The organism is Achromobacter arsenitoxydans SY8 (assembly GCF_000236785.1).
Lineage (GTDB): Bacteria > Pseudomonadota > Gammaproteobacteria > Burkholderiales > Burkholderiaceae_B > Achromobacter > Achromobacter arsenitoxydans.
On record NZ_AGUF01000035.1, the window covers coordinates 1 to 56851 of the forward strand.

51 protein-coding genes and 1 pseudogene (1 of these 52 cut by a window edge) are annotated in these 56851 nt (G+C 67.5%); 20 read left to right on the forward strand and 32 right to left on the reverse strand.

The genetic code is table 11. The features are described from left to right. Nucleotides 1-816 (reverse strand): LysR family transcriptional regulator (locus KYC_RS08150; RefSeq protein ID WP_008160834.1); only part of this gene is annotated, 816 nt, incomplete at its 3' end. Between the two features lie 68 nt (nucleotides 817-884). On the opposite strand from KYC_RS08150, the gene KYC_RS08155 reads away from it, so the two are divergent. The 4 genes from KYC_RS08155 to KYC_RS08170 are packed head-to-tail and all read left to right on the forward strand — an operon-like array spanning nucleotide 885 to nucleotide 5329. After that, the gene (locus tag KYC_RS08155; protein ID WP_274428492.1) at nucleotides 885-2522 is read left to right on the forward strand and encodes an ATP-dependent acyl-CoA ligase; all 1638 of its coding nucleotides are present in this window, start codon (nucleotides 885-887) and stop codon (nucleotides 2520-2522) included. A gap of 37 nt (nucleotides 2523-2559) precedes the next feature. Further along, complete coding sequence (locus tag KYC_RS08160) at nucleotides 2560-3873, forward strand: MFS transporter (RefSeq protein ID WP_008160836.1); 1314 nt, start codon at nucleotides 2560-2562, stop codon at nucleotides 3871-3873. Next, the gene (locus KYC_RS08165; RefSeq protein WP_008160837.1) at nucleotides 3870-5018 is read left to right on the forward strand and encodes a thiolase family protein; all 1149 of its coding nucleotides are present in this window, start codon (nucleotides 3870-3872) and stop codon (nucleotides 5016-5018) included. The genes KYC_RS08160 and KYC_RS08165 overlap by 4 nt, the downstream gene beginning before the upstream one ends. Continuing rightward, on the forward strand, nucleotides 5015-5329 hold the full coding sequence (locus KYC_RS08170; RefSeq protein ID WP_008160838.1) for a PhlB family protein: 315 nt from the start codon (nucleotides 5015-5017) through the stop codon (nucleotides 5327-5329). Before KYC_RS08165 ends, KYC_RS08170 begins: the two co-directional genes overlap by 4 nt. A 31-nt stretch (nucleotides 5330-5360) precedes the next feature. Here KYC_RS08170 and KYC_RS08175 read toward each other — a convergent pair whose 3' ends face one another. After that, nucleotides 5361-6197: a TlpA family protein disulfide reductase gene (locus KYC_RS08175; protein ID WP_008160840.1), complete on the reverse strand. Its 837-nt coding sequence runs from the start codon at nucleotides 6195-6197 to the stop codon at nucleotides 5361-5363. A gap of 192 nt (nucleotides 6198-6389) precedes the next feature. On the opposite strand from KYC_RS08175, the gene KYC_RS08180 reads away from it, so the two are divergent. The 5 genes from KYC_RS08180 (at nucleotide 6390) to KYC_RS08200 (ending at nucleotide 10261) form a co-directional block, all read left to right on the forward strand. Then, on the forward strand, nucleotides 6390-7181 hold the full coding sequence (locus KYC_RS08180; protein WP_008160842.1) for an amino acid ABC transporter substrate-binding protein: 792 nt from the start codon (nucleotides 6390-6392) through the stop codon (nucleotides 7179-7181). Between the two features lie 130 nt (nucleotides 7182-7311). Further along, on the forward strand, nucleotides 7312-7965 hold the full coding sequence (locus tag KYC_RS08185; RefSeq protein WP_008160844.1) for an amino acid ABC transporter permease: 654 nt from the start codon (nucleotides 7312-7314) through the stop codon (nucleotides 7963-7965). Nucleotides 7966-7996: 31 nt separating this feature from the next. Continuing rightward, entirely contained in the window at nucleotides 7997-8749 is a 753-nt protein-coding gene (locus KYC_RS08190) for an amino acid ABC transporter ATP-binding protein (RefSeq protein ID WP_043517911.1), read from the forward strand. A gap of 64 nt (nucleotides 8750-8813) precedes the next feature. Further along, the gene (locus KYC_RS08195; RefSeq protein ID WP_008160847.1) at nucleotides 8814-9455 is read left to right on the forward strand and encodes an ABC transporter ATP-binding protein; all 642 of its coding nucleotides are present in this window, start codon (nucleotides 8814-8816) and stop codon (nucleotides 9453-9455) included. After that, nucleotides 9446-10261 (forward strand): ABC transporter permease, encoded by an 816-nt coding sequence (locus KYC_RS08200; RefSeq protein WP_008160849.1) that lies wholly within the window; start codon nucleotides 9446-9448, stop codon nucleotides 10259-10261. Before KYC_RS08195 ends, KYC_RS08200 begins: the two co-directional genes overlap by 10 nt. Before the next feature lie 128 nt (nucleotides 10262-10389). On the opposite strand, the gene KYC_RS08205 is transcribed toward KYC_RS08200, so the two are convergent. Beyond that, nucleotides 10390-12618, reverse strand: a complete 2229-nt coding sequence (locus tag KYC_RS08205) for an NADP-dependent isocitrate dehydrogenase (RefSeq protein ID WP_008160852.1) — start codon at nucleotides 12616-12618, stop codon at nucleotides 10390-10392. 477 nt (nucleotides 12619-13095) lie between these two features. Here KYC_RS08205 and KYC_RS08210 point away from each other — a divergent pair, with 477 nt between their 5' ends. Further along, on the forward strand, nucleotides 13096-14646 hold the full coding sequence (locus KYC_RS08210) for a winged helix-turn-helix domain-containing protein (RefSeq protein ID WP_008160854.1): 1551 nt from the start codon (nucleotides 13096-13098) through the stop codon (nucleotides 14644-14646). Between the two features lie 187 nt (nucleotides 14647-14833). Beyond that, nucleotides 14834-16405, forward strand: coding sequence for a threonine ammonia-lyase, biosynthetic (ilvA, locus tag KYC_RS08215; protein ID WP_008160856.1), 1572 nt, complete (start codon nucleotides 14834-14836; stop codon nucleotides 16403-16405). 5 nt (nucleotides 16406-16410) lie between these two features. Here the strand turns inward: ilvA and KYC_RS08220 are convergent, their stop codons facing one another. The 5 genes from KYC_RS08220 to KYC_RS08240 form a co-directional block, all read right to left on the reverse strand. Continuing rightward, nucleotides 16411-17343, reverse strand: a complete 933-nt coding sequence (locus KYC_RS08220) for a hypothetical protein (RefSeq protein ID WP_008160857.1) — start codon at nucleotides 17341-17343, stop codon at nucleotides 16411-16413. Nucleotides 17344-17431: 88 nt separating this feature from the next. Beyond that, the gene (locus tag KYC_RS08225; RefSeq protein ID WP_008160858.1) at nucleotides 17432-18214 is read right to left on the reverse strand and encodes an ABC transporter ATP-binding protein; all 783 of its coding nucleotides are present in this window, start codon (nucleotides 18212-18214) and stop codon (nucleotides 17432-17434) included. Between the two features lie 2 nt (nucleotides 18215-18216). After that, nucleotides 18217-18675 (reverse strand): azurin, encoded by a 459-nt coding sequence (gene azu, locus KYC_RS08230; RefSeq protein WP_008160861.1) that lies wholly within the window; start codon nucleotides 18673-18675, stop codon nucleotides 18217-18219. A gap of 31 nt (nucleotides 18676-18706) precedes the next feature. Then, nucleotides 18707-19789 carry a FecCD family ABC transporter permease gene (locus KYC_RS08235; protein WP_008160864.1) on the reverse strand — a complete coding sequence of 361 codons (1083 nt, stop codon included), beginning with the start codon at nucleotides 19787-19789 and terminating at the stop codon, nucleotides 18707-18709. 6 nt (nucleotides 19790-19795) lie between these two features. Further along, the gene (locus tag KYC_RS08240; protein WP_008160866.1) at nucleotides 19796-20923 is read right to left on the reverse strand and encodes an ABC transporter substrate-binding protein; all 1128 of its coding nucleotides are present in this window, start codon (nucleotides 20921-20923) and stop codon (nucleotides 19796-19798) included. Between the two features lie 196 nt (nucleotides 20924-21119). On the opposite strand from KYC_RS08240, the gene KYC_RS08245 reads away from it, so the two are divergent. After that, on the forward strand, nucleotides 21120-21803 hold the full coding sequence (locus tag KYC_RS08245) for a response regulator transcription factor (RefSeq protein ID WP_008160867.1): 684 nt from the start codon (nucleotides 21120-21122) through the stop codon (nucleotides 21801-21803). Further along, nucleotides 21796-23097, forward strand: coding sequence for a sensor histidine kinase (locus KYC_RS08250; RefSeq protein WP_050814846.1), 1302 nt, complete (start codon nucleotides 21796-21798; stop codon nucleotides 23095-23097). Before KYC_RS08245 ends, KYC_RS08250 begins: the two co-directional genes overlap by 8 nt. A 7-nt stretch (nucleotides 23098-23104) precedes the next feature. Here KYC_RS08250 and KYC_RS08255 read toward each other — a convergent pair whose 3' ends face one another. After that, complete coding sequence (locus KYC_RS08255) at nucleotides 23105-25432, reverse strand: TonB-dependent receptor (protein WP_043517906.1); 2328 nt, start codon at nucleotides 25430-25432, stop codon at nucleotides 23105-23107. A 294-nt stretch (nucleotides 25433-25726) separates the two neighbouring features. On the opposite strand from KYC_RS08255, the gene KYC_RS08260 reads away from it, so the two are divergent. Together KYC_RS08260 and KYC_RS28380 are read left to right on the forward strand one after the other, a co-directional pair. Continuing rightward, a complete protein-coding gene (locus tag KYC_RS08260) occupies nucleotides 25727-26896 on the forward strand; it encodes an acetyltransferase domain-containing protein (RefSeq protein ID WP_008160873.1) in 1170 nt (389 codons plus the stop codon). Nucleotides 26897-26904: 8 nt separating this feature from the next. Further along, a complete protein-coding gene (locus KYC_RS28380) occupies nucleotides 26905-27993 on the forward strand; it encodes a porin (RefSeq protein WP_008160876.1) in 1089 nt (362 codons plus the stop codon). An 8-nt stretch (nucleotides 27994-28001) separates the two neighbouring features. Here the strand turns inward: KYC_RS28380 and KYC_RS08270 are convergent, their stop codons facing one another. From KYC_RS08270 to kdgD (KYC_RS08365), 20 genes are all read right to left on the reverse strand, one after another. Next, complete coding sequence (locus KYC_RS08270; RefSeq protein ID WP_008160877.1) at nucleotides 28002-28970, reverse strand: ABC transporter substrate-binding protein; 969 nt, start codon at nucleotides 28968-28970, stop codon at nucleotides 28002-28004. A 29-nt stretch (nucleotides 28971-28999) separates the two neighbouring features. Then, on the reverse strand, nucleotides 29000-29854 hold the full coding sequence (locus KYC_RS08275) for an ABC transporter permease (RefSeq protein WP_008160881.1): 855 nt from the start codon (nucleotides 29852-29854) through the stop codon (nucleotides 29000-29002). Next, nucleotides 29851-30648 (reverse strand): ABC transporter ATP-binding protein, encoded by a 798-nt coding sequence (locus KYC_RS08280; protein ID WP_043517924.1) that lies wholly within the window; start codon nucleotides 30646-30648, stop codon nucleotides 29851-29853. Before KYC_RS08280 ends, KYC_RS08275 begins: the two co-directional genes overlap by 4 nt. Nucleotides 30649-30670: 22 nt before the next feature. Further along, nucleotides 30671-31228, reverse strand: a complete 558-nt coding sequence (locus KYC_RS08285) for a carboxymuconolactone decarboxylase family protein (protein ID WP_008160885.1) — start codon at nucleotides 31226-31228, stop codon at nucleotides 30671-30673. Nucleotides 31229-31387: 159 nt separating this feature from the next. Further along, a complete protein-coding gene (locus tag KYC_RS08290; protein ID WP_008160887.1) occupies nucleotides 31388-32161 on the reverse strand; it encodes an SDR family oxidoreductase in 774 nt (257 codons plus the stop codon). Then, nucleotides 32158-33699: a class I adenylate-forming enzyme family protein gene (locus KYC_RS08295; RefSeq protein ID WP_008160889.1), complete on the reverse strand. Its 1542-nt coding sequence runs from the start codon at nucleotides 33697-33699 to the stop codon at nucleotides 32158-32160. Before KYC_RS08295 ends, KYC_RS08290 begins: the two co-directional genes overlap by 4 nt. A 27-nt stretch (nucleotides 33700-33726) precedes the next feature. Next, on the reverse strand, nucleotides 33727-34614 hold the full coding sequence (locus KYC_RS08300) for an ABC transporter permease (RefSeq protein WP_008160891.1): 888 nt from the start codon (nucleotides 34612-34614) through the stop codon (nucleotides 33727-33729). A gap of 1 nt (nucleotide 34615) precedes the next feature. Further along, nucleotides 34616-35587, reverse strand: coding sequence for an ABC transporter permease (locus KYC_RS08305; protein ID WP_008160893.1), 972 nt, complete (start codon nucleotides 35585-35587; stop codon nucleotides 34616-34618). 7 nt (nucleotides 35588-35594) lie between these two features. After that, nucleotides 35595-37247 carry an ABC transporter substrate-binding protein gene (locus KYC_RS08310; protein ID WP_008160896.1) on the reverse strand — a complete coding sequence of 551 codons (1653 nt, stop codon included), beginning with the start codon at nucleotides 37245-37247 and terminating at the stop codon, nucleotides 35595-35597. Between the two features lie 28 nt (nucleotides 37248-37275). Further along, entirely contained in the window at nucleotides 37276-37698 is a 423-nt protein-coding gene (locus tag KYC_RS08315; protein ID WP_008160898.1) for a PaaI family thioesterase, read from the reverse strand. Then, on the reverse strand, nucleotides 37695-38708 hold the full coding sequence (locus tag KYC_RS08320; RefSeq protein ID WP_008160901.1) for a quinone oxidoreductase family protein: 1014 nt from the start codon (nucleotides 38706-38708) through the stop codon (nucleotides 37695-37697). The genes KYC_RS08315 and KYC_RS08320 overlap by 4 nt, the downstream gene beginning before the upstream one ends. Before the next feature lie 36 nt (nucleotides 38709-38744). Further along, nucleotides 38745-39854, reverse strand: a complete 1110-nt coding sequence (locus KYC_RS08325) for a M14 family metallopeptidase (RefSeq protein ID WP_008160904.1) — start codon at nucleotides 39852-39854, stop codon at nucleotides 38745-38747. Nucleotide 39855: 1 nt separating this feature from the next. After that, entirely contained in the window at nucleotides 39856-40725 is an 870-nt protein-coding gene (locus KYC_RS08330) for a VOC family protein (protein WP_008160905.1), read from the reverse strand. 324 nt (nucleotides 40726-41049) lie between these two features. Further along, on the reverse strand, nucleotides 41050-41790 hold the full coding sequence (locus KYC_RS08335; RefSeq protein ID WP_008160907.1) for an amino acid ABC transporter ATP-binding protein: 741 nt from the start codon (nucleotides 41788-41790) through the stop codon (nucleotides 41050-41052). An 18-nt stretch (nucleotides 41791-41808) separates the two neighbouring features. After that, entirely contained in the window at nucleotides 41809-42909 is a 1101-nt protein-coding gene (locus KYC_RS08340; RefSeq protein WP_008160909.1) for an amino acid ABC transporter permease, read from the reverse strand. Nucleotide 42910: 1 nt separating this feature from the next. Continuing rightward, the gene (locus tag KYC_RS08345; RefSeq protein WP_008160911.1) at nucleotides 42911-44074 is read right to left on the reverse strand and encodes an amino acid ABC transporter permease; all 1164 of its coding nucleotides are present in this window, start codon (nucleotides 44072-44074) and stop codon (nucleotides 42911-42913) included. Nucleotides 44075-44107: 33 nt separating this feature from the next. After that, entirely contained in the window at nucleotides 44108-45316 is a 1209-nt protein-coding gene (locus KYC_RS08350; RefSeq protein ID WP_008160913.1) for an aminotransferase class I/II-fold pyridoxal phosphate-dependent enzyme, read from the reverse strand. A gap of 105 nt (nucleotides 45317-45421) precedes the next feature. Beyond that, nucleotides 45422-46438 carry an amino acid ABC transporter substrate-binding protein gene (locus KYC_RS08355; RefSeq protein WP_008160916.1) on the reverse strand — a complete coding sequence of 339 codons (1017 nt, stop codon included), beginning with the start codon at nucleotides 46436-46438 and terminating at the stop codon, nucleotides 45422-45424. Nucleotides 46439-46828: 390 nt separating this feature from the next. Further along, nucleotides 46829-47554, reverse strand: a complete 726-nt coding sequence (locus tag KYC_RS08360; protein WP_008160918.1) for a FadR/GntR family transcriptional regulator — start codon at nucleotides 47552-47554, stop codon at nucleotides 46829-46831. Nucleotides 47555-47788: 234 nt separating this feature from the next. Beyond that, complete coding sequence (gene kdgD, locus KYC_RS08365) at nucleotides 47789-48703, reverse strand: 5-dehydro-4-deoxyglucarate dehydratase (protein WP_008160922.1); 915 nt, start codon at nucleotides 48701-48703, stop codon at nucleotides 47789-47791. Between the two features lie 277 nt (nucleotides 48704-48980). On the opposite strand from kdgD (KYC_RS08365), the gene KYC_RS08370 reads away from it, so the two are divergent. Next, a complete protein-coding gene (locus tag KYC_RS08370) occupies nucleotides 48981-49967 on the forward strand; it encodes a Bug family tripartite tricarboxylate transporter substrate binding protein (RefSeq protein ID WP_008160924.1) in 987 nt (328 codons plus the stop codon). Nucleotides 49968-50106: 139 nt separating this feature from the next. Here KYC_RS08370 and KYC_RS08375 read toward each other — a convergent pair whose 3' ends face one another. Further along, complete coding sequence (locus tag KYC_RS08375) at nucleotides 50107-50535, reverse strand: type VI secretion system amidase immunity protein Tai4 (RefSeq protein ID WP_238531902.1); 429 nt, start codon at nucleotides 50533-50535, stop codon at nucleotides 50107-50109. A 155-nt stretch (nucleotides 50536-50690) separates the two neighbouring features. On the opposite strand from KYC_RS08375, the pseudogene KYC_RS08380 reads away from it, so the two are divergent. Next, nucleotides 50691-50966 (forward strand): annotated as a pseudogene (locus KYC_RS08380) (LysR substrate-binding domain-containing protein); the annotation flags it as partial. A gap of 22 nt (nucleotides 50967-50988) precedes the next feature. Here the strand turns inward: KYC_RS08380 and KYC_RS08385 are convergent. Together KYC_RS08385 and kdgD (KYC_RS08390) are read right to left on the reverse strand one after the other, a co-directional pair. Next, a complete protein-coding gene (locus KYC_RS08385; RefSeq protein ID WP_008160930.1) occupies nucleotides 50989-52572 on the reverse strand; it encodes an aldehyde dehydrogenase (NADP(+)) in 1584 nt (527 codons plus the stop codon). A 108-nt stretch (nucleotides 52573-52680) separates the two neighbouring features. Then, nucleotides 52681-53595, reverse strand: a complete 915-nt coding sequence (gene kdgD / locus KYC_RS08390) for a 5-dehydro-4-deoxyglucarate dehydratase (protein WP_008160932.1) — start codon at nucleotides 53593-53595, stop codon at nucleotides 52681-52683. 248 nt (nucleotides 53596-53843) lie between these two features. Here kdgD (KYC_RS08390) and garD point away from each other — a divergent pair, with 248 nt between their 5' ends. The 3 genes from garD to KYC_RS08405 form a co-directional block, all read left to right on the forward strand. Next, the gene (gene garD, locus KYC_RS08395) at nucleotides 53844-55415 is read left to right on the forward strand and encodes a galactarate dehydratase (protein WP_008160934.1); all 1572 of its coding nucleotides are present in this window, start codon (nucleotides 53844-53846) and stop codon (nucleotides 55413-55415) included. Between the two features lie 60 nt (nucleotides 55416-55475). Next, the gene (locus tag KYC_RS08400; protein ID WP_008160936.1) at nucleotides 55476-56525 is read left to right on the forward strand and encodes an SMP-30/gluconolactonase/LRE family protein; all 1050 of its coding nucleotides are present in this window, start codon (nucleotides 55476-55478) and stop codon (nucleotides 56523-56525) included. Between the two features lie 67 nt (nucleotides 56526-56592). Further along, nucleotides 56593-56851 carry the 5' portion of a Bug family tripartite tricarboxylate transporter substrate binding protein gene (locus KYC_RS08405; RefSeq protein ID WP_008160939.1) on the forward strand. 719 nt of this gene lie beyond the right edge of the window, so 259 of the gene's 978 nt are visible here — the first part of the coding sequence; it begins with the start codon at nucleotides 56593-56595; its stop codon lies off the right edge, out of view.

A 56851-nucleotide genomic window follows, 5' to 3' on the forward strand; every position in this document is an offset into this window, starting at 1 on the left:
CACGGTGACGCACAGCGGGGGCAGGGCAATGGGCAGGGGCCGTACCTCGAACGCATTGTCGTGGTTGAACCAGACGGCGGCGCGATAGGGCAGCGTCACGGCCAGGTCCGTGCGCCGGACGATCTCGGCCGCGGCCGAAAAGTGCGGCAGGGTCAGATACTGCTGGCGGTGCAGCCCGGCTTCCGCCAGCACATCGTCGAGCAGGCGGTGTGCGCTGGCGCGCGAGGCCACCAGAATGTGGTCCAGTCGCTTGTATTGGCCGCGGGTCAGTCCCGCGGCCAGGATCGGATGGCCGCGCCGCCCCATGCAGGCATAGCGCTCGCTGAAGAGATCCGCGTGGCAGGTGTGACGGCCCAGCCCCGCCAGATTGCCGATGGCCAGGTCCACGGCGCCATCCTTGAGCGCCTGCGGCAGATCCTCTAGCGCCACTTCGCGGACCTCGATTTGCAGACGGGGCGCTTGCGCATGCACGCGCTCCATCAGCGGCGGCAGGAACACCATTTCGCCGATGTCCGACATGGAAAGCTGGAAGCGGCGCGCGCTGGTGGCGGGCTCGAACCGCTGACGGAGGCTGACCGCCTCGGCAAAGCTGTTCATGCCGCGCTCGATGGGATCGGCCAGCGCAAACGCGACGGGCGTGGGCTGCATGCCGGACGTCGTGCGCAGGAACAGCGGATCGCCGAATTGCTCGCGCAGGCGGGCCAGCGCGTAGCTGACCGCGGGTTGTGTCAGGTTCAGCCGCTGTGCCGCGCGCGTCACGCTGCGTTCATGCAGCACCGTCAGGAAAACCCGCATGAGATTCAAGTCGAAGTCCATGCATGCCCTTGATATGAATGACATTTATAAGCCGAATAATAGCCATAAATTTGACACATAAATAGTTGATTCCTAGACTAAATTCAGAAGGCCTAGGTAGCGCTTGCCGACGGCCGCACAACAGGGGAAGCGTCGTCATGCCGTTGACATTGCCGTCGTTGTTGCAGGAACAGGGCGCCCGACTGGGCGAGCGTGTGTGGGTGCAGGCGCCAGGCGGCAGCCTGCGCTATGCGGATGCGGCCGCGCACGCGGCGCAGTGGGCGGCGCGCCTCGCATCGGCGGGGATCCGCCGCGGCGACCGTGTCGGCCTGATGGCCGGCAACCGCATTGAATTCCTGTCGATAGTGCTGGGCTGCGGCTGGCTGGGCGCGGTGGTCGTGCCCATCAACACCGCCTCGCGCGGGATGCAGTTGCAACACATCCTGGCCAATAGCGGCTGTGCGCTGGTGGTTGCGGACGAGGCGTCCTGTCCCGCGCTGTCGGCGCTGGACAGCGCGTCGCTCGCCGTGCAACGCATCTGGCTGCTGGACGCGGCCGCGGACACGACGGGCTTGCCCGCGCCGGCCAGCGAGCCGCCTGCCGAGGCCGCCCAGCCCTTACCGGCGGCGGCCGATGTCGCGCCTGGCGACACGCTTGCCATTCTGTACACCTCGGGCACGTCGGGGCTGTCCAAGGGCGTTTGCTGTCCCCATGCCCAGTTCTATTGGTGGGGCAGGATCGCCGCGCGCAACCTTGAGATCACGCCGGACGACGTGCTCTACACCAGCCTGCCTCTCTTTCACACCAACGCGCTGAACGCCTGTTTCCAGGCGCTGGTGACCGGCGCGCGCATCATCTGCGACGAGCGCTTTTCGGCCAGCCGTTACTTCGACCGGCTGAAGGACTGCGGCGCGACGGTGACCTATCTGCTGGGCGCGATGGTGCCGATGCTGCTGACGCGCGAACCGTCGGGCGCCGAGCGCCGCCACCGGACGCGCATCGCATTGGCGCCGGGCGTGCCCGAACGCTTTCACGCGGTTTTTGCGGAACGCACGGGCATTGCGCTGTTGGAGGGCTACGGGTCCACCGAGACCAATTTCGCGCTGGGCGGCACGCTGGCCGGGCAGCGCGCGGGCAGCATGGGCCGGGTCGCGCCGGAGTTCGACGCCATGGTGGCCGATGACCAGGACGCTCCGGTGCCGGACGGCGAACCGGGCGAGCTGCTTTTGCGCGCCCGGCCACCGTTCGCCATCGCCACGGGCTACTTCGGCATGGACGACAAGACCGTGCAGGCGTGGCGCAACCTCTGGTTCCACACGGGCGACCGGGTGGTGCGGGATGCGGATGGCTATTTCCGCTTCCTGGACCGCATGAAGGACGCTATTCGCAGGCGGGGCGAAAACATATCGTCGTTCGAGGTGGAGCAGGTGCTGCAGGCCCACCCGGCGGTAGCCGCCGTCGCGGTCTACGCGGTGCATTCAGAGTTGGCCGAGGACGAGGTCATGGCGGCGCTGGTCTACAAAACCGGTCAGGCTATTGCGCCGCAGGCCTTGCTCGACTTCTGCCAGCCGCGCATGCCGTATTTCGCCGTGCCGCGCTATCTGCGCGTCCTGGACGATCTGCCTCGAACCGAGAACGGCAAGGTCCGCAAGTTCCGCTTGCGGGAGGAAGGCATCACCGGCGACACCTGGGACCGGGACGCCGCCGGCTATCGCGTGGCGCGCTAGGCGCCATTTGATCCATGCAAGCAGACAAGGGGCGGCAATGACGATGGCATACAAGGGGGCGGCGGTGTCCGCCGGCGAGGATGCGCGCAGGAAGCGCACGCGGCGGGTGGTGATGGCCTCTGTCGCGGGCAATGCGATGGAGTGGTATGACTTCTTCATCTACGGCACCGCAGCGGCGCTGGTGTTCGGCGAGCTCTTCTTTCCCAAGGGAACCGACCCCTTGCTGGGCACGATGGGCGCGTTCGCGGGCTTTGCCGTGGGCTTTCTGGCGCGGCCGCTGGGCGGGGTGATCTTCGGCCACATCGGCGACCGCTATGGACGCAAACTGGCGCTGGAGTGGACGCTGGGCCTGATGGGCGCGGCGACCTTCCTGATCGGGCTGTTGCCCACCTATGAACAGGTTGGCTTCTGGGCTCCGGTCGCCATGGTTGTGCTGCGCATCCTGCAGGGGGCCGCGGCGGGCGGGGAATGGGGCGGCGGCGTGCTGCTGATCAGCGAGGCGGTGGGCGGCAAGCGGCGCGGGTACTTCTCGTCATTCAGCCAGTTGGGGGTGGCGGGCGGCTTCGTGCTGTCGTCGGGCGTCTTCATGCTGGCGCAGCAGCTTCCGCAGGAGGCCTTCATGAGCTGGGGATGGCGGCTGCCGTTCCTGTTGAGCGTGCTTATCTTCGGCATCGGGCTATACATCCGCAAGCACATCCCGGAAAGCGACGAATTCGTGCAGGCGGCCAAGACGGCCAAGCGCGGCATGCCGGCTGTGGAGGTGTTCCGCCGCTATCCGCGCCAGGTCTTCACGGCGATGGGGCTGCGAGTCGCCGAGAACGGAGGCTCGTACATTTTCCTGGCGTTCGCGCTGGCGTACGGCAAGTTCCTGGGCATACCCAATGACGTCATGCTTGGCGGCGTGCTGTTGTCCATGTTCATTGAACTGGGCACGCTGGTGTGGTTCGGCCACCTGTCCGACCGCATCGGGCGCCGGACGGTATATCTGATCGGCTCGGTGGGCCTGATGCTGGTGGCTTTTCCGTTTTTCTGGATGGTGCAGACGAAGGCGCCGCTGTGGATCTTCCTGGCGTTCTTCCTGGGCAATACCGTCTGCCATGCGGCCATGATCGGCACCCAGCCGGCGTATTTTGCCGAGCTGTTTCCGGCCGAGGTCCGATATACCGGACTGGCGCTGGGTCATGAACTGGCGTCTGTGTTCGCGGGCGGCCTGTCGCCGCTGATCGCAATGGCGCTGCTTCGCAAGTACGAATCGGCGACGCCGGTGGCGTGGTTCCTGGTCGGTATGGCGGCCATCACGGTGCTCACGCTGCTGCTGACGCGCGAACCTGCGCGGCAGGCCGAGGCATGAGCCGGGATTGCGGCCCCGGCATCGTCGCGGTCGGAGAAACGCCGTCGCTGCGTCATCCGGGCCCGGATTGCAGCACGGCGGCGCTGATGGCGCGGGCCATCGGCGAGGCGCTTGCCAGCGCCGGCCTGACGGCCGCTCAGGTGGACGGACTGGGCGTGGCCTCGTTCACGTTGCGTCCGGACCGGGCGATCGACCTGGCCTGGCGGCTGGGGCTGCGCTTGACCTGGTGCCAGCAGGACGAGATGGGGGGCGCCAGCGCGATCAATATGCTGCGCCAGGCTTGGCTCGCGTTGCAGGCGGGGCAGGCCGAAGCGATTGTGCTGGTGGCGGGAGACCACTTCACCGGCGAGGATTTCGCGGGGCTGGTGCGGGGCTACAACCGCAGCGCGCAGGACTATCTCAGCCCCTTGGGCTGCGCCGGTCCGAATCCGCTGTTCGCCATGGTGACGCAACGCCAGATGGATCGCACGGGATTGGGGCGGGAAGACTATGGCCGGCTATGCGTTGCGCAGCGCGCCTGGGCGTCGGCCAATCCCAATGCCGCTTATCGGCAGCCCCTGACGCTGGCGCAGTACCTGGAGGCGCCGATGGTGGCGCCGCCGCTCGGCCGCCTGGACTGCGTGCCGGTGGTCAGCGGGGCCTGCGCCCTGGTGCTGCGGGCCCGGCCCGATGGCGTGCACGTGCGCCTGGCGGCTAGCGACGCGCGCTACAACTGGGACCAGCAGGAAGGCGATGGCCTTCAGACTGGCATTGCCGATTTCGCACCGGGACTGTGGCGGCAGGCGGGCGTGGGGCCGCAGGAGATGGACGTGGTGAGCGTCTATGACGACTATCCCGCCATGGCGCTGGCGCAGCTGTGCGACTTGGGCCTGGCTAGCGCGGACGACCTGCCGGCGTTCATCGCAAGCCGGATCGCCACGCGCGCTTTGCCGGTCAATACGGCGGGCGGCCAGCTATCGGCGGGGCAGGCGGGAACGGCGGGCGGCATGCACGGCCTTGTGGAAGTTGCGCGACAGTTGCTCGGCCGGGCGGGGGACAGGCAATTGGCGGGGGTGCGGCACGGCGTCGCGACGGGTTACGGCATGGTGCAACTGCGCTACGGCATGTGCGCCAACGCGGCGGTGCTGGCCAGGGAGGAGCCATGAGCGTCAACGTCAGCCAGTGCGGCGTCTGCGGGCGCCGCGTCTATCCGGCCCGGCTGTGGTGTCCAGCCTGCGGCCATGACCGGTCGCTGTCGGTTCCGGTGGATCAGGCGGAAATCCAGGCGTGGACCACAGCCGTCGACCCGGTCGCGGATTTACCCGTCGTGATCGCGACGGTGCGGGCCCTCCCGGAAGGGCCGATCCTGGTCGTGCGGGTTGAAGAAACGCCGTCGCATGCCGGGCAGCGGGTCAGCTTGGTCGAACGGCAGAGCAACGGGCGGCTTTTGCCCTGGGCGCGGATCTTGCCGGCCTGATCCGCCGGGCGGCCGGCCGCGGCGTGCGCGGCTATCGGGAGCCGGCCTCGGACCGGATCGCCTTCACCCGCTGTGCCAGCGTGGCCGCGGACAGTTCGCCCACGCGCAGCTCCACAAGGCGCCCCTCGGCGTCCAGAAACAGGGTGGCCGGCAGGCCGCTGTTGCTGAGCTTGCGGGACGCGTCGCTGCCGGGGTCGCGCAGCACGTTTTGCAGCCCCGGCGCGTGCTCCTGCAGATACCGCGCAATGTCGGGCGACGCTTCGCCCTGGTTCAGGAAAACGAAATGCACGTCGGGATTGGCCGCCTGCGCGCGGGCGAAGGCCGGCATTTCGCGGCGGCACGGCGGGCACCAGCTTGCCCACAGATTGATCACAGCGGGCTTGCCCTGAAAGGCGGACAGGGCGGACGGCGCGCCGTCCAGCGCCTGCAATTGCAGTTCGGCCAGTGCGGGCGCGGGCTGGTCGGCGGGCGCCAGCAGCCGCCCGCCGACCAGCCACGCCAGGGTGGCAAGGGCCAAAGCGCCCAACACGGCCGGCCGGGGCGCCGCGCGCCGCAGCAGGGCGGCCGCGCCATAGATCCAGGCCGCCGCCAGCCCCGGGATGCCGGACCAGCCGCCATCGCGCAGGTCGAGGGTGCCCAGGGGGTTTTGCGCGTAGTGGTCGCGGTATTCCCACACAAAAGCCAGTCGCGCGGCGACCAGGCCGGCGATCAGGGCGCCCCACAGGACGCCGGACACGTCGGGGCGGCGGTCGGGCCGGGGTCTGCGGTCCAGGAAGCGGGCGGCAAGCAGGCCGAGGGCCGCGGCGGCGACCAGCACCGCGAGTTCGGACGGGAACACCAGGGGGCCAAGACGGATGGCGGGGGGCATGCAAAATCCATTCGGGGCAGGGGCCACAGCCTAGCATGCCGCGCCTGCCAGGGCTGGGCCGAGGCAGGCGCCGCGCCGCGCCCTTGCGGCGGCTGCCCGGCACTTCCTGGCAAGAACGCTAAAATACCGGCTCGCGGCTAAATGCCCAGCCTTTCCGGCATTCTTCATTCTGCGCCCGGCGCACCCACAACGATGAAAAAACTGACTGCTGTACTTCTTGTGTCCGCAACCTCGCTGCTGACGGCCTGCGGCCCCAGCGACAACGCGCCCGCCGCGGGCGCCCAGGCGCCGGCCGCCGCCAAGAAGGTCGTCGTCGGCCTGGACGACAACTTCCCGCCCATGGGTTTCCGCGACGCCAGCAATCAGATCGTCGGCTTTGACATCGACATGGCCAAGGAAGCCAGCAAGCGCCTGGGCCTGGAAGTGGAATTCAAGCCGATCGACTGGAGCGCCAAGGAAGCCGAACTCAACGGCAAGCGCGTCGACGTGCTGTGGAACGGCCTGACCATCACCGAAGAGCGCAAGAAGAACATCAGCTTCACCGCGCCCTACATGGCCAACCACCAGATCATCATCGTGGGCAACAATTCGCCCGTGAAGGTCAAGAACGATCTGGCCGGCAAGGTTGTCGGCGCACAGGACGGCAGCAGCGCCACCGACGCCATCGCCAAGGACCCGGTTGCCGCCCAGATCAAGGAAGTCAAGAAGTTCGGCGACAACGTCACCGCCCTGATGGATCTGGCTGCCGGCCGCCTGGACGCCATCGTGGTCGATGAAGTGGTGGGCCGCTACCTGATCAGCAAGCGCCCGGGCGAGTACCGCGTGCTGGACGAGAACTTCGGCACGGAAGACTACGGCGTCGGCGTGCGCAAGGACGACACCGAGCTGCTGGGCAAGCTGGACAAGACGCTGGATTCGATGAAGCAGGACGGCACCGCCGGCCGCATCGCCACCCAGTGGTTCGGCGCCAACATCATCAAGTAAGCGGCCGGCGCCCGCGCCCGGCAGGCCGGGGCGCCTGCCCGTGCAGCAGTCCCGCAGCCCGCCGCGGCGCCGCAAGGCCAGGCGGGCTTGCCCATGATTCCCTCTTGCCCACGCGGCGCGAACCCACTGCATGGACTACGTACTCTCCCTCCTGGGACCATTGGCGCAAGGCGCGCAAGTGACCTTGACGCTGTTTTTCATCACGCTGGCGCTGGCCGTGCCGCTGGGGCTGGTGCTGGCCCTGGCGCGCATTTCCAAGTGGCCGCTGCTGAGCCGGCTGGTCAATGGCTACATCTGGCTGATGCGCGGCACGCCGCTCATGCTGCAGATGCTGTTCATCTATTTCGCGCTGCCGTTCGTGCCCGTGATCGGCATCCGGCTGCCCGATTTTCCGGCCGCCGTGGTGGCGTTCGCCCTGAACTACGCGGCCTACTTCGCGGAAATCTTCCGCGCGGGCATCCAGTCGGTCGACCGCGGGCAGTACGAGGGCAGCAAGGTGCTGGGCATGACCTATCTGCAGACGCTGCGCCGCATTGTGCTGCCGCAGATGGTGCAGCGCGTCCTGCCGCCCATGAGCAACGAGACCATCACGCTGGTCAAGGACACGTCGCTGATCTACGTGCTGGCGCTCAACGACATCCTGCGCACGGCGCGCGGCATCGTGCAGCGCGACTTCACGACCACGCCGTTCCTCGTCGCGGCCGCCTTCTATCTTTTGATGACGCTGCTCCTGACGTGGTTCTTCCAGTACATGGAAAAGCGCTATGCCAAATATGACCAGTAATTCCACGGCCGGGCAGGACGCGCGGCCCGTCATGATCGAAGCCCGCAACATCATCAAGTCGTTCGGCAACAACCGCGTGCTGGACGATGTGTCCCTGACGCTGGGCCAGGGCGAAGTCGTCGCGGTGATCGGCCCGTCGGGTTCGGGCAAGAGCACCTTCCTGCGCTGCCTGAACCACCTGGAAACCATCGACGAAGGCAGCATCCGCATCGAGGGCGAGACCATGGCCGCCGCCGTTGCCGGCGAGCGCAGCCAGTACGCCAGCGACGCCGACGTGCGCCGCATCTGCCGCAAGATGGGCATGGTGTTCCAGTCGTTCAACCTGTTCCCGCACATGACCGTGCTGCAGAACATCATCGAGGCGCCCATCACCGTCAAGGGCATGGCGCGCGCCGACATCGTGCCCAAGGCCGAGGAACTGCTGCGCAAGGTCGGCCTGCTGAACAAGCGCGACAACTACCCCACGCGCCTGTCCGGCGGCCAGAAGCAGCGCGTGGCCATTGCGCGCGCGCTGGCCATGGAACCCGACATCATGCTGTTCGACGAGCCGACGTCGGCGCTGGACCCGGAACTGACCGGCGAAGTCCTGCGCACCATGAAGCAGCTGGCCGACGAACGCATGACCATGCTGGTCGTCACGCACGAAATGGGCTTTGCGCGCGAAGTGGCGCATCGCGTCATCTTCATGGACGACGGCCGCATCGTCGAGGAAGCGCCGTCGGCCGAGTTCTTCGCCGCGGCGCGCCACGCGCGCAGCCGGGAGTTCCTGGCGCACATGCTCTGATCCGTGCCGACGCTTGCCCAGGACAGCCCGCCTTGCCGCGGGCTTTTCTATATGATCTGTACCCATGCCATCGCACGCCCGTCCCGAATCCGCGATTGAAGCGCCGCCGCTGCTCAGGCTGCGTGGCCTCTACAGCGAACGCCTGGCGCCCGTCAGCCTGGACCTGGCGGCGGGCGAGTGCGCCGCCGTCGTCGGGGCGTCGGGGTCGGGCAAGTCCTTGCTGCTGCGCCAGATCGCCGACCTGGATCCCGGCCATGGCCAGGCCGAGCTGGCCGGACGCCGCCGGTCCGCCATGCGGGGATTCGAATGGCGCCGGCTGGTCGTGTATTGCCAGGCCGAGGCCGGCTGGTGGGACGACCACGTGGCCGCGCACTACACGGATCGCGCTGCCGCGCTGGCCATCATGAGCCGCCTGGGCCTGCCCGACGCCAAGCTGGATGCGCTGGTGCACGAACTGTCGACGGGCGAACGCCAGCGCATGGGACTGGTGCGCGCACTGCTGCAGGCGCCGCGCGTGCTATTGCTGGATGAGCCTACGGCGGCGCTGGACCCGGCCGCAACGGCGCTGGTGGAAGCGGAACTGTTGCGCTACCTGGCGGCTGGCGCCGCGATCCTGCTGGTCACGCACAGCCCCGAGCAGGCCGCGCGACTGGCGCGGCGGTCCTGGCGCATGGCGCAGGGACACATGGAGCCGCTATGGACGTGATCAAGCTGCAGGCGCTGGACCTTGTGATTGCCTCGCTGCTGGTGCTGCTGAGTGCGGGAATCTCGTTTGCGCTGCGCCTGAACCTGCAGCGGCAGGTGCTGTGGGCGGCGGTGCGCACGGTGGTGCAATTGCTGCTGGTCGGCCAGATCCTGCGCATCGTCTTCGCGCATGCCGCGCCCTGGCTGACGGCGCTGGTGGCGGCCGTGATGATGGCGCTGGCGGCCCGCGAGGTGGCGGCCCGGCCCAAGGCGCGGCTGGCCGGGCACGGCAACGGCTGGGTCGGCACGCTGGCGGTGGCGTCCACCACCCTGATCACGGCGATCTTCATCTTGAACACGGCGCTGCGCCCGGATCCCTGGTACGACCCGCGCTACACGATCGCGCTGATCGGCATCGTGCTGGGCAGTGTGCTCAATGCCGCCAGCCTGGCGCTGGACAACATGCTGTCCGGCGTCCGGCGGGAAAGGCTGGGCATCGAGGCCCGCCTGGCGCTGGGCGCGCCCGTGCACCAGGCGTTTTCTTCATTGCTGCGGGAATCCGTTAGGCGCGGCATCGTGCCCAGCATCAACCAGATGTCGGCGGCGGGCATCATCACCTTGCCCGGCATCATGACCGGCCAGATCATCGCGGGTATGGACCCGGTGGACGCCGCCAAGTACCAGATCCTGCTGATGTTCCTGCTGTGCGGCGCCAGCGGCATGGCGGCGATGGGCGCGGCCTACGGGGCCATGCGCCGGCTGACCGACGAGCGTGGACGGCTGCGGCTGGACAGGTTGAAGCCGGGGACGGGCGCGAACCGCAAGTGATCGGTCAGAGGAGGGCTTGCAGGCCCTTGTCGGCAAGAATGTTCAGCAAATAAAAAAGCCGGCAGTCCGTAAAGGAACTGCCGGCTTTTCCATTGGGACCGGCTTTCACCGGCCCGCAAGGCAGGGCTTTAGGCGATCGAGGCCAGCACCTTGTTCAGCGTGGCGCTGGGGCGCATGGCCTGGCTGGCCTTGGCTTCGTTGGGCTGGTAGTAGCCGCCGATGTCGACGGGCTTGCCCTGGGCGGCCTTGAGTTCGTCCAGGATCTTGCCTTCGCCTTCCGAGAACGCGGCCGCGGCGGGTGCGAACTGGGCTGCCAGCGCGCGGTCTTCGGTCTGGGCGGCCAGGGCCTGGGCCCAGTACATCGCCAGGTAGAAATGGCTGCCGCGGTTGTCCAGGCCGCCGACCTTGCGCTCGGGCGACTTGTTTTCGTCCAGGAACTTGGCGGTTGCCAGGTCCAGCGTCTTGGCCAGGATCTGGGCGGTCGGGTTCTTGTACGTGCGGCCCAGGTGGTCCAGGGACTCGGCCAGCGCCATGAATTCACCCAGCGAATCCCAGCGCAGGAAGCCTTCTTCCAGGAATTGCTGCACGTGCTTGGGCGCGGAACCGCCAGCGCCCGTTTCGAACAGGCCGCCGCCGGCGACCAGCGGCACGATCGACAGCATCTTGGCGCTGGTGCCCAGTTCCATGATGGGGAACAGGTCGGTCAGGTAGTCGCGCAGCACGTTGCCGGTGACCGAGATGGTGTCCAGGCCTTCGCGGATGCGCTTGACCGAGAACTTGGTGGCTTCGACGGGGTCGAGGATGCGCAGGTCCAGGCCGCTGGTGTCGTGGTCTTTCAGGTACTGCTTGACCTTGGCGATGACCTGGGCGTCGTGGGCGCGCTTTTCGTCCAGCCAGAAGACGGCGGGCGTCTTGGTGGCGCGGGCGCGGGAAACGGCCAGCTTGACCCAGTCCTGGATCGCGGCGTCCTTGGTCTGGCACATGCGCCAGAGGTCGCCGGCTTCCACGGCCTGCTCAAGCAGCACGGCGCCAGCGGCGTCGGTGACGCGCACGGTGCCTGCGGCGGGGATGACGAAGGTCTTGTTGTGCGAGCCGTATTCCTCGGCGGCCTGGGCCATCAGGCCGACGTTGGGCACGCTGCCCATCGTGACCGGATTGAAGGCGCCGTTGCGCTTGCAGTCGTCGATGACGGCCTGGTAGACGCCCGCGTAGCTGCGGTCGGGAATGACGGCCTTGGCGTCCTGCAGCTTGCCTTCGGCGTTCCACATCTTGCCCGAGTCGCGGATCATGGCGGGCATGGACGCGTCGACGATGACGTCGCTGGGCACGTGCAGGTTGGTGATGCCCTTGTCGGAGTTCACCATGGCCAGCTGCGGCAGCGTCTTGTAGGCGGCGTCGATGTCGGCGGTGATGGCGGCCTGCTGGTCGGCGGGCAGCGACTGGATCTTGGCGTACAGGTCGCCAATGCCGTTGTTTGGGTCGAAACCGGCTTGCTTGAGCGCGTCGGCGTGCTTGGCCAGCACATCCTTGTAGAACACGGACACGACGTGGCCGAAGATGACGGGGTCGGAGACCTTCATCATGGTGGCCTTCAGGTGGACCGAGAACAGCACGCCGTTGGCGCGCGCGTCGTCGATCTGCGCCTGCAGGAAGGACTTGAGCTTGGCGGTCGACAGCACGGCGGCGTCGATGATCTCGCCGGCCTTGACCGGGGTCTTTTCCTTGAGCACGGTCTTCGTGCCGTCGGCGGCGGTCAGCTCGATCTTCACGTCGCCGGCGGCGGCGATCAGGGCCGACTTTTCGGTGCCGTAGAAGTCGCCTTCGCTCATGTGGGCGACGTGCGACTTGGAGTCAGCCGTCCAGGCGCCCATCTTGTGGGGATGCTTGCGGGCGTAGTTCTTGACCGACAGCGGGGCGCGGCGGTCGGAGTTGCCTTCGCGCAGGACCGGGTTCACGGCGCTGCCCTTGACCTTGTCGTAGCGGGCCTTGACGTCGCGCTCGGTGTCATTGGCGGGGGCGTCCGGGTAGTCCGGCAGCTTGTAGCCCTGGTCTTGCAGTTCCTTGATGGCCGCCTTGAGTTGGGGCATCGAGGCGCTGATGTTGGGCAGCTTGATGATGTTGGCTTCGGGCTTGACCGCCAGGCCGCCCAGCTCAGCCAGGGCGTCGGACAGCTTCTGGCTGTCTTCGAGGTAGTCGGGGAACAGGGCGATGATGCGGCCTGCCAGCGAAATGTCGCGGGTCTCGACCGTGATGCCTGCGGGTTTGGCGAATGCCTGGACGATGGGCAGCAGCGAACGGGTTGCAAGTGCCGGAGCTTCGTCGGTGAGGGTATAGATAATCTTCGGAGTAAGAGACATGATCCTTGAATCTGTTCGGCTCAGGCGCTTAACGCGCAAACCCGAACATGCTATGCGGCATGCGCCGGTAGATGTTGTCGAGAGTGGGTTCGTATGGGCGGAGGCGACAGGCCGAGCATCCACCCAACATGACCGCCGCCCGCCCTATTTTTTGACTGGACCGGCCGGCCGATGTTCAGGCCGTATCCTGGTCCGCCTTGGGAAGTGCGGCTGCCACGAACCTTCCATTGTAATACCGTGCTACGCATTGCGCCGCGAAACGTTTCCTATTTGATGCTGGCGTTTGCATATGCTTATGCCATTTATTTGGGGACGCATTGATTTCCGGGTGCAGACAGGGTGGACGCAGCGCTTCCGCGCTGGCCTCCCGTGGCAGGTATCGAATAGCATTGCCGCTTCCTGGCAGTCCTGACGCCTGGACCGGCGCCGATGCGCGGGAGGGCGAGTGTCGTTGGGCGCCATCAGGCGGGAGGGCAGATGCGGTTTGGAGACCTGACATTCGACGAGCGGTTCCGTTACGCGACGGACGGGCAGGGCCGCGTGATTCCATTCACGCCGGCCGAAGCGGCGGCACTGGCGTTGCTGGCCGGCCACGCAGGCGCGATCCTGCCCCGCCAGCGGCTGCTGGACGCCACCCAGCGCGGCGACGCCGACGCGCTGGAGCGCAGCGTGGACCTGCTGATCAACCGGCTGCGCGCCAAGCTGGGCGATTCCGCCCGGGCCCCGCGCTACATCGCCACCAGCTACGGCGAGGGCTATAGCTGGATCGCGGCGGCCGCCCCGGAATTGCCCGAAACGGTGTACGTGGCCATTGGCCCGGTGGCTGGGCCCGAGCGCCTGCGCGGCGACGCGGCGGTCCAGGGCTTTCTTGCCGCGCTGGCCGAAGCCCTGCGCGAACTCCTGCCTGGCGAACGGGGCGTCAGCCTGGAACCGGGCGCCCGCGCCGAGGCGGCGTTTCGTGTGGAAATCGGCCTGCGCCAGGACGACCTGGGCGTGCATTGCGCCGTTGCTCTGCGCGAGGCCGCCGGCGGACAGGCGCTGCGCGCCGACCGTCTGGTGATCCGGCCGGGCGAGGCCCCCAACCTGGGACGCGCCGCCGCCGCGTGCGCCGCGTCAATCAAGAGCGAGATCTGGCGCAATTTGACGCGGGCCCGCGGCGGCCATGCCGGCCCGACCGACGAACCCTTCGAACTGCGCATGCACCGGGCCGCCACGCTGTTGTCGCGCACGCCGCAAAGCTGGCTGGAATCGGCGCACGAACTGGACAAGCTGCGCGCCGAACACCCGGACGATCCGCAGACCGCGCTGATGGACGCGTCCCACCTTTACGCGCGGCTGGTGCTGGATCTTTCCAGCCGGCCGGCGGAACTGGAGCCGCGGATCGAGGCGCTGGTGTTCCAGGCGCTGCCGCACATCCGCGACAATCCCATGCTGATGCTGGCGGCCGCCAAGCTGCTGTGCTTTGTCAGCCGCGATCACCTGGACCTGGCGCAGGCGCTGGCCGAAGAGGCGTTTGCGCAGGGCACGGCCTACGCGTCGGCCTTTGCCGTGCTGGGCCAGCTCAAGCTGAACCGGGGCCTGCTGGCCGAGGCGGTCGAGGATTTCGACCAGGGCATCGAACTGGCCGAGCCGGCTTCCGAGTTCCAGGTGTTCCTGATGGTGCTCAAGTGCACGACCCTGGTGGCGATGGGCGACCGCGCGGCGTCGGAGCAGGCCAACGCCGTGCTGTACCAGACCAAGCCGCTGACGCGCATGCAGCTTGGCCTGTTCCTGTCGCATCCCGACGAGGCCTTGCCGGATGATCTGCGCCTGGCGCTGCTGGGCCTGGATGGCGCGATGCTGCGCCGGCTGCTGGCCCATTACGACTACCTGTTCGTGCGGCGCGTGCCGATCGCGCAAGGGCGCGAGCGCATGTTCCGCGGCATCGTGGCCCACATGGCCAGGCATCGCGCCGGCGAGGGCTTGCCGCCCGAGGTGGCCGCCTCGGCGCCGGGCCTGGCGGACGGGGCCGGCGCCAATGCGATTTGACAAACCGCCGCGCGGGGCGCAAAGTTCATCCCCATGAATTTCCGCGCCGTCCGCATTTCGCTGATTATTACCATCATTCCTGGAATGGTGGGTTAGCGCGCGACCGCAACAGTCACAGCCACCCGCCCCAAGAGGCGGGTTTTTTGTGGCCGCCTCTGCCGGGCAAGCCTACCCAAGCAGAGAAACCATGTCCGCTACACCCCGCACCGACACCCCGGAATTCCAGGCCGGCAACGCCTCGCCCATGGAGTACCTGAGGCAGATCCTGACCGCCCGGGTCTACGACATCGCCCGCGAGACCGAACTGGACCTGGCCCGCGGCCTGTCCGCCCGCCTGGGCAACACCATCCACCTTAAGCGCGAAGACAACCAGCCGGTGTTCTCGTTCAAGGTGCGCGGCGCCTACAACAAGATGCGCAACACGCCGCAGGCCGCGCGCGATCGCGGCGTGATCACCGCATCGGCCGGCAACCATGCACAGGGCGTGGCGATTTCGGCGGCCAAGCTGGGCGTGCGCGCCATCATCGTGGTGCCGCAGACGGCGCCCCAGGTGAAGGTGGACGCGGTGCGCGCGCATGGCGGCCCGACCGTCACGGTGGTGCAGGCGGGCGACTCGTACACCGACGCCTACACCCACGCGCAGAAGCTGGCCCAAGAGCAGGGCCTGACTTTCATCCCGGCGTTCGACGATCCCTATGTGATTGCGGGACAGGGCACGGTGGGCATGGAAATCCTGCGCCAGCACCCGGAGCCGCTGCACGCCATCTTCGTGCCGATCGGCGGCGGCAGCCTGGCGGCGGGCGTGTCCGCCTATGTGAAGGCGGTCAATCCCGGCGTGAAGGTCATCGGCGTGCAGACCGAGGATTCCTGCGCGATGGCGCAGTCGTTGCGCGTGGGCGAGCGCGTCATCCTGGCCGAAGTCGGCCTGTTTTCGGATGGCACGGCGGTCAAGCTGGTGGGTGAGGAAACCTTCCGCCTGTGCCGCGAGTACCTGGATGAAGTGATCCTGGTGGACACGGACGCCGTGTGCGCGGCGATCAAGGACGTGTTCCTGGACACCCGCAGCGTGCTGGAGCCGGCGGGCGCGCTGGCGGTGGCGGGGCTGAAGAAGTACGTGGAGCGCGAAGGCGCGCAGGGGCAGTCGCTGGTGGCAATCACGTCGGGCGCCAACATGAACTTCGACCGCATGCGCTTCGTGGCGGACCGGGCCGAAGTGGGCGAGGCGCGCGAGGCGGTCTTCGCCGTGACGGTGCCCGAAGAGCGCGGCAGCTTCCGGCGCTTCTGCGGCGTGATCGGGCAGCGCAGCGTGACGGAGTTCAACTATCGCATCGCGGACGCGCGCACGGCGCACATCTTTGTGAGCGTGCAAATCTCGCGCCGCGGCGAGGCCGTCGACATCATGGCCGCGCTGCAGGAACAGGGGTTTTCGGCCAGCGACCTGACCCACAACGAGGTGTCCAAGCAGCACATCCGCTACATGGTGGGCGGACGCTCGCCGCTGGCGGGTGGCGAACGCCTGTTCCGCTTCGAGTTTCCCGAGCGTCCGGGCGCGCTGATGAAGTTCCTGTCGGCGATGGCGCCCAATTGGAACATCAGCCTGTTCCACTACCGCAACCAGGGGGCCGACTTCAGTTCCGCGCTGGTGGGCATCCAAGCGCCGGTGGCCGATGACGCGGCGCTCGACGCCTTTCTGCGGCAGCTTGGCTACGCGCACTCCGAGGAAACGGCCAACGAGGCCTACCGCCAGTTCCTGATCTGAAGCGCTCAGCCCGGCGCGCAGCCGGGCTTGCGCGGCAATTCCACGCCGGGCCGCAGCCGCAGCGTGGCGCGGCCCGGCGTCTGGTCCAGCTGCAGGGCGCCGGCGCGCCAGGCCGGCACGTCGTCGAACGCCACATCGGGCTTGCCCGAGAAGCTGCTGCGCGGATCGGGCCGGTTGAATTCGATTGCCGGCAGGCGCAGGCACACGTCCTTGAAGTCGAGCCGCGCCAGCTCGCGTCCGTCGTTCATGCGCACGGCGCGAAACGCCAGCGGGACTGGCACGTGGCGGATGATCTCCGGGTCAAGCTGTTTGTAGCCTTGCGCGTTGGTGACAAGCCTGGCGGGCTTGACAACGACCACGTCGCTGCCAGGCGGGACCGCCAGGAAGGCCACGCCGTCCTGCACGTCCAGCAGCTTGCCCGCGCCCAGGTTCAGCGCCTTGAGCGGCGCGTGGCGGATCATGACGGTTTCGTTCCAAGCCGAATCGACGCGGGTCCATCCGGGCTGGCGGGCGTCCTCGAACCGCGTGCCGCCCACGCGGTCACGCTGCGGCTTGTCGGACAGGGCCACGCGCTGCACGCGCAGCGCGCCATTGACCACCTGCAGGTGCGCCAGCACGCCGCTGGCGCTGGAACTGTTGAAAAACGCCAGCACGGCGTCCGTTTCCAGCGCGCGGGCCGGACCGGGGCAGAAGAAGGCGCGGGCTGCGGGTTCCTTGCCGTCGGGATAGAGCAGGGCGCCGACATCCTTGCCGCACAGCGCCTTGCCCTGGAAGGTGATCGTTGTGCTGCGGGTGTGCTGGCGCTGGCCGGTGTTCCAGTCGCTGCGGCTGCCTGTCGCAACGTCCACGACCAAGCCATGACTGTCGTAAATCACGGCGGCGCCCGCGGGGGCGGCAAACAGGCTGAGTGCAAACGCCATGGCGCGACGGCTCGTCATCGGTGGGCTCCGGGGTATGGCATGAGGGGTAAATATATACCGGCGCCTGAACGTCGCACTCAGGATGCCGGGGGCCGCATGCGCGTGTTCATAGTCCGGCCAGCCCGTCCACATGGACTTGCGCCTGACCCAGCGGACAGCGCTCCACCCGGGCCCGCACGCGATACACGCGGTGCAGGGCGTCGGGCGTCACGACGTGGGCTGGCGGCCCCTCGGCGTCGATCGCGCCCGCGTGCAGCAGCAGCGCATGGTCCGTGTGGCGCAGCGCGATGTTCAGGTCGTGCAGCACCACCAGCGTGATCAGCCGGTGCTGGCGGGTCTGGCGGCGCAGCACGTCCATGACGTGGAATTGGTAGTTCAAGTCCAGCGCGGACAGCGGCTCGTCCAGCAGCAGCAGGCGCGGACGCCGCACCAGGGCCTGGGCCAGCGAGGCCAGCTGCTTCTGGCCGCCGGACAGCTCGTCCAGGTGGCGGCTGGCCAGCGGCGCGATGCCCAGGTCCTCGATGACCGACAGCGCGTCCTGCATCAGCACGTAGCCCGGCTGTCCGTGGCGTCCGGAGCGTGCCGCCACCAGCACGGATTCGAACACCGTCATGTGCACGCCCTTGGGCAGCGCCTGCGGCATGTACATGGCGCGTTCGGCGCGGCGGGCCGGGCTGGCCCGCGCCAGGTCTTCGCCGTCCAGCCGCATTTCCCCGCGCATCGGGGGATGCAGGCCGGCCAGCGTTTTCAGCAGCGTCGATTTGCCGCTGCCGTTGGGTCCCAGCAGGGCGGTGACCGTGCCTTCCGTCATCGGTCCGGCGTTCGCGTCGCGCAGCACCGGTCGCCCGCCGTAGCCGGCGGCCAGCCCCCGGATGAGGAGTTCAGCCATCTTCAGGGCTGCAGCACCAGCGTGCCGCGCATGTGCTGGGCGTGCGCCGGGAACGAGCAGTAATAGGTATAGGACTGGCCCGCGCGCAGGCGGCTTACGGGGAAGGTCACGCTGGCGGTCTCGCCGCCGCCCAGCATGGGCGTCTTGGCCAGGATGCGGCCATCGCCCGGCGCCAGGAACTCATGCTCGGCCCCGGCCTTGATGCCGTCCACCATTACGGCGTCGATGTCCTCGCTGCGGGTCAGCACCCAGTTGTGGCCGGCCTTTTCCTTGCTGTTCTTGCCGGTGTGGATCAGGCGCACGGTGAAGTCCTGGCAGGTCTTGGGCACCACGATGTGGTCGGGGCCGAACTGCTTGCCGGGGCGTCCCTCGACGTCGATGGCGCACTCGGCGCCGGGGGCGGCATGGGCCGCGCCGGCCATCAGCAGGGCGGCAAGCGTGAGCATCGGGCGGAAGGTCATCTGGAAATCTCCTTGTTGGAATGCAGGGCCGTCAGGCGCGCTTGAGCGCGCGCACGACGATGGTGAGAAAGAAGGGAATGCCGACCAGCGAGGTCACGATGCCGACCGGAATGAGCGCGCCGGGCAGCACCGTCTTGGACGCGACGGACGCGAGCGAAAGGATCAGCGCGCCGGCCAGCGCGCTGCCGGGCAGGTAGTAGCGATGGTCCTCGCCCAGCAGCAGGCGGGCGATGTGGGGCGCCACCAGGCCGACGAAGCCGATGGTGCCCACGAAGGAAACCGCCAGCGCCGCCAGCGCGCTGACGCGCAGCAGGCTGACCAGCCGCAGCCGGCGGACATTGATGCCAAAGCTGGCGGCGCGTTCCTCGCCCAGGCGCACCGCGGTGAGCTTCCAGGCGTCGCGCATGGAAAGCGGCAGGGCCAGCGCAAGGGCGGCGGCCATGATCGACACGGTGGTCCAGTTGGCGCGCGCCAGGCTGCCCATAGTCCAGAACACAATGCCTTGCAGGGCTTCCTCGCTGGCGATGAACTGCAGCAACATCACCAGCGCCTGGAACGAGTACACCAGCGCGATGCCGAACAGCACGACGCCCAGCGTCGACCCGCCGCGCCAGCGCGCCACGCGCTCCAGGATCAGCACAGACAGCAGCGTGCTGGCAAAGGCCGACACCGACACCGTCATGCCGGCGGGCACGGCCGGCAGGTGCCAGTCCAGGGTGATGGCCAGTGACGCCCCGAAGGCCGCAGCGGCCGACACGCCCAGCGTGTAGGGACTGGCCAGCGGATTGTCCAGCATGGTCTGCATCTCGGCGCCGCCCAGGCCCAGCGCCACGCCCACCAGCAGCGCCATCAGCGCATACGGCAGCCGGAACTGCCAGACGATGACGCGCGTGCCGGCGCTGGCCGCGTCGGGATGCAGCAGCGTGTCCAGCAAGCCGCCCAGGGAGAGCGAGGCGGGGCCCGTGGCGATGTCGGCCAGCAGGCTGGCAACGATGGCCAACGCCAGCGCGGCGCTGAGCAGCAGGCGCTTGCGGACCGTGCGCCGGTAAGCGGCGATGGCGTCCTCGGGGGCGGCCGCCGGCTCGGCAGGGGCGGTCGTGGCGATATCGGTCATCGGGGTTTACTTCGGCGTGGCGGCGGGGGCCGTCCAGTAGGCGCCGGCGTTGTCCACATCGAGGAACCGGCGGTACAGCGTGTCCAGCGTGGCCTGCGGATCCAGCGCGGCCGCCCGCTCCGGATAGAGCCACTTGGCCATCGCTTCGATGGCGGCGACGTTGTACGGCGAGTTGTAGAAGGCGTGCCAGATGCCGTACGCGCGCCGTGCGCGCACGGCGTCCAGGTCGCGGATGCCGTCGCGTTGCAGCAGCGTGGCCAGGCTGTCGGCGGCAATCCGCGCGTCGGCGCCGGGGCCGGCCAGGAGGCCCGGCCGCCCGGGTTCGGAACGGCTGCCGGTGGCAATGTAGACGTCCGGCTTGGCGTCCAGCAGGAATTCCAGGCTGACGTCGCCGATCGCGCCCGGCAGCACGGGCGCCGCCACATTGACGCCACCAGCCGCTTCCAGCAGATCGCCGAAGCTGCCGTTGCCCGTGGTGTGGCAGCAGGCCGGCCACACGCCCGCCAGCATTTCCACGAAGACGCGCGGGCGCTGGGCCTGCGGCACGGGATCGACCACCTGGCGCACGCGGGCCAGGCGTTCTTCGTAGAACGAGATATAGGCTTCGGCCTGGGCCTCGCGGTCCAGCGCCTGGCCCAGGATGCGCATGCTGGGCACGGTGTTGCGTACGGGATGCTGGCGGAAGTCGATAAACACGATGGGAATGCCTGCCTCCTGCAAGGCCGTGATCATCGGGTTGTTGCGCCCGGGGCCGTGGCCGCTCAGGCTGAACACCGCCACATCGGGCTGGAGCGACACGATCTTCTCGGGGCTGACGCTGGCTTCGGAGGTCTTGCCGATCAGCGGCACGTCTGCCGCCTTGGGGTAGCGCTGGATGAGCTGATTCCAGGAATACGGATCCTGCTGCTTCAGCTCGCCTTGCCAGCCGACCACGCGGGCCACGGGGTCCTGGCGGTCCAGCAGCGCCATGGCGAAGGCGAAGCGGCCTTCGCCCAACAGCACGCGGCGCGGGTGGTCGGGAACCGTGACCGTGCGGCCGGCCAGGTCGGTGACCTGCCGGGCCTGCGCGCCGGGCAGGGCGCAGAACAGGGCTGCCGCGGCGGCGGCGGCGCGGAAAAGGGCAATCGGGCGCATGGGGAATCGTTTGGTCATTGCTCGCGACGGTTGCGCTTAACGCGAACCATTCCTATCGCCGCGCAGTGTCCGCCAACCCGTCTCAAGAATTCGTTAAGACGCGGAAGGCTGTGGCGCGCAGGCCGCAGGCGGAGTCGGGAGCCGTCCGAGGCTCTTACAATGTGAGATTGATTTCCATTCTCTGAACCGGCCCGACATGCGCGTACTCGTCATCGAAGACGACCCCGACATCCTTGCCAACATCACCCATCACCTGACGCGCCGCGGCTATATCGTCGATTGCGCGGAAGACGGTCAGCGCGGCTACGCCATGGCGGCGTCGGGCGAATTCGACCTGATCGTGCTGGACCTGATGCTGCCGCGCCTGGACGGCTACGAACTCTGCCGCCGCCTGCGCACGGAAGCCGCCTGCAACACGCCCGTGATCATGGTCACGGCGCGCGACACCCTGGATAACCGCCTCACCGGCTTCGACGCGGGCGCCGACGATTACCTGGTCAAGCCCTTTGCGCTGGCCGAACTGGCGGCGCGCGCCAAGGCGCTGCTGCACCGGGCCAGCGGGGCAGGCGCGGCGCGCGTGCTGCGCGTGGGCGACCTGACGCTGGACACCGGCACGCTGGAACTGGCCCGCGCTGGACAGCCGCTGCGCCTGCCGCCGTCGCCGCTGCAACTGCTGACGCTGCTGATGCGGGCCAGCCCGGCCGTGGTTCACCGCGCCCGGCTGGAAGAGGCGCTGTGGCGTGATTCGCCGCCCGACAGCGACAGCCTGCGCACGCATATCCACCAGATCCGCCACGTGGTCGACAAGCCCTACGCCACGCCGCTGCTGCACACCGTGCATGGCATCGGCTACCAGTTGCGGGCGGCCGGCGATGCCTAGGCGCAATCGGCAGGCGGCGCGGCGCGGGCTGGCTCGGCATCTGGTGCTGACCTATGTGGCGCTGGCGCTGCTGGTGGCCGGACTTCTGACCTGGCTGTCGGTCTGGAGCGTGGGCAAGCTGGAGGCCCACCTGCAGCGGATCGACATGGGCATGGCGGTTGAGCGGGTGCGCGGCGATTTCCTGGCCGGCATTGATCCTGGCCGGCCGAACCGCTTCTTTCACGGCGACCCAGGCAGCGCGGCGTTCCCCGCGTGGCTGCGTCCGCTGGCGCCGGGCTTCCACAAGATCGAGCGCGACGGCCGCGTGTGGCATGTGATGGTCGACGACCTGAAGGGCCAGCGCTACATGCTGCTGCGCGACTACACCGAGTACGAACAGAACCAGGCCGCGTCGCACTGGACCGCTGTAAGCGGACTGGCGGGCAGCCTGGCGCTGGCGTTCATCCTGGGCATCCTGGCCACGCGACGAATGCTGCGGCCGCTGGCGCGGCTGGCGGCCCAGGTCAATGCGCGCGCGGCGCAACCGCCGCAGACGCGCCTGGCCCAGGACTATCCGCCGGACGAGATCGGCCAGCTGGCCGCGGCGTTCGATTCCACCTACAACCAGCTTGAGCAAGCGCTGCGGCGCGAGCAGCTCTTTACCGCGGACGTCGGCCATGAGCTGCGCACGCCGCTCATGGTGATCTCCAGTTCCTGCGAACTGCTGCGCGAGGAGCAGGCGCTGGACGCCGCCGGTCAGGCCCGGCTGGCGCGCATCGAGGCGGCGGCGTCCGACATGGGCGAACGGCTGGACACATACCTGATGCTGGCCCGGGGCGGCGACGCCGCCGACCTGTTCGCGCGCGAAAGCGCCGCGGCGGCGGCACGTGGCCAACTGGCCGCGTGGACGGCCGTGGCCCAGCGCCGGGACATGCGCCTGACGCTCGAAGAGGCAACACAGATCACGCCTGCCTTGCTGTTTCCCGCGCCGCTGTTGCGCGCCGTGTTGTCCAACCTGATCCGCAATTCGCTGCAGTACGCGGGTCCGCAGGCGCGGGTCGTCATCACGGCCGGGCCGGATTTCATGCAGGTGGCGGACGACGGGCCCGGCATTCCGGCCGAGCGCCAGGCGTCCATTTTCAACCCCTTCGTGCGCGGCGAGGAGCCGGACGCCGGCAACCTGGGGCTGGGCCTGTCGCTGGTGCAGCGCATCTGCGAACACCAGGGCTGGCGCGTGTCGCTGGCGTCCCGGCCGGGAGAAGGCAGCAGGTTCCGCGTGGACCTGGCCGCACCGGCACGGGAGCCTGCGGCGTGAACGCGCCCTAGAACGACAGGTCTGCGGTGAAAGTGGCCGTGCGTCCGGCGCCGGGCACGCCATAGAGCTGGAAGCCGTCCAGCGACGCGCCCACGCGGCTGTAGTAGAACTTGTTGAACAGGTTGTCCACGTTCACGCCGAGCGTCACGTTCTTGTTCAGCCGGTAGCGCGCGGCCACGGAATGCAGCCAGTACGACGGCGCCTTTTCGTTGTCGCGCACCCAGACCGGATGCGTGCCATAGGGGCCCGACACCGTGGCGCTGTTGTTGTTCTTGCCGCCGACGTACTTGTTGTCGGTATAGCGGCGCTTGCCCACGTATTGCGCGCCATAGCTCAGCGACAGGTTTTCAGTGGCCGCGTAGGTGGTCCACAGGTTGAAGGTCAGGTCGGGCACATTCTTGGCTTCCTCGCCCTGGTTGGCGCCCTTGGTGATGCGGCTCTTCATGGCGCTGGCGCCCGCAAAGGCCGACCAGCGCGGCGTGACGTTGCCCGACAGGCCCAGTTCGATGCCGTCCACGCGCTTGGCGGGCAGGGCGCGCACCACGTCGGTGACGTCGTCGCCGTACTCCCACGAATCCGTCAGTTCCGTGCGGAAGACGGCGCCGGTCAAGGACAGGTCGCCGCCCGCCACATCCCATTTGCTGCCCAGTTCCCAGGTGCGGGACCCGGCCGGCTTGTAGGTGTCGGACCCGGCCGCGCCATAGATGTTGTTGTTGGTGGACGCGCCCATGGCCGAAGGCTGCGCGGCCTGGCTGTAGGACACGTAGACGCTGCCGTACTCCACCGGCTTGTAGGTCAGGCCGATGCGGCCGCTCCAGGCGCCGTCGGTCACGCGCTGCGTCGTCGCGCCGGTCGTCTGCGTGACTCGGTAGCGGTCGTAGCGCAGCGCGCCCTGCAGCATCCAGTGCGGATTGAAGGTGAGGGTGTCGCCGGCGTACAGGCCGGCATTGAAGATCTGGGCCTTATTGCCCGAGTCGCCCTTGAGCGTGTCCGCGCCGCCCATGTTCACGCCGCCAGTGTCGCGCAGGTCGATCACCGGGTTCACGGAGGGCGCGCGTATGGTGCGCGCATGGTCGCCGTAGGTCTCCTTGTAGAACTCCACGCCCGCCACGGCCGCGTGCTTGATGGCGCCGGTATGGAAGTCCAGGTTCAGATTGGTCTGGTTGGCCAGGATGGTGTAGCGCTTGGAGGTGCCGAAGTCGTTGCCGCGCAGTTGAGCGTAGGGCGAGGGATCCCGCAGCGCCTCGAAACCGCTGTACGACAGGATGCCGTCGGCGCTGTAGACCAGCGGACCCGTGCCCGTGTAGCCGTACGAGGTGCGCGAGGTGGAATTGAAGCGCGCTGGGGCCAGCACGCCGATGCGGTCGGTCTGCTGCCAGCGGCTGATGTTCGTCAGGCGCGCCGCCTTGGTGAAGTCGTGCTCGACCTTCAGCGTGGCCTGGTCGGTGCGCGTCTGCTCGGTGTACAGGTCGGGATCGCCGTACCAGGCGTTGCGCGCCACGTTCGGCATGCGCTTCCCGCCGGTGCCGCGCTGTATGGGCACGCCGCCGTCGGGGATGTTGTCGTCCTCCTGGTGCAGATAGTTGAGCGTGACGCGGGTGGGCGAACCCAGCCCCATCGCCAGCGATGCCGCCATGCCGGACCGGTCGAATTCGGTCACATCCCGTTCGGCCACGCCGTTGTGATGGCGCATGAGGTTGATGCGCAGGGCCGAGCTGTCAGTCAGTTCCTGGTTCAGGTCGGCCGTGACGCGCCGGTAATGGTCCGTGCCCAGGCCGCCGGACAACTGGTAGAACGAGCCCAGGCGCGCCTCCTTGCTGGCCAGGTTGACGCTCCCGCCAACCGCCGACACGCCCGATTCGATGGACCCCGTGCCCTTGAAGACTTCCGCCTGCTCCAGATTGAAGATGTCGGTGCGGCTGGACAGGCCCGCGTCGCGAATGCCGTCCACCGTGATGCTCTGCTCCGCGGAAAAGCCGCGGATCGTGAACATGTCGCCCCAGCCCAGATTGCCTTCGCCGGAGCTGAAGGTGATGCCGGGCACGTTGCGCAGCACATCCTGCAGGCTCTTGGCCTGCTGTGCTTCCAGCACGGCGCGCGGCACGACGGTGATGCTTTGCGGCGTATCCAGCAGCGGCTCGGTGAATTTGCCGGATTGCACGCGGTCGGCCTTGTACGGCGGGGCATCGGCCTGCACCGTTACGGGCGCCAGCAGGACCGCGCCGTCGGCGGGCGGCGTCTGGCCGTGGGCCTGGGCGGTGGCGGCGGCGCCAAGCGCCATCCCCAATGTTTTCAGGGCGACCGAGCCCTGTCCGTGTGTTCTGTATTGCGCCATGGTGATCTTGAGTGCCTCAGTGAGAATCGTTGCGATTCTGGCGAGGCGGGTCTCAAGATCTTGTTAAGGCATGGCGGGCAGCGGCGGATTCAGGCGCGGGACGTGTCGAACGCCAGCAGGTTGCGCTTGACGATGCCGAGCATGTCGGCCGAAAAGGGCGCGTAATGCCTGTGCGCCAAATCAATCCGGCACCATTTTTGTCTTGGAACCGTAATGTTATTACATTACTATTAGCGCTTTTTTCGCGACGCGTCGCCACGGCGCGCCCGCCGGCATTCCACTCTGCATTCCCACATGGCTACTCCCATTTCCCATCCCGCCGCCGGTAGTTCCCGGCTGCGTTCCATCGACGCTCTGCGCGGCCTGGTCATCGTGATCATGCTGCTGGACCATGTGCGCGAGACTTTCTTCCTGCACCATCAGGTCGGCGACCCGATGGACGTAGCGGCTACGCCGCCCGACCTGTTTTTCTCGCGGCTGCTGGCGCATCTGTGCGCGCCGGTGTTCGTGTTCCTGACCGGCCTGTCGGCCTGGCTGTATGGCGCGAAGGCCGGCAGCCGCGGCGCCACGGCGGCGTTCCTGGCCAAGCGGGGCGCGTTCCTGATCGCGCTGGAAGTCATCGTGGTGAATTTCGCGTGGACTTTCCAGTTTCCGCCGTCGGTCGTGTACCTGCAGGTGATCTGGGTGATCGGCCTGTCCATGCTGTCGCTGGCGGCCTTGCTGTGGCTGCCGCGCTGGGCGCTGGTCGTCGTGGGGGTGGCGCTGGTGGCCGGCCACAATGCGCTGGACGGCCTGCATTTCGCGGCGGGGCACGCCATGCACGTGCCGTGGGCGGTGCTGCACGACCGGGGCTGGATTGAAGTGGGCGACACGCTGCGCCTGCGGACCTCGTATCCCTTGTTGCCGTGGATCGGCGTGATCGCGCTGGGCTACGCGGCCGGGCCGTGGTTCCGGCCCGGCGCCGAGGCAGCGGTGCGACAGCGCCGCCTGTGGGCCGCGGGCCTGGCCGCCGTGGCCGGCTTCGTCGTCCTGCGGGCGCTGAACGGCTACGGCCAGTCTCAGCAGTGGTCCGTGCAGGAAGACGCCCTGCATACGGCGATGAGCTTCCTGAACATCACCAAGTATCCGCCGTCGCTGATGTTCCTGCTGCTGACGCTGGGGCTGGGCCTGTGTCTGCTGGTGTTGATCGAACGGGCGCAATCCGCCGCCTGGGTGCGCGCATTGTGCGTGTACGGCGCTGCGCCGATGTTCTTTTATCTGCTGCACCTGTACGTGCTGAAGGCGCTGTACCTGGCGGGCGAGGGCGTGTGGGGCCTGAACCAGGGCAAGTACTTCGGCGTGGATGGCATGGCCTCGGTCTGGCTGATCTCGGCGCTGCTGGCGGCGGCGCTGTACCTGCCGGTGCGCTGGTTCGGCCGCCTGAAGGCGTCGCGCCGCGACATCGCGTGGCTCAAGTACCTGTGAGGCCGGCAATGGCGTATCGCAAGTTCTGCGCGGGTGTCGCGGCCGTGATGGCGCCGTGGGCCGCCGACGCGCAGCAAAGCCCTGTGACGCTGTACGGGGTCGTGGACCTGAGCCTTGCGGGTTTTTCCACGCAGGAACGCGGCACGGCGCTCAATATGCAGTCGGGCGTGCAGTCCGGATCGCGCTGGGGGCTGCGCGGCAGCGAAGACCTGGGCAACGGCCTGCGCGCGAACTTCCAGCTGGAAAGCGGCATCCTGGCCAACAATGGCCGGTCCGCGCAAGGCGGACGCCTGTTCGGCCGCGCGGCCTGGGTCGGCGTGTCGGGCGGATTCGGCGACCTGCGGCTGGGCCGGCAGACCTCGGTGTCGTCGGCCACGCTTGCCGACTACGACGCCTTCATGGCGTCGTATCTGATCACCGGCGCGCAGACGGCGCTGCTGCCCTACAACGCCAACCGTGCGGACAACATGGTCGCGTATTGGAGTCCGTCCGTGGGCGGCTTGCGCGCCGGTGTCGACGCCAGCCTGGACTATGACGGCGGCGGGGGCTTTCAGACCACTTCCACCAACAAGCTGTACAGCGCCGCGCTGGTCTACGAACAGGCCGGCTATTCGGTCGCCGCGACCTACGAGGGCGCGCGCTGGGCGGACGGCACGGCGCAGTCGGCCGCCATGGCCCGGGCCGGCGGCGCGCGCCAGCCCTACGCCTACACGCTGGCCGGCCGCGCCACGTTCGACGCCTTCACGCTGTACGCGGGCTGGTCCATCATGCGAAACGGATCAACCATTCCGGCCGTGCCGTCGCCGGGTCAGCGCGTGTATTTCCCGGACAGCACGGTACATGGCGTGATGGCGGGCGCGACGTGGCGCGCGGGCGCCGGCACGGTGATGGCGTCGTGGCAGGGCAGCCTGCCCAGCGGCGGCGCCCTGAAACGCGAAGGCGCCACGCACACCCAACAGATCTATTCGGCGGGGTATGTGTACGACCTGTCCAAGCGCACCAACCTGTACGCCGTTTACGGCTACATGCGGGGCGCCTGGGACGACGCGTCCTGGCATCAATCGCAGTACGCGGTGGGGATGCGGCACCGGTTCTGACGACAGGTTCAGTACGCCTTGCCCGAGATCTGGTCGGCGTACTTCAAATCCAGCCACTTCCCATCTTGAGGAATCCGGTCCAGGTTGCCCAGGTCGATCTGGGTCTGGAGCGCATCCGTCAGGGCTTGCTGCGGCACGGCCACGGAATCGGCGAAGACGCCGTCGTCGATCAGGCGCTGCACCGATGCGCGCACCACTGCCGGATCCAGGTTCGGGAACAGCTTCAGGCCGCTGGCCACTGCCGCTGCCGGGTCCTTGTGGATGGCCTTGAGGGCGCGGTCGATGCCGGACACGAACTTCTGCGAAACCTGCGGCGGGATGTCCTGGCGGGTGGAGATGGCCGAGAAGGTGTAGGGACCGATCTCGCGCGAGAACGCCGATACGACTTTGTAGCCCTGGGCCTGCGCCTGCGAGGCGCCCGGTTCATAGAGCACGGCGCAGTCGGCCTGGCCGGAACTCAGCGGGCCGATCTCGTTGCCCAGGGGCACTTCCAGCAGGTTCACGTCGCGCTTGGGATCCAGGCCCGCGTTCTTGACCAGCTTGATGAAGGCCGACGAACTGGTGGTGGGCATGGCGCCGGTGGCGATGGTGGCGCCCTTCAGGCTCTTGAAGCCGTCGAACGCAAAGGCCGGCTTGCAGGTCAGCCACACGCCCAGGCGGTTCAGGGTGCCGCCCACGACCTTGACCGGCGCGCCGCGCCCGAACGAGATCGCGGTCCATTCGGGCCCGTGCAGCGAGAAGTCCGCGCTCTTGGATATGACGGCGGCCAGGGCGTTGGTCGACGACGAAGCCACGTCGATGCGCACGTCCAGTCCCTCGTCCTTGAAGTAGCCGTGCTCTTCGGCAAAGTACACGGGCAGGTAGAACACCGATTTGAAGGCGGCGGATACGACGGCCTTGTCGTTGGCCATCGCGGACACGGACAGCAGGGACGCGGCCGCGGCGGCGGCCAGGCGCAGGGGGAATTTGATTGTCATGAGGGTTTTCAGCGGCGCGAGGGCGCGCTTCACAGTTTGAATTGAGTGGCGTAGGTCTGGTCTTTCCAGCGCAACAGGCGCTTTTCGGCGAAGTCCACGCCGGCGTACAGGACAAAGCCCAGCAGCATCAGCGAGAAAATCCCCACCCAGACGGTGTTCAGGTCGTACAGCGACGAGGCGACGAAGATGACGTGCCCCAGCCCGTACTTGGACGAAATGAATTCGCCCACGACCGTGCCCACCAGCGCGAAGCCGATGTTGATGCGGAACGTGGCAATGATGGCGGGCAGGGCGGACGGCACCACGACTTTGGCGAAGATCTGCCGCTTGGTCGCACCCAGCGACACCAGCATCTTCTGGATGTCGGGGTCGGTGTCCTTGGCGGCCTGGAAGGCGGCCAGCAGGGCGACGATGGAGGTCAGCGAAATAGACAGCGCCACCTTAGAGATCACGCCGGTGCCGAACCACAGGATCACCAGCGGCGCGAACGCGATCTTGGGCACGCTGTTGATCGCAACCAGGAAGGGCTCGACCACCTTGGCGGCATAGGGCGAATACCAAAGCGCCAGTCCCGGAACGGTGCCCAGCACGGTGCCGACGACAAAGCCCGCGGCCGACGCCCACAACGTGTAATTGGCGTGTTCCCAGAGTTCGCCGGACAGGATCATCTTCCAGGCGGCCTGGACGATGCCCGCCGGCGAGCCGAACAGGAATCCCGACACGGCGCCGGCCCGCACACCCGCTTCCCAGGCGCCGAACAGCGCCGCAAGAATCAACAGCTGGGTAGCCAGGACGGGGACGCGAAAACCGGATGGGCGGGCCGGGGATGCGGCGGGCGCGGGCACCGGCGCGCCCCGCAGGGTGGTAGCAGTGGTCTGGGTCATGCGGCAACGCCTTCCTTGCGGGCGGTCTGTATGTCGAGTTCCTGGCACAGCAGGTCGAAGTAGCCGGGAAAGCGGCTGTCGTGGCGCGCTTCCAGCGGCGAGCGCGTGCCCAGTTCGATGTCGTGCACGCTCTTGAGCCGGCCGGGTCGCGCGCTCAGCACGAAGATGCGTTCGGACAGGGCGATGGCCTCGTCGATATCGTGGGTCACCAGGATCACCGTCTTGCCCTGCTTGCTGACCGTGTCGGCCAGCATGGATTCCAGGAACAGGCGCGTCTGGTAATCCAGCGCCGAGAATGGTTCGTCCAGCAGCAGCACGTCCGGGTCGGGCAACAGGGTGCGGGCCAGTGCGACACGCTGGCGCATGCCGCCCGATAGCGCCTTGGGGTAGCTGTCCTGAAACGGCAGCAGGCCGAAGGTGTGCAGGTACTCGCGCGCCCGCTCGACGGACTCGGCCTTGGGCGCGCCACGGATTTCCAGGCCGACCAACACGTTGTCCAGCACGGTGCGCCAGGGCATCAGCAGGTCGCGCTGCAGCATGTAGCCGACGCGTCCGCGCAGGTTGGGCAGGGCCGCGCCATCCAGCGCGATGGTGCCTGCGTCGTGTTCCAGCAGGCCGGTCAGGATGTTGAACAGCGTGGACTTGCCGCAGCCGGACGGGCCAATGATGCTGACGAATTCGCCGCTGGCCGCATTCAGGCTGATGTCGTCCAGGACCTGGACGGGGCCGGCGTCGGTGTGAAAGCGCTTGGAGAGATTACGGATCTCCAGCTTGAGGGCAGGGTTAGGGCTCATCTTGAAACGACTGCACGCCGCTTCAAGCCGCGCCATGCTCCAGTTCAAGCGCCACCACGTCTTCCTGCGGCACTTCCAGGGCTTCGTTGAAGCGCTTGAAGAAGCTGCACAGGGCGATGCGGATGGTCAGTTCGACGATCTGTTCTTCGCTGAAGAAGGACTGCAGCTTGCGGTAGAACTCGTCGCTGACCTGCGCCGGCGTCAGCGTGACCAGCACGGCGTAGTCGCGCACCGCCAGGTCCTGCTCGTCCAGGCCGGGCACCTGAGGCTCCAGCAGGCGGTCGATGGCCTCTTGCGAAATCCCGTGCGCGGCCAGCTTGGGCGTGTGCAGCGTGACGCAGTAATGGCACGCGTGCGCCTTGGACGCCGTCAGCAGCGCAATTTCCAGATGACGCGGCGAGATCAGCCCGTCTTCGCGCGACTGCACCAGGTATGAGAAGAAGTGCTTTAGCGCAGGCGGCCGCGGCGCGAAGGCGCTCAGCATGTTGGCGTAGGGGCCATAGTCCTGCAGCAGTTGGTTGTAAAGGGCGGCGGTGGCGGGATCCAGCTTGGCGGGATCCAGGGGAGTCAGGCGTGACAAGGCAATTCCAGCGTAAGGGGACAACAACGCTGGAATCCTAAAAGACCTGGGACCGCGTGAAAAATACCGATATCACATATGTATATGGGCATGCCCACGCGATAGGGGGCATCGCGCGGGCAGCGGCGCTGGGTTGATTCGCGGCAATGGTTCGCTGCGCTACAGGCGCTGTCCTCCTGTCGCATCAATGCTTTGTCCGGTTACCCAGCGCCCTTCGTGCGAGGCCAGGAAGGCGACGATGTCGGCGATGTCCTCGGGCTGGCCCACGCGGCCCAGCGCGATGCTTTGCGCGATGACGCGGCTGAGTTCGGGATCGCGCGCGCGCTGGTTCAGGTCGGTGGCGGTGGCGCCGGGCAGCACCGCGTTCACGGTGATGCCGCGCGCGCCCAGTTCGCTGGCCAGCAGCAGGGTCAGGGCTTGCAGACCCGCCTTGGCCGGCGCGTACACGCTCATCTCGGGATAGGCGGCGCGCGTGCCCATGGACGAAATGTTGATGATGCGCCCGCCGTCGCGCAGGAAGGGCAGGCTGTGCTGGATCAGGAAGAACGGGGTCTTCAGGTTCACCTGCAGCACTCGGTCGAAGTCCTCCGGCTTCACTTCCGGCAGCCGCGCGCGCAGGCCGACGCCCGCGTTGTTGACAAGGATGTCCAGGCCGTCTTCTCCCGTGCGTTCGCGCAGGGCCGCGCTGGCGTTCGCGGCCAGCGCGGCGGCGGCATCCGGATCGGCCAGATCGGCCTGCAGGGCCCAGGCCTGGCCGCCAGTCGCCTCGATCAGGCCGACGACCTCGGCGGCGGCGCTGGCCGCGGCGTTGTAATGCACGGCGACGCGCGCGCCGCGGCGGCCCAGCGCCAGCGCAATGGCGCGGCCGATGCCGCGGCTGCCGCCGGTGACCAGGGCGGTCTTGCCGGCCAGGGAATCGGGTGCGGCGCTCATGCGGCCTCCTTCTCGGGTTGGTGCCATTCTTGTCGGGCTTCCAGCTTGCGGGCCTGCAGCAGCAGGGCGTTGCGGTCGACCTTGTTGGTGCCCGCCCACGGCAGGTCGTCCACGAAGCGGATGCGGCGCGGATGCTGGTACGCCGGACCATGGGCCAGCGCATGGCGCTTCAGGGACTCGGCGTCCAGCGTGCTGCCCGCGCGGCGCACCACGAAGGCGACGGGGATGTTGCCGCGTTCCTCGTCCGGCAACGGCACTACGCAGCTCTGGCGCACGTCGGGATGCGATTCCAGCAGCTTCTCGACTTCGACGGGGTAGATGTTCTCGCCCGAGCACACGAACATGTCGTCGGCGCGGCCCACGAAATAGTAGAAGCCGTCGCTATCGCGGCGCATCACGTCGCCGCTGTAGTACCAGCCGTCGCTCAGCACCTGGGCGCTTTTCTCTGGCAGGTTGTGATAGCCGCCGAGCACCGCCGGATTCTTCATCAGCAGCACGCCTTCGTCGGGGCCGGTCCCGCCCGCCAGGCGGACCTGGTTCTGGTCCAGCGGATAGCCGACTGCGAGCGGCGGCGTGGGCAGGCCGCCCGGGTGCGGGCCGAACACGGCCGGGCCGGCTTCCGTGGTGCCGTAGCCGTGGGTGATGCGCACCTGCGGCAGCGCCTGCTGGATGCGTTCGTACAGGGCCACGGTCATGGGGGCCGAACCCAGCATCACGCGTTCCAGCGCCGACAGGTCGCGGCCCTGCAGCAGCGCGGGGTCCTTGACCAGCCGCGCGAACATCGTCGGCACGGCCGTCAGAACGGTGATGCGGTGGCGTTCCAGCGCGTCCGCGTAGGCCGCCGCGTCGAACGCGGGCTGGATCACCAGCAGGCTGTTGCTGGCGAAGGCGCGCTTGGCCATGAAGAGGCCATTCATGTGGAACAGCGGCTGCGCCAGCAGGTAGCGCGCCTGATTGCCCGCGGCCGCAGCCGGACTGGCGGTGGTGGTCAGCGCCCAGAGCTGCCCGGCGTGGGTCAAGGGCACGCCCTTGGGCTTGCCGGTGGAGCCGGAGGTGTACAGCATCTGCGCAATGTCGTGCGGGGCCGGCGTGACGGCCGTGAACCGGGCGGGCGCGATCTGCGCGGCAAAGCCCTGCGGGCCGGTGTCGTCGAAGTCCAGGACCGGCACGGTCGCTTCGAAGGCCGCGCGGCGCGGGCCATCGACAAAGGCCAGGGCGATGGCGGCATCGCGCAGCACGTAGTCGATGTTCTCCTGGGACTGTTTGATGTTGATGGGCACGGCCACGAAGCCGGCGCGCATGATGCCGAAGTAGGCGATCAGGTATTCGGCGCGGTTGAGCGCGGCGATGGCGACGCGGGCGCCGGGCTCCAGGCCGCGCGTGGACAGCCACGCGGCCACGCCGCCTGCCAGCCGATCGGCGTCGCCGTGCGTCAGCCGCAGCGGCGCGTCGGGCAAGCGCAGGTCGTCGATGGCGGGCAGGTTGGCGGGCAGCCGCGGATCGGCCAGGTCGCCCAGGTTTTTGAGGGGATGGGTCATGGAGAAAATTCTCGAAAAGGCTGCGGCTCAGCGCTTTTGCAGCTTGGGGTTGAGCGCGTCGTTCAGGCCGTCGCCGACCAGGTTCAGCGACAGCACGGTGAGCATGATGGCCACGCCGGGCACGGCGCAGATGTACCAGGAGGACCGGATCAGGCTGCGGCCTTCGCCCACCAGGCGGCCCCAACTGGCGATGTTGGGATCGCCCAGCCCCAGGAAAGACACCACTGACTCGTACAGGATGGCGCCGGCAACCACCAGCGACGACATGACGATGACGGGCGGCAGCGCATTGGGCAGGACTTCGCCGGCCACGATGCGCAGCGGGCTCATGCCCACGGCCCGGCAGGCCTGAACGAATTCGCGTTCCTTGAAGGACAGGAACTCGGCGCGGGTCAGGCGCGCGATCGGCGGCCAGGACACCAGGCCGACGGCCAGGGTGATGTTCTCGATCCGGGGGCCCAGCACCGACACGACCGTCAGCACAAAGACCACGTTGGGGATGATCTGGAACAGCTCGGTCAGGCGCATGAGCGCCTCGTCGATCCAGCCGCCCGCCCAGGCGGCGGCTGCGCCCACGCTTACGCCGATCAGCGTGGCGGTGGCCGCGGCCACCAGGCCGATCAGCAGGGTGGCGCGCGCGCCGTGCGCGATCAGCGCGGCGATGTCGCGGCCCATGGAGTCGGTGCCCAGCGGAAAGCGCCAGGACTCGAACGGCCAGATCTCGGGCGCGCCGACGATGCGCAGCGGGTTGACAGGGTAAATCCAGTCGGCGCCGGCGGCCACCAGCGCCACCAGCAGCAGGACGACCGCGCCGGCCACCGCGCCGCGGTTGCGGGCAAAGCGCGCGGCGAAGGAATCGGGGCGGCGGCCGGGGGCCGCGCCCGCGAGGGCGATTGCAGCAGGGGTAGCGGACATGTCAGGCAGCCTTGATGCGCGGATCCAGCCGCGTATAGGCAAGATCCACAATGATGTTGGCGATGATGACCACGACGGAGCTGAGCACCAGGATGCCCAGCACGACGGGGTAGTTGCGGCTCATGACGCTGTCGAACAGCACGGCGCCGATGCCGGGCCAGCTGAATACCGACTCGATCACGATGCTGCCGCCCAGCACCGCGCCAAGCTGCAGGCCCAGCAGGGTGGCGATGGGCAGCACGGCATTGCGCAGGATGTGGCGCAGTACGACCGCCGAGCGGGTCAGGCCCTTGGCGTAGGCCGTGCGCACATAGTCCATGCGGCTGACTTCCAGCATTGAGGCGCGCATCACGCGGGCATAGGCCGCCGAATAGAACAGCCCAAGCGCCACGGCCGGCAGCGCCAGGTGGTGCAGCACGTCCAGCGCCTGGCGCCAGAGTCCGCCGTCCAGGCCGATGGTGACCATGCCGCCCACGGGAAACCAGCCCAGCTTCACCGAAAACATGATGATCAGCATGATGCCCAGCCAGAAACTGGGCGCGGCGAAGCACAGCACCGCGAACGCGGACACGGCGCTGTCCCACCAGGTGTTGACCTTGATGGCCGACACGATGCCGGCCGCCACGCCCACCAGCACGGCGATGGCGATGCTGGCCAGCATCAGCACCAGCGTGGCGGGCAGGTGGGCCAGGATCACGTCCAGCACCGGCAGGTTGTGCCGGTACGAAAAGCCGAAATCCAGCCGGGCGACCGACCCGATGTACTTGAGCAATTGCACCGCGGGAGGCTGGTCCAGCCCGTAAGTGACGCGCAGCCGTTCGATCAGCGCCGGGTCGGTGACCTGCTGTTCGGCCGTCATGACGTCCAGGAAGGTCCCCGGCACGGACTGGATCAGGGCAAAGTTCAGCACCACCACGGCCAGCAGCAGCGGGATGGCCTGAAGCAGGCGTCGCGAGATCAGGCGGATCGGCATGGCGGACTCAGGCCTGCAGCCAGACGTCGGCCAGGGTCTCGCCCTGGACGTTGGCGCCGGTGGTGAAGTTGCGCACGTTCTTGCCGGCCAGCGTGAACGACTGGATCTCGACCAGCGGCACGATGGGCACGTCGGTGGACGCCAGGCGGGCAAACTGCGCGGCCAGCTTGCGGCGGGCCTCGGGCTCGGTTTCGACGGCCAGCTTGCCGACGATGGCGTCCATCTCGGGGCTGGAGTAGCCGGTGGCGTTGCGGAAGGCGGCGCCGCGCACAATCCCGTCAGTGGTGAAGAACTGCGTCACCGTGGGCACCAGCTCCAGCGGCGACGTGAAGTTGGACACGGCGATGTCGTAGTCGTAATCGCCGTAGATGCGCTTGAGCGCGGTGGCGCGGTCCACGGAATCGAGCTTGACCGCGATGCCCACGTCTTCCAGCGCCTGCTTCAGGTACTGGCCCAGCTTGGCGTTTTCCTCGAACCAGGCGGCGGCCAGCAAGTTGACGGTGAAGCGCTTGCCGTCCTTGACGGGCAGACCGGCTGCGTCCAGCAGGGCGGCGGCCTTCTTCGGGTCGAAGGGATAGCGCGGCACGTCCTCGGTGAAGAACAGCGGATTGCTGCTGAAAATGGGCGCAATCGCCGGCTTGCCGCGGCCGTAGTAGATGGTGTCGACGATGAACTGGCGGTCGATGGCGTGCAGGATGGCCTGGCGCACCTCGCGCCGGTTGACGATGTCGCGGCGCTGGTTGAATTCCGCCGTCACCGTCCACGCCGTGTTCTGGTAGCCGCGGGTGTCGACGACCACCTTGCCGGTCTTGACCAGCCTGTCGATGTCGCGCGCCGGCACCGGGTTGGAATAGGCCAGGCCCAGTTCCCCGGTTTCCAGCGCCGCGCCGCGCGAGGCGGGGTCGGCCCACCAGCGGATCACCAGCTTGTCCAGGTTGGGCTGGGCCGGGTTCCAGTACTTGTCGTTGCGCAGGTATTCGACGTGGCTGCCGCGCACCCATTTGCCGTACTTCCAGGGGCCCGTGCCTACCGGCGTGTTGTTCAGCGGGTTGGTGATGAGGTCCTTGCCGTCGTACAGGTGCTTGGGCACCAGCAGCTGGTACTGGCCGGACAGCGTCGACTTCAGGAAGAACTCCGGCACCGGCGCATTGAAGGTCAGCACCACGGTGTGCGCATCCGGCGCCGTGGCGTCCGTCAGCGACTTCAGCGCGATGCCGGCCGAGATCGGCTTCCAGTGCTGCAGCACGTTGTAGACCACGTCGGCGGACGTGAACGGCGCGCCGTCGTGCCAGGTGACGCCTTCGCGCAGCTTGATTGTGTAGCTGCGGTAATCGCCGGACGGCGTGACAGACAGGGCCAGCGCGGGCTGGAACTTCAGGTCCGCGTCCAGCTTGAGCAGGCGCTCCAGGATTTTGGTGGACGTCTGGAACGGGCTGGAACCGCCGCCGCCGGGCACGAACAGCGCCTGCGGTTCCAGGCCGCCCCACGTGGCGACCAGCGTGCCGCCCCGGCGGGCGGGGCCGGCATCGGAGCCGGGCCGGTCGGTGGCCGCCAGCAGCGCGCGGGGCGCCAGTCCCAGCCCCAGGCCGGCGGCGGCTATGCCGCCTGTGGCGGTGCGCGTAAGGAAAGAGCGCCGTGCGGGGCGCGTGGTGTTGTTCATGATGAAGTTCCTGGTTCGGTTGCCCGGCTCAGCCTTGGCTGAGCGTGGCGTAGGTGGCGCGGCCGATGGCCACGAGCGCGCCCTGGTCGTTGTAAAGGTCCACGTCGGCCACGCCCACGCTGCGGCCGTTGCGGCGCACGCGCGCCACGGCGGTCAGCGCCGTGTTCACGGCGGGGCGCAGGTAGTCCACGCGGAAATTGATGGTGGGCAGGCCGCGGCCCAGCAGCATGCCCACCGCGAAGTCGCCCACGGTGTCGATCACGGCTGCCAGCGGGCCGCCATGCCATTGGCCGCTGGCCGCGCCGCGCTCGAATTCGGGCCGCATGGGCGCCAGCACCGTCAGCTCGCCCTGTTCGTGGTTCACGTCGCGCACCGACAATCCCAGCCAGGCGATGAAAGGCGAACCGTCGAATTTCGCCTGAATCTGTTCGGCGTTCAGCAGCGCGCTCATGACGCCACCAGCACTTTGCCGACGATCTTGCGGTCTTCCAGCGACGCCAGCGCCTCGGCCCCTTGTTCCAGCGGCCAGACCCGGTCCACTTCCACGCGCAGCCTGCCGTCGCGCACCAGCGCCAGCAGCTCGTGCAGGTCTTCGCGGTCCCAGCCGTTAGAGCCGCGGATTTGCAGTTCGAAGGTCCAGATGTAACGCAGGTCTTCCTTGGGATCGAAGCCGGCGGTCGCGCCGCAGGTCAACAGGCGTCCGCCCAGGCGCAGGCAGCGCAAAGACTTGACCCAGGTGTCGCCGCCCGTGAAGTTCACCACCACGTCCACGCCGCCCGGCTTGCCGCCGCGCCGGCGCGAGGGCTTGCCGAAGCGCTCCTGCACGGCCTTCAGGAAGTCTTCCTCGGTGTACAGGATGATGTGGTCGGCGCCCAGGGCGCGCAGCGCTTCTCCCTTCTCGGGCGTGCCGGCGCAGGCGATGACCTCGGCGCCCGCCAGCTTGGCCAACTGAACGGCGCACACGCCCACGCCGCCGCTGGCGCCCAGGATCAGCACCTTTTCGCCGGCCTGCACCTGGCCGATGCGGTTCATCATGCGCAGGGCGGTGCCGTAAGCCACCGGCAGCGCCGCGGCCTGTTCGAAGCTGACTTCGTCGGGCAGGCGCAGCAGCTGGTGCGCGCGCACGCGGCACAGCTCGGCCAGCCCGCCGTGGATGGTTTCGCCGACCAGGCCGCCGTCCACCCGGTCAATGGGGTCGACCAGCACGCGGTCGCCGGCCTTCCAGTCCCGCACGTTGGCGCCCGTCTGGACGATCTCTCCAGCCACGTCCAGGCCGATGATGACCGGGAAGGGCAGCTTGATGCCGGGCATGCCGCGGCGGGTGAAGACGTCGTGGTAGTTCAGGGACGACGCCCGGACGCGGATCACCACGTCGTCGGGGCCCGCCACGGGATCGGGGAATTGGGTTTCCAGGCGCAGGTTTTCGTTGCCGCCATGCTCACGCAGAACAATCGCTTTCATGAATGCCAGATAAAGAGTGGGTTGAATTGAAGAGGGTCACCAGCCGGCCACGCCGTCGATGGCCTGGCGCGTGATGTGCAGGCCATGCGCGACCACGCTGCGCCGCCACACGCTGGACACGGGCACGAAGGCATCGACCAGGTCGGCGCGCAGCTGCGCGTCGCGCGCGGCGTCGGGGGCTTGGGGCGCCTTGAATCGCAGCCACTGGTCCAGGCGCAGCGCCGGCCGCATCTGCAGGCCGCGCGTGCCGAACTCGACGACCGCGCCGGCCAGCGGCCGGTCGCCCAGCGCCTGCTGCACGCCGCGAAAGACCAGCCCTTGATAGTCGGGGCGGGCCAGCCCGTGCGGACGCTGGTCGCGCACGCGCTGCGCGCCCCACCAGTTGGCGGCCTGCGCCTGCTCGGGGCTGCCTTCGCTGTTGAAGCACAGGAAGAAGGGCTCGCCGTATTCGCCGATGCCGGTGTGCCAGTCGATGAACGCCACGCGCTCACTGGCCGCCAGGTGCTCGTCAACGATGCGGCGCAGCGTGCGGTTGGACCATTCCGGACCCTGGCCGCCGTAGACCAGCCCATCGGGGTGGGTGTACTGGCCGCTGGCGGTGACGTTGAACAGCGCGTCGGCGCCGTGCGTTTCCTTGAACCGGTCCAGCGCCTGAGCGCCCGCGTCCAGCGTCGCCTCGTTCCATTGCGCGGGGATCAGGTGCGGATGCAGCGCGGCGTAATGGGGGTTGGCGGGGTAAGGGCGGGTGTGGTCGACGAAGTTGCGGTTCAGGTCCACGTTGTTCTCGGTGGTGCGCGTGTCGTGCGCATAGCCGTAGGGGTTCAGCGCGTGCACCAGCACCACGTTGACGTCGTCCGGCAAGGGGCGCCCGCCATCCGCATTGAGCCAGGCGCGCTGCACCGCGGATCCGGCCGCGCCTTCCAGGCCGTGCGTGCCGCTGAGCGCCAGGTGCGTGCGGGGCGCGTCGCGCCGGCCCAGCACCGCGACGTCCACGCTCAGTGGCTCGCCTTGCGAATCCTTCAAAGCCGGGTGTTCGTAGCGGAACAGGGCCGCGCCGCGCGCGGCGGCGTCGTCCACGAACGCCCGCCGCGCGGCCGCGTAATCGGCAGCGAAACAGTCCCAGTAGTCTGGCAAGGTCTGGCTCACGTCAGGCCTCTTGCACGAAGACCTGCAGCGCGCCGCCCGCATCGGCCGGGGCAACCACCAGTTCGCCGCGCGCGTTAGTCCGATAGTCCACCTGATTGGCGTCGAAGAGCGCGCGGGTCTTGGCCAGGTCGCGCACGCCAATGACCGAGCCCGCGAACCAGCCGCCCTGGGTTTGCGCCGGCAGCCCGGCCGGCACGCGCACGCGCGGATAGCGCAGCTCGAAAGCGGCGGGCGTCAGGAAGTCGATGCGCAGGCTGCCGCGCCGCACCTGCAGGCCGCCATCCGGCAGGTCGCTTGTGGAGATGGCGCCGAACACGCGTTCATACCCGGCGCGCAGCGACTGCGGTTCCGGGTGCAAGGCGATCAGCGATTCGATGCGGCGCGCGCCGTTGGCGTGGTCCTGCCACTCGGGCCGGTAGACCAGGTGGCGGGTGAGGTGGCCGCAGGTAAAGAAGTCGGGCACGCCCAGCAGGCCCGCGGGAAACTGGGTGTTGTTCCATGCCGCGTCTTCGCTGCCTTCAGGCAGGTGCACGGGCCGGCCGCCGCTGACAGGCGGCTCGGCCGCAATGCCCAGGCGCGCCAGCTCCGCGTGGACGGCCGTGCTGTCCGTGGTCTGCAACGCGGTGGCCACGGGGCCTTCGTACGCGTCGTCAAAGCCGCCAAAGCGCGATTGCGCTTTGAGATCCTCGGGAAAGGTCAGCAGTTCCAGATAGTTCGCATCCAGGATGATGGTCTGGTTGCGTGTGCCGCGATGGTGCCGGCCTTGCGGCGCCAAACTGAATCCCAGCTTGACGTAGCGGTCGGTCGCCGCCTGCAGGTCGTTGACCCGAATGATGTAGTGGTCCAGGCCGGTGACTGAAGGAAGGGACATCGGTGTTCCTGTATGCGCTTTGAGAAGCACGCAGTCTGGCCGATGCGCCGGCGCGCTAGAACGATTGAATTCTCATGCCCATATCTGTTTTTTGATCGCCGGCCCCGGGGCCGCTGGCGGCATAACCAAATCACTCATGCGTATTCGTGGGGGATCGAGTGGATTGCGCGGGGTTCTGGTTCTTTCGGCGTGGGCTGTGCGCCGAAAGAAGGCGAAAAAAAACCGCCTCGGAAAGGCGGTTTGGGCGTTGATGCACGCACTTTCGAGGCGACCGGGAAGCCGCCAGCGCGCGGCGGCCTTCCCGGGCCTCATGCCTGGATGGGCTCAGTGCAGGATCTGGCTCAGGAAGAGCTTGGTCCGCTCGTTCTGCGGGTTATCGAAGAACGCGTCGGGATTGTTTTCTTCGATGATCTCGCCCTTGTCCATGAAGATCACGCGGTTGGCGACCTTGCGCGCGAAGCCCATTTCGTGCGTCACGCAAATCATGGTCATGCCGCTTTCCTGGGCCAGCGTCACCATTACGTCCAGCACTTCCTTCACCATTTCCGGATCCAGCGCGGACGTGGGCTCGTCGAACAGCATGACCTTGGGGTTCATGCACAAGGAACGCGCGATCGCCACGCGCTGCTGCTGGCCGCCCGACAGCTGGCCGGGAAACTTGCCGGCCTGGTCGGGGATGCGGACGCGCTCCAGGTACTTCATGGCGGTGGCTTCCGCCTTGGCGCGGGATTGCTTAAGCACCCACATCGGTCCCAGCGTCAGGTTTTCCAGCACCGTCAGGTGCGGGAACAGATTGAAGTGCTGGAACACCATGCCCACTTCGCGGCGGATCGTCTCGATGTGCTTGAGGTCGTTGGTGAGCTCCGTGCCGTCGACGATGATCTGGCCTTTCTGGTGCTCTTCCAGCCGGTTGATGCAGCGGATCATGGTGGACTTGCCCGAGCCCGAGGGCCCGCACACGACGATGCGTTCCCCCTGGGCGACTTCCAGATTGATGTTGCGCAAGACGTGGAACTGGCCGTACCACTTGTTCACGCCCTGCAGACGAATGATGGCATCAGACATGCCGGGTCTCCTTCAGGTTTACCGGGCGTGCCCGGTGGCCAGGCGCTGCTCGAGCGCGCGGCTGTATTTGGACATGGAATAGCAAAAGACGAAGTAGATCAGCGAGATAAAGAGGTAGGCCTCCACGCCGAAACCCCGCCATGCCGCGTCGGACAAGGCTGCCTTGGCCGCCAGCGTCAGGTCGAAAATGCCGATGATGACGACGAGCGAGGTGTCCTTGAACAGGGCGATGAAGATGCTGACCATCGGCGGAATCACGATCTTGAGCGCCTGCGGCAGAATGATCTTGCGCATCTGCTGCCAGTAGTTCAGGCCCAGCGAGTCCGCGCCTTCGTACTGTCCCTTGGGAATGGCCTGCAGGCCGCCGCGCACCGTTTCGGCGATATAGGCCGCCGCGAACATGATGATCGCGATCTGCGCGCGCAGGAGCTTGTCGATGGTGAAGCCTTCCGGCAGGAACAACGGCAGCATCACCGACGACATGAACAGCAGGCTGATGAGCGGCACGCCGCGGATCAGCTCGATGTACACGACACACAGCGCCTTGATGGCCGGCATTTTCGAACGCCGGCCCAGAGCCAGCAGTACGCCGAAGGGGAACGCGAAGGCGATGCCGAACGTGGCGAGGATCAGCGTGAGCGGCAGGCCGCCCCAGCGCGAATTTTCCACGTAGCTCAGGCCGAACACGCCGCCCCACATCAGCACCGCCACGGCCGCCAGGCCCAGCGTCCAGATGAGCGCGAGCTTGCCGTTCCAGAAGCGGCGCATGCCGCTGGCGACGATGACCGCAATCAGGATCAGCGTGGCGATCAGCGGCCGCCATTGCTCATCGAACGGATAGGTGCCGAACAGGATCAGCCGGTGCTTTTCGATGATGAAGGCCCAGCAGGCGCCGCCGCTTGCACGGCATTCCTGGGCGTTGGCCGCATCGAAGTTGGCCTTGATGAAGGCCCATTCGACCAGGGCGGGCGCCGCCATCAACAGGCACCATGCCAGCAGCACGGTGATCAGGATGTTCAGCGGCGACGAGAACAGCCTGGACCGCATCCAGGCCCATGCGCCGGTCTGGGCGGCGGGCGGCGGGAGCGGGGCGGCCAGGGTTTGCGTGGTGTTGCTCATGTCAACGCTCCACCAGCGCGATGCGCTTGTTGTACCAGTTCATGAATATCGAGATCGACAGGCTGACCGTGAGGTACGCGCCCATGATGATGAGAATGCCTTCGATGGCCTGGCCCGTCTGGTTCAGCGTGGTGTTCACTACCGACACGATATCCGGATAGCCAATGGCCACGGCCAACGAGCTGTTCTTGAGCAGGTTCAGGTACTGGCTGGTCATCGGCGGGATGATGACGCGCAGCGCCTGCGGCAGGATTACCAGGCGCAGCACCTTGGCGCGCGGCAGTCCCAGCGAGCCCGCGGCTTCCCACTGGCCGTTGCTGACCGCCTGGATGCCCGAGCGCACGACTTCGGCGATGAAGGCCGAGGTGTAGACGGTCAGGCCCAGGAACAGGGCGACGAACTCCGGCGTCAGGGTCAGGCCGCCGACGAAGTTGAAGCCCTTGAGGGCCGGCATGTCCAGGGTCAGCGATGCGCCGCCGGCCAGCCAGCCCAGCGCCGGCAGGGCGAGCAGCAGGCCGATGGCGGCGCGGCCCAGCGGAAACGGCTGCCCCGTGGCTTCCTGGCGCTTGGCGCCCCAGTGGCCCAGCAGGAGGATGGCCACGATGGCCAGACCCAGGCCGCCAAGCATCCAGTCCAGCGACGCGCCTTCCAGCCCCGGCACCTTCAGGCCGCGGTTGGAGATGAACACGCCCGGCAGCGGGTTGTGCGCCTGGCGCGGACCCGGCATGTTTTCGGTGATCAGCGCGTACCAGAAGAACAGCTGCAGCAGCAGGGGCACGTTGCGCATCACCTCGACGTACACCGAGGTGATCTTGGCGACCAGCCAGTTCTTGGACAGCCGGCCCACGCCGATGAACACGCCCAGGATGGTTGCGGCCACCAGGGCCAGCAGCCCCACGCGCAGCGTATTCAGCACGCCCGCGAAGATGGCGCGGCCATAAGTGTCCGCTGGCGTGTACGCAATGACGGACTCGCCGATGGCGAAGCCCGCCTCGCGGTTCAGAAAGCCGAAGCCCGTGGCGATATTGCGCAACGACAGGTTATGCAGCGTGTTGTGCACCAGGAACCAGACGCCGGCGCCGACGAGCGCCAGGGCCAGGGCCTGGTAGACCAGCGCACGCGTGGCCGGATCGTTCCACGAGACCCGGCGCGGCGGCCGCTGCATGGGGGATTGAGCGGTGGTGTGCTGGGCCACGGCTCAATCCGCCATCAGGGCTTTGACCGCCACCGCCAGGCGGTCCATGCCTTGCTCGATGATCTCGGTGGAGGTCGCGAACGAGAAGCGCACGTAGGGCGACAGGCCGTAGGAGCCGCCGTCGATTACCGCCACGCCGGCTTCGCGCAGGAAGAACAGGCTGACGTCCAGGTCGGTCTTCAGTTCGCCGGCGGGGCCCTTGCGGCCGATCAGGCCCTGGACGTTGGCGTATACGTAAAAGGCGCCGTCAGGCATGGCGCAGGAGATGCCGGGGATCTCGTTCAGGCGGCGCACGATCAGGTCGCGGCGGCCCTTGAAGATCTGGACCATTTCCGACACGCTGGATTGATCGCCTTCCAGGGCGGCCTGCGCGGCCGCTTGGGATATCGCGCTGGGGCACGAGGTGCTTTGCGACATGACCGTGCTCATGGCCTTGATCAGATCGGCGGGGCCGGCGCCGTAGCCCACGCGCCAGCCGGTCATGGCGTAGGACTTCGACATGCCGTTGACGATCAGCGTGCGCGGGATGAGCTGGGGCTCGACCTGCACGGGGGAGGCGTGCGCCTGGCCGCCATAGCAGAAGGGCGCATAGATTTCGTCGCTCAGGATCCAGACCTGCGGGTGGCGCAGCAGCACATCGGTCAGCGCGCGCAGTTCCTCGGCGCTGTAGACGGCGCCGCTGGGATTGCTGGGCGAATTCAGGATCAGCCAGCGCGTGCGCGGCGTGATGGCGGCTTCCAGCGTGGCCGCGTCCAGTTTGAAGCCCTGCGATTCGGGGCCCGTCACGACGACGGGCTTGCCTTCGTTGAGCAGCACCATGTCCGGATACGACACCCAGTACGGCGCGCAGACGATGACCTCGTCGCCCGGCTCCAGGCTGGCGGTCAGGGCGGCGGCGATGATCTGCTTGGCGCCCGCGCCGACGGCGATCTGGTCCATGCCGTAGCGCACGCCCAGTCCCTGTTCCAGGCTGTCGGCGATGGCGCGGCGCAGGCCGACCGTGCCGTTGGGGCTGGTGTAGCGGATGTCGCCGCCGGCGATGGCGTCCTGGCCGGCGCGCGCGATGTGGGCGGGCGTGGGCATGTCGGGCTCGCCCAGCGTGAAGTCCGCTATCTCGCGGCCCTGGCGGCGAAGTTCGTCCACGACGATCTTGGCGGCCATGCTGGGCGAGGGTTTGATCTGTTTGAGTCGGGCGTTGACGATGCTGTTCATGGTGTTGCTGCGTAAAGAAAGGCGAGGGCGTGCGGGGATTCCCCGCGCGCCGGAAAAAAAGAAAAGACTGCGGCCCCGGGTCTGGCGGGGCCGCGTGGGGCGGGCTTAGCGCACCGGCCAGCCGTACATCAGGCCGCCCTGGGTCCACAGCTTGTTCAGGCCGCGGTCGAGCTTGAGCGGGCTGTCCTTGCCCATGGCGCGGTCATAGCTTTCGCCGTAGTTGCCGACCTGCTTGATGATGTTGTAGGCCCACTTGTCGTCCAGGCCCAGGTTCTTGCCCATGCCCGGCGTCACGCCCAGGATGCGCTGGATGTTGGGGTTGGTGCTCTTGAGCATCTCGTCCACGTTCTTGGAAGTGATGCCGTATTCCTCGGCTTCCAGCATCGCGTTCAGCGACCAGCGCACGATGTTGAACCACTGTTCGTCGCCCTGGCGCACCATGGGGCCCAGCGGCTCCTTGGACAGGTTTTCGCTCAGGATTTCCCAGTCGTCCGGATTGGCCAGGCGCGTGCGCATGTTGGCGGCGGTGTTGGACTTGTCGTTGGTGTAGGCGTCGCAGCGGCCGGCCTCCAGCAGACGGAAGTTCTCGTCGTAGTTCTCCACCAGCACGGGCTTGAAGCTCAGGCCGCGGCTGCGGAAGTAGTCGGCCAGGTTCAGTTCGGTGGTGGTGCCGGGCTGCACGCAGATGGTGGCGCCGTCCAGTTCCTTCACGCTCTTGACGTTCATCGACTTCTTGACGATCAGGCCTTGGGCGTCATAGAAGTTCACGCCCACGCCGATCAGGCCCAGCGTGGTGTCGCGGGTCAGCGTCTGGGTGGTGTTGCGCGACAGCATGTCGATCTCGCCGGACTGCAGCGCGGTGAACTTGGCTTGGGCCGTCAGCACGTTGCCCTTGACCTTGGAGGCGTCGCCGAACATGGCGGCGGCGACGGCGCGGCACATATCCACGTCCAGGCCGGTCCATTCGCCCTTGCTGTCCAGCACCGAGAAGCCGGGAATGCCGGCAAAGCCGCATTGCAGGAAGCCCTTTTTCTTGACGGCGTCGAAGGTCACGCCGGCCTGTGCGCCGGAAGCGACGCACAGCAAGGTCGCCGCAATGGCGGAGCTCAGAAACTTACGCATGATGGAGAGTTCTCCTGGGGTCGAAAGTGCTTGAAAAAGCAGGGGTCGGAAACGGCCGGGCGTGCGGGGGCCGCCCCGGCATGTCGGAGATCGGCGTCGCGCATTCGGACGTCTAGGGAAAGGGAGTGGGGCGGGAGGCCGGCGGGGAACCGGTCAGGAGGCGCGCCGATGGATGCGCGTGGCGTAGCGGTGGAACGTACTGCGTAGGGAAAGTATCGGGCTCATCGGCGGTACAGGTACGGCGTGGATCTGGTGGCAGCGCGCGCCGAGCCGGAAAAAGAGGGCCGCGAATCGCGCTATCCAATAAGACGTATGATGGCAGCCGTCATACAAGTAGACAAGTAAGGGGATTCCCGTAATCCGCGCTACGGGAAGGGGTTTTGGAGGGCTTTACTCGGCTGCCGAGGTGGAGAGCAGCTTGCGGTAGCGCGCGATGCTGTCGCCCAGGTGACGGGCCATGGCGGCGCGCGCGGCGCCCGGATCGCGGCGCATGATGGCGGTCAGGATGGCTTCGTGTTCGCGCACGTTGCGGGTCTCGTAGGTTTCGAGTTCGTCGGGCGTTTTGCCGCCGTGCTTGATGTTCAGGTCCAGCATGACGTCGCGCACCGCGGCCTTCAGCAAGGCGGGAAAGTGCGGGTTGTTGGACGCCCGGGCGATCGCCAGGTGGAATTCATAGTCGGCCTTGACGGCGGCTTCCATGTCGCGCGTGGCGCGGTTGAAGGCGTCGAAGGCTTCAACGATGCCGCTCAGGTCGGCCGCGCTGCGGCGCTCCGCCGCCAGCCCACAGGCCTCGACTTCAAGGCCGGCGCGCAGTTCCATGATGTGCAGGGCCCAGCGCGGGTCCGTGGCCGGTTCGACCACGAAGTCGATGGGCTTTTCGCGGTCTTCGGTGACGAAGACGCCGATCCCGGGCTTGCTGACCAGGCGGCCGCTCAGGCGCATGGAGGCCACGGCTTCGCGAATGACGGTGCGGCTGACCTCGAATTCGTCGCACAGGGCATGTTCCGAAGGCAGCTTGTCGCCCGCGCGGTACTGGCGCGCATCCAGGCGCTTGGTCAGTTCCTCGATGACGTAATCGGTCAGGCGTGAGCGGGGAGGCCGGGCAGGAGTTTGCATTGTCTCTCTTATAGGGGGATGGCTGCGCGCGGGGCGGGCAGCCGCAAGTGTACGCGTTACGCTGCGCGCCCTCGGGTGTCCGGCCCGGGTCGGCAAGCCGGGCGCAAGCGTCCGGCCGCGGCAATGCAGCGACCCATATGACAACATATGGCAGCGAATCCGCCAACTTTTCTTTGCATCAAGAAGCAAAACGCCCTCCGGCGGAGGGCGTCACGGGTCTCGCGAGCGGAGATCTTATTCGGCGCCGGACTTCTTGATCAGTGCGTCCAGCATTTCCAGCTCTTCGCCAGTCAGGTCGGTGAGCGGAGCGCGCACGGGGCCTGCGTCGTGGCCGACCAGCTTGGCGCCGGCCTTGACGATGCTGACGGCGTAGCCGGCCTTGCGGTTGCGGATTTCCAGGTAGGGCAGGAAGAAGTCATCCAGCAGGCGGTTGGTGGTGTCGCTGTCGCCGGCGGCGATGGCGCGGTAGAACTCCATGGCCATCTTGGGCACGAAGTTGAAGACGGCCGACGAGTAGACGGGCACGCCCAGCGCGCGGTAGGCGGCGGCATAGACTTCGGCGGTGGGCAGGCCGCCCAGGTAAGAGAAGCGGTCGCCCAGCTTGCGGCGGATGCGGACCATGGCTTCGATGTCGCCGATGCCGTCCTTGAAACCGACCAGGTTGGGGCAGCGGTCAGCCAGGCGGGCCAGGCTGTCTGCGGACAGGCGGGACTGAGCGCGGTTGTAGACGATGACGCCGATGTTGACGGACTTGCAGACCTGCTCGACGTGGGCGGCGATGCCGTCCTGCGAGGCTTCGGTCAGGTAGTGGGGCAGCAGCAGCACGCCCTTGGCGCCCTGGCGCTCGGCTTCCTGGGCGTAGGCGATGGCGGTGCGGGTGGGGCCGCCGGCGCCGGCCAGGATCGGCACCTTGCCGGCGCAGGTCTGGACGGCGGTGCGGATGACGTCGGAGTACTCCTGGGGCGCAAGCGAGAAGAACTCGCCGGTGCCGCCGGCGGCGAACAGGGCGGTGGCGCCGTAGGGGGCCAGCCATTCCAGGCGGGCCGCGTAGCTCTTGGCGTTGAAGTCGCCGTTCTGGTCGAAGTCCGTCACGGGGAAGGAAAGCAATCCTTCCGAAACGATGGCTTTCAGTTCCTGGGGAGTCGTCATGGCTGTCTTCCGAATAAAGAAGGGGTAAGGAGAAATTGCGGGGATGCCGCGTGATCGGGTGAGGCTGAATCAATGATGTATGTCATCGTACAACATACAAGATGAGTTCACAACACGCATTTCAACAAATAGTTGTCATATGACGATGCTGACTAAGATAGGGAATTCGGGAATTACCCTAGATTGAACTGGCGAACGCATCACGCTATTCTCCTGGCTCTATGTCGTACGACAACGTACAAGAATAACGACATCCTCATATCTCTAGGAGACAAGCTTGAAGGCATTCCCCCTGTTGCGCCGCCTGTCGGCAGTCCTGGCTGTTGCCGCCCTGGGCGCCGGCCCCGTCCACGCCGCCGACGATTGGCCGTCCGGCAAGGCCATTACGCTGATTGTTCCCTTTGCCGCTGGCGGCACGTCCGACATCCTTGGCCGTCTCATCGCCCAGGAACTGGGCACGACGCTCAAGCAGACTGTCGTGGTCGAAAACAAGGGCGGCGCGGGCGGCGTGCTGGGTGCGGACGCGGTGGCGCGGGCCAAGCCCGACGGTTACACCCTGCTGCTGGGCACCATCGCCACGCATGCGATCAATCCGTCGCTGCTGCCAAGCATCAATTACAACGCCGCCAAGGACTTCGCGCCCGTCATTCTGCTGGGCAGCATTTCCAACGTGCTGCTGGTCGGCGGGAACCAGCCTTACAAGACGGTGCAGGAAGTGGTGGCGGCCGCCAAGGCCAATCCCGACACCATCGCCTTCGGCTCGGCCGGGCAGGGCACGTCGCAACATCTGTCCGGAGAAGTCTTCAAGCAATTGACGGGCGCCCACCTGACGCACGTGCCATACCGCGGCAGCGCGCCGGCCATTCAGGACCTGATCGGCGGCCAGATTCCCAGCTCGTTCGAAACCGCGCTGGTCGCGCTGCCCTACGTGCAGAGCGGCAAGGTGCGCGCCCTGGCGGTCACGTCCGCCAAGCGCACCGCTGTACTGCCGGATGTGCCCACCATGCAGGAAGCGGGCGTCGCCGGTTTCGACGTGAGCAGCTGGCAGGCCATCTACGCCCCGGCCAACACGCCGCCCGCCGTCGTCGACAAGCTGAATAAAGCCATCGCCGCCATCGTGGCGAAGCCGGACGTCAGCACCAAGATGCAGGGCCTGGGCCTGGCCTACACGCCCAATTCGCCGGCGGAGTTCGCGTCGTTCCAGGCGGGCGAGCAGGCCAAGTGGGCCAAGATCATTGCCGATGGCAAGTTGAAGGCGCAGTAAGCGCAACCGTCCGTGGGTGCCGCCAACGCGGCCGGTCTGCGGACGATAAATGCTGCCAACGCGGTACGTGTACTGCCCCCGAAAGTTGGATGGGGCCCAACCTTTCGGGGGCACTTGCCAAAACAGATCAGCCAGTAGCCTATTCTTTGCGCTTAGCGTTCGCTCGCTGGCTAGTCTGGTCGGGATCGAAGACGAGCGCTTTAGCCAGAGAATCCAGCTCCTCTCCGTGATACAGGTCTAAGCACTTTAGAAAATCAAAGCGGACATCCTTGATTTCTGCCTCGGCTAACGGGTTGAAGTAGTTGCGCGCCAAATAGCGCTTGATCAGTGATTGGACCGCGGCAGGGTGCTGTTCCAAGTCGTAGTAAGTCCAATCGCGCAAAGCGCTGACCGAACTGCCAATGTCCTTTCCTGCATCGAGCGAAGACTGATAGGCGTTGGTAAGGCATGTTGCCAACACCATATCCTTGTAGTTCTGGGCGTAGGTGCGTTTATAGGCTTCTGGGGGGGTTGATTCGGCGCGTTGCGCGTACCCCCAGGGCGCTACCGAAGCGATGGCGATGGACAAGAAGAGCGTACCCTGCACGAAACTTGGTCTTCCCATTGCGCTGTCCTTTAAGTCGCCTTACGTCGAAGGGGCGGTGCTGGATAAAGACTAATGGCTGAGACATGGAAAAGCTGTAGGCGTTGTCTGATAGCGTGCGGAATTATTGTTGGTTTTTGTGGGGCATATTTGCGGCGGCCGCGAGCCAACCTGCGCCGGATGCGTCCGGGCAGGTCTTCGAGCACTTCTATTTCAGTCTGCAGGCGGCGGTTGCCGGCCTGGGTGTGGCGATCGGGCCGTGGCAACTGGTGCGCGACGACCTGAACAGCGGCGTGCTGGCCGCGCCGATGGGCTTTGTCGAGGACGGATCCCGCTATTGCCTGTTGTCGCCGCAGCCTTTGCAGCCGGGCAGCCCGCAGGCCGATCTGCTGGAGTGGCTGCGGGCGGCGTCGTAGGGACGCCGCCCGCGCGCAGCGATCAGGCGTTGGCCAGCTTGCCGTCCACCATGCGGGTCAGGCCCAGCGGATTGGCGCGCTTGACGCCGTCAGGCAGCAGGGCGTCGGGCAGGTCCTGATAGCAGACCGGGCGCAGGAAGCGGCGGATGGCGGTGGCGCCGACCGACGTGGAGGCCGGGTTGGAGGTGGCCGGGAACGGGCCGCCGTGCACCATGGCGTGGCTGACTTCCACGCCAGTGGGGTAGCCGTTGGCCAGAATGCGGCCGGCCTTGCGTTCCAGCACCGGCAGCAGGGCGCGCGCGGCGTCCACATCGGCGTCGTCGACGAACAGCGTGGCGGTCAGCTGGCCTTCCAGGTGTTCGGCCACGGCCTGCACTTGCGCCGCGTCCTTGCACGCCACGACCAGCGACGCCGGGCCGAAGACCTCGGCTTCCAGTTCGTGCGAAGCCAGGAATTCCGTGGCGCTGGCGCCGAACACCACCGCGCCCGCCGCGTTGCAGGCCGGATTGGAGGATTCGCCGCGGCCCACGGTGGAGACGCTGGCGTGGCGAGCCAAAGCGTCCGCGCCTTGCTCGTAGGCCGAGAAAATGCCCGGCGTCAGCATGGTGGCCGCGCCCTTGGCCTTGACCGCTTCGGCGGCCGCCTGGCGGAACCGGTCCAGCGCGGGGCCTTCTATGCCGATAACCAAGCCGGGGTTGGTGCAGAACTGGCCCACGCCCATTGTCAGCGAATCCACGAAACCCTTGGCGATGGATTCGGCGCGGGCTTCCAGGGCGGCGGGCAGCAGAAAGACGGGGTTGATGCTGGACATCTCCGCGTACACGGGAATCGGCACCGGGCGGGCATTGGCGGCGGCGACCAGCGCCAGGCCGCCACGGCGCGAGCCGGTGAAGCCGATGGCGGTGATGGCCGGATGGGTGGCCAGCGCCGTGCCGATTTCATTGCCCGCGCCGAACAGCAGCGAGAACGTGCCTTCGGGCAGGCCGTGCTTGGCGACCGCCTGCTGGATCGCGCGGCCGACCATCTCGGACGTGCCGGGGTGGGCATTGTGCGCCTTGACGACGACGGGGCAACCGGCGGCCAGCGCCGACGCGGTGTCGCCGCCCGCGACCGAGAAGGCCAGCGGGAAATTGCTGGCGCCGAACACGGCGACCGGACCCAGCGGCACGTTGGCCAGGCGCAGGTCCGCGCGCGGCAGCGGCTGGCGCTCTGGCTGGGCCGGATCAATGGTGGCATCCAGGAAGTAGCCGTCGCGCACCACGCGGGCGAACAGACGCAGTTGGCCGACGGTGCGGCCGCGTTCGCCCTGCAGGCGGGCCAGCGGCAGGCCGGTTTCGGCGTGCGCGCGCTCGATCAGCGCGTCGCCCAGGGCCAGGATGCCCTCGGCGATGCTTTCCAGGAATTGCGCGCGCGTTTCCAGCAGCGCGGCGCGGTAGGGGTCGAACGCGGCCTGGGCCAGTTCGGCCGCGCGCGCCACGTCGGCGGTCGAGCCGGCGGGGTAGGCGGGTTCCAGGCGTTCGCCCGTGGCGGGATTGATGGCGTGCTGGGCAGCGCCCGCGCCCAGCAGGGCGGTCGAGCCGATCAACATCTGGCCGGTGAGGTTCATGGTCATCTCCAATAAATTCGCGTCCGGTCCGATGGCGCGTTTGCGCCAGGTCGGTCCCGGGAAAAAAATGCCCCCGGATCGGGGGCAGGCAATGCGTGCCGGCGGTGCTTACTGGGCGCCGGACTTCTTGATCAGCGCGCCGAGCATTTCCAGCTCTTCGCCAGTCAGGTCGGTGAGCGGAGCGCGCACGGGGCCTGCGTCGTGGCCGACCAGCTTGGCGCCGGCCTTGACGATGCTGACGGCGTAGCCGGCCTTGCGATTGCGGATTTCCAGGTAGGGCAGGAAGAAATCGTCCAGCAGGCGGTTGGTGGTGTCGCTGTCGCCGGCGGCGATGGCGCGGTAGAACTCCATGGCCATCTTGGGCACGAAGTTGAAGACGGCCGACGAGTAGACGGGCACGCCCAGCGCGCGGTAGGCGGCGGCATAGACTTCGGCGGTGGGCAGGCCGCCCAGGTAAGAGAAGCGGTCGCCCAGCTTGCGGCGGATGCGGACCATGGCTTCGATGTCGCCGATACCGTCCTTGAAGCCGACCAGGTTGGGGCAGCGGTCAGCCAGGCGGGCCAGGCTGTCTGCGGACAGGCGGGACTGAGCGCGGTTGTAGACGATGACGCCGATGTTGACGGACTTGCAGACCTGCTCGACGTGGGCGGCGATGCCGTCCTGCGAGGCTTCAGTCAGGTAGTGGGGCAGCAGCAGCACGCCCTTGGCGCCCTGGCGCTCGGCTTCCTGGGCGTAGGCGATGGCGGTGCGGGTGGGGCCGCCGGCGCCGGCCAGGATCGGCACCTTGCCGGCGCAGGTCTGGACGGCGGTGCGGATGACGTCGGAATACTCTTGGGGCGCGAGCGAGAAGAACTCGCCGGTGCCGCCGGCGGCGAACAGGGCAGTGGCGCCGTAGGGGGCCAGCCATTCCAGGCGGGCCGCGTAGCTCTTGGCGTTGAAGTCGCCGTTCTGGTCGAAGTCCGTCACGGGGAAGGACAGCAATCCTTCCGAAACGATGCTCTTGAGTTCCTGCGGAGTCGTCATGTCGCGCTCATCCCTAAATGGCCGTCGCAGGCGGAGAAATGCGCTGCGGACGGGATGCGGTGGTGTAAAAGGTAGGTCATCGTACAACATGATTTTCCAGGTTTCAATACTCGCGCCCCTATGATTCAACGTGTTTACAAGGGGAAACCCGAAATTCCTTTCTGATGGCTTTCAGCGATATTCTCTTGGTTGTACGATAACGTACCGGACGCGCGCAGGGTGGCGTCCATCAGGCAAAAGGATTCTTCATGCAGGTTGCGGCAGAGCAGGCGCCAGTGCTTATCAAGATTCACCCCCAGGACAACGTGGCCATCGTCGCCAACGACGGCGGGCTGCCCGCGGGCACCGTCCTGCCCGACGGCTTGACGCTGGTGGACGCGGTGCCGCAGGGGCACAAGGTCGCGCTGACGGACCTGGCCGAAGGCGAATCGGTCGTGCGCTACAACGTGGTGGTCGGCTACGCCGCCAAGGCGCTGCCGCGCGGCAGCTGGATCAACGAACGCGTCACCACCATGCCGGCGGCGCGCACGCTGGAGGACCTGCCGGTGTCGACCCGCGTCGCGCCGTTGCCGCCTTTGGAAGGCTATACGTTCCAGGGCTACCGCAATGCCGACGGCACGGTCGGCACGCGCAACATCCTGGCCATCAGCACCACCGTGCAGTGCGTACAGGGCGTGGTCGAACACGCGGTCGCGCGCATCCGCCGCGAATTGCTGCCGCTGTACCCCAACGTCGACGACGTGGTCGGCATCGAACACACCTATGGCTGCGGGGTCGCCATCGACGCGCCCGGCGCGGCCATTCCCATCCGCACGCTGCACAACATTGCCCGCAATCCGAACTTCGGCGGCACGTCCATGGTGGTCAGCCTGGGCTGCGAAAAGCTGCAGCCCGAACGCCTGCTGGCCCCCAACGCCATTCCCATCCGGGCGGGCGAGGGCATGGGCGCCGCGGACGGCGTGGACACCATCGTTCTGCAGGACGAAGAAAACATCGGCTTCGAGTCGATGATTGAACTGATCATGCGCACGGCCGAGCGCCACCTGCAGAAGCTGAATGCCCGCAAGCGCGAAACCTGTCCCGTGTCCGACCTGACCGTGGGCGTGCAGTGCGGCGGCAGCGATGCGTTTTCCGGCGTCACCGCCAATCCCGCCGTGGGCTTCGCCACCGACCTGCTGGTGCGCGCAGGCGGCACCGTGATGTTCTCCGAGAACACCGAAGTGCGCGACGGCATCGACCAGCTCACCGCGCGCGCGGAAACGCCCGAAGTGGCGGACGCGCTGATCCGCGAAATGGCCTGGTACGACGCCTACCTGCAGCGCGGCATGGCCGACCGCAGCGCCAATACCAGCCCCGGCAACAAGAAGGGCGGCCTGTCGAACATCGTGGAAAAGGCGATGGGGTCGATTGTGAAGTCGGGTTCGTCGCCGATCCACGGCGTGCTGTCGCCGGGCGACCGCCTCACGCGCAAAGGCCTGATCTTCGCCGCCACGCCTGCCAGCGACTTCATCTGCGGCACGCTGCAGCTGGCCGCGGGCATGAACCTGCACATCTTCACTACCGGCCGCGGCACGCCCTACGGGCTGGCCCAGGTGCCGGTCATCAAGGTCGCCACGCGGTCAGCCCTGGCGCGGCGCTGGCATGACCTGATGGACGTGGACGCCGGCGTGATCGCCACCGGCCAGGCCTCGATCGAGGAAGTGGGCTGGCAGTTGTTCCGCCTGATGCTGGACGTGGCCAGCGGCAAGGAGCAGACCTGTGCGGAAAAGCTCAAGCTGCACAACGCCCTGGCGCTGTTCAACCCAGGTCCCGTGACCTGACGGACGCCAGCGTCATTCCGTAGCGCCATCGAAAAGAACACCACAGAGAGGAGACAGCCGATGGAGAATGACCCCCAAGTCCAAGCCGGCCGGCGCCGGCTGCTGGGCGCCGCGCTTGCCCTGGGACCCGCCAGCCTGGTGCAGGCGCAGTCCTTCAGTTTCACCCCGCAGCAACGCTATCCAGATCCCTCGGTCCGCATCCTGGACCCGGAGTTCGCCAAGTACCGCATTTACAGCAGCAGCGTCGAACAGCTGGCTACGGGCTTTCGCTGGCTGGAAGGGCCGGTGTGGTTCGGCGACGGACGCTATCTGCTGGTGTCGGACATTCCCAACGACCGCATCCTGCGCTGGGACGAAACCACCGGCGCGATCAGCGTGTTCCGCCATCCGGCCAACTTCAGCAACGGCCTGGCGCGCGACCGCCAGGGCCGGCTGCTGACGTGCGAGCACCTGACGCGGCGCGTCACGCGCACCGAATACGACGGCAGCATCACCGTGCTGGCTGACCGCTACGACGGCAAACGCTTCAACTCGCCCAACGACATCGTGTGCCAGCGCAATGGCGCTATCTGGTTCACCGATCCGCCGTTCGGCATCGGCGGGCACTGGGAAGGCGACAAAGCCACGCCCGAGCTGCCGCATTCCGTCTACCGGATTGATCCGGGATCGGGCCGCGTCACGCTGGCCCTGGGCGACCTGGCCGGACCCAACGGCCTGTGCTTTTCGCCGGACGAAAAGGTGCTCTACGTGGTCGAGTCGCGCCACCAGCCCAACCGCGTGGTCTGGGCTTTTGACGTAGGCGCGGACGGCGCCCTGAGCGGCAAGCGCCTGCATATCGACGCGAAGGGGCCCGGCGCCATCGACGGCATCAAGTGCGACGAGGCCGGCAACCTCTGGTGCGGCTGGGGCAGCAACGGCTCGCCGGACGCCAAGCCGGAAGAGCTGGACGGCGTCATGGTCTTCAACCCCGCCGGCAAGCCCATCGGCCATATCCGCCTGCCGGAACGCTGCGCCAACCTGTGCTTCGGCGGCGCCAAGCGCAACCGCCTGTTCATGGCCAGCAGCCATTCACTCTATGCCCTGTACGTGGAGACCCGCGGCGCGGCATAGGAATCCCGCCGCGGCCTCACCAGGCCGCGGACAAATCAGCACACATACCAAACAGTGTGGAGACAGCATGAACCCGAGCAAGAGACAGTTCCTGGGCAGCGCCGCGGCGCTTTGCCTGACGCCCCTGGTGCCGGCCTGGGCCCAATCGTCGGAATGGCCGACGCGGCCCGTGCGCATCGTCGTGCCTTACCCGCCCGGCGGCTCGTCGGACATCATTGCCCGCATCCTGGCGCCCCGGCTGGCAGAGGTGCTCAAGCAGACGGTGGTAGTCGAGAACAAGCCCGGCGCCAACGGCAACCTGGGCGCCGGCATCGTGGTGCAGTCGG

Coding starts and splice junctions, on each gene's coding strand:
- KYC_RS08205 (WP_008160852.1), bottom strand. CDS start 12,618: ATGTCTCTTACTCCGAAGATTATCTATACCCTCACCGACGAAGCTCCG.
- KYC_RS08165 (WP_008160837.1), top strand. CDS start 3,870: ATGAGCCGGGATTGCGGCCCCGGCATCGTCGCGGTCGGAGAAACGCCG.
- KYC_RS08305 (WP_008160893.1), bottom strand. CDS start 35,587: ATGCCGATCCGCCTGATCTCGCGACGCCTGCTTCAGGCCATCCCGCTG.
- KYC_RS08320 (WP_008160901.1), bottom strand. CDS start 38,708: ATGAAAGCGATTGTTCTGCGTGAGCATGGCGGCAACGAAAACCTGCGC.
- KYC_RS28380 (WP_008160876.1), top strand. CDS start 26,905: ATGGCGTATCGCAAGTTCTGCGCGGGTGTCGCGGCCGTGATGGCGCCG.
- KYC_RS08245 (WP_008160867.1), top strand. CDS start 21,120: ATGCGCGTACTCGTCATCGAAGACGACCCCGACATCCTTGCCAACATC.
- KYC_RS08330 (WP_008160905.1), bottom strand. CDS start 40,725: ATGTCCCTTCCTTCAGTCACCGGCCTGGACCACTACATCATTCGGGTC.
- azu (WP_008160861.1), bottom strand. CDS start 18,675: ATGACCTTCCGCCCGATGCTCACGCTTGCCGCCCTGCTGATGGCCGGC.
- KYC_RS08345 (WP_008160911.1), bottom strand. CDS start 44,074: ATGCAGCGGCCGCCGCGCCGGGTCTCGTGGAACGATCCGGCCACGCGT.
- KYC_RS08290 (WP_008160887.1), bottom strand. CDS start 32,161: ATGAGCGCCGCACCCGATTCCCTGGCCGGCAAGACCGCCCTGGTCACC.
- KYC_RS08340 (WP_008160909.1), bottom strand. CDS start 42,909: ATGAGCAACACCACGCAAACCCTGGCCGCCCCGCTCCCGCCGCCCGCC.
- KYC_RS08385 (WP_008160930.1), bottom strand. CDS start 52,572: ATGAACCTCACCGGCCAGATGTTGATCGGCTCGACCGCCCTGCTGGGC.
- kdgD (WP_008160932.1), bottom strand. CDS start 53,595: ATGACGACTCCGCAGGAACTCAAGAGCATCGTTTCGGAAGGATTGCTG.
- KYC_RS08260 (WP_008160873.1), top strand. CDS start 25,727: ATGGCTACTCCCATTTCCCATCCCGCCGCCGGTAGTTCCCGGCTGCGT.
- KYC_RS08400 (WP_008160936.1), top strand. CDS start 55,476: ATGGAGAATGACCCCCAAGTCCAAGCCGGCCGGCGCCGGCTGCTGGGC.
- KYC_RS08310 (WP_008160896.1), bottom strand. CDS start 37,247: ATGAACAACACCACGCGCCCCGCACGGCGCTCTTTCCTTACGCGCACC.
- KYC_RS08225 (WP_008160858.1), bottom strand. CDS start 18,214: ATGGCTGAACTCCTCATCCGGGGGCTGGCCGCCGGCTACGGCGGGCGA.
- KYC_RS08350 (WP_008160913.1), bottom strand. CDS start 45,316: ATGAACAGCATCGTCAACGCCCGACTCAAACAGATCAAACCCTCGCCC.
- KYC_RS08240 (WP_008160866.1), bottom strand. CDS start 20,923: ATGCGCCCGATTGCCCTTTTCCGCGCCGCCGCCGCCGCGGCAGCCCTG.
- KYC_RS08170 (WP_008160838.1), top strand. CDS start 5,015: ATGAGCGTCAACGTCAGCCAGTGCGGCGTCTGCGGGCGCCGCGTCTAT.
- KYC_RS08300 (WP_008160891.1), bottom strand. CDS start 34,614: ATGTCCGCTACCCCTGCTGCAATCGCCCTCGCGGGCGCGGCCCCCGGC.
- garD (WP_008160934.1), top strand. CDS start 53,844: ATGCAGGTTGCGGCAGAGCAGGCGCCAGTGCTTATCAAGATTCACCCC.
- KYC_RS08280 (WP_043517924.1), bottom strand. CDS start 30,648: ATGAGCCCTAACCCTGCCCTCAAGCTGGAGATCCGTAATCTCTCCAAG.
- KYC_RS08250 (WP_050814846.1), top strand. CDS start 21,796: ATGCCTAGGCGCAATCGGCAGGCGGCGCGGCGCGGGCTGGCTCGGCAT.
- KYC_RS08255 (WP_043517906.1), bottom strand. CDS start 25,432: ATGGCGCAATACAGAACACACGGACAGGGCTCGGTCGCCCTGAAAACA.
- KYC_RS08180 (WP_008160842.1), top strand. CDS start 6,390: ATGAAAAAACTGACTGCTGTACTTCTTGTGTCCGCAACCTCGCTGCTG.
- KYC_RS08235 (WP_008160864.1), bottom strand. CDS start 19,789: ATGACCGATATCGCCACGACCGCCCCTGCCGAGCCGGCGGCCGCCCCC.
- ilvA (WP_008160856.1), top strand. CDS start 14,834: ATGTCCGCTACACCCCGCACCGACACCCCGGAATTCCAGGCCGGCAAC.
- KYC_RS08295 (WP_008160889.1), bottom strand. CDS start 33,699: ATGACCCATCCCCTCAAAAACCTGGGCGACCTGGCCGATCCGCGGCTG.
- KYC_RS08175 (WP_008160840.1), bottom strand. CDS start 6,197: ATGCCCCCCGCCATCCGTCTTGGCCCCCTGGTGTTCCCGTCCGAACTC.
- KYC_RS08275 (WP_008160881.1), bottom strand. CDS start 29,854: ATGACCCAGACCACTGCTACCACCCTGCGGGGCGCGCCGGTGCCCGCG.
- KYC_RS08190 (WP_043517911.1), top strand. CDS start 7,997: ATGATCGAAGCCCGCAACATCATCAAGTCGTTCGGCAACAACCGCGTG.
- KYC_RS08360 (WP_008160918.1), bottom strand. CDS start 47,554: ATGCAAACTCCTGCCCGGCCTCCCCGCTCACGCCTGACCGATTACGTC.
- KYC_RS08200 (WP_008160849.1), top strand. CDS start 9,446: ATGGACGTGATCAAGCTGCAGGCGCTGGACCTTGTGATTGCCTCGCTG.
- KYC_RS08195 (WP_008160847.1), top strand. CDS start 8,814: ATGCCATCGCACGCCCGTCCCGAATCCGCGATTGAAGCGCCGCCGCTG.
- KYC_RS08355 (WP_008160916.1), bottom strand. CDS start 46,438: ATGCGTAAGTTTCTGAGCTCCGCCATTGCGGCGACCTTGCTGTGCGTC.
- kdgD (WP_008160922.1), bottom strand. CDS start 48,703: ATGACGACTCCCCAGGAACTGAAAGCCATCGTTTCGGAAGGATTGCTT.
- KYC_RS08315 (WP_008160898.1), bottom strand. CDS start 37,698: ATGAGCGCGCTGCTGAACGCCGAACAGATTCAGGCGAAATTCGACGGT.
- KYC_RS08220 (WP_008160857.1), bottom strand. CDS start 17,343: ATGACGAGCCGTCGCGCCATGGCGTTTGCACTCAGCCTGTTTGCCGCC.
- KYC_RS08160 (WP_008160836.1), top strand. CDS start 2,560: ATGACGATGGCATACAAGGGGGCGGCGGTGTCCGCCGGCGAGGATGCG.
- KYC_RS08335 (WP_008160907.1), bottom strand. CDS start 41,790: ATGTCTGATGCCATCATTCGTCTGCAGGGCGTGAACAAGTGGTACGGC.
- KYC_RS08185 (WP_008160844.1), top strand. CDS start 7,312: ATGGACTACGTACTCTCCCTCCTGGGACCATTGGCGCAAGGCGCGCAA.
- KYC_RS08270 (WP_008160877.1), bottom strand. CDS start 28,970: ATGACAATCAAATTCCCCCTGCGCCTGGCCGCCGCCGCGGCCGCGTCC.
- KYC_RS08210 (WP_008160854.1), top strand. CDS start 13,096: ATGCGGTTTGGAGACCTGACATTCGACGAGCGGTTCCGTTACGCGACG.